General features: G+C 64.6%; 47 protein-coding genes and 2 pseudogenes (1 of these 49 cut by a window edge). 24 read left to right on the top strand and 25 right to left on the bottom strand.

Features of this window, described 5'->3' with window-relative positions; all coding sequences use genetic code 11:
• Positions 1-998 carry the final stretch of a [protein-PII] uridylyltransferase gene (locus OM960_RS13875; protein ID WP_290428663.1) on the top strand. The gene continues 1,816 nt to the left of window position 1, outside the view, so the window shows 998 of its 2,814 coding nt (coding positions 1,817-2,814); its start codon lies off the left edge, out of view; its stop codon occupies positions 996-998.
• Complete coding sequence (gene murJ, locus OM960_RS13870; protein WP_264772378.1) at positions 995-2,539, top strand: murein biosynthesis integral membrane protein MurJ; 1,545 nt, start codon at positions 995-997, stop codon at positions 2,537-2,539. The genes OM960_RS13875 and murJ overlap by 4 nt, the downstream gene beginning before the upstream one ends.
• Here the strand turns inward: murJ and OM960_RS13865 are convergent.
• Positions 2,530-3,216: a rhomboid family intramembrane serine protease gene (locus OM960_RS13865; RefSeq protein WP_263337623.1), complete on the bottom strand. Its 687-nt coding sequence runs from the start codon at positions 3,214-3,216 to the stop codon at positions 2,530-2,532. The genes murJ and OM960_RS13865 overlap by 10 nt on opposite strands.
• 81 nt (positions 3,217-3,297) lie before the next feature.
• On the opposite strand from OM960_RS13865, the gene trpS reads away from it, so the two are divergent.
• Together trpS and OM960_RS13855 are read left to right on the top strand one after the other, a co-directional pair.
• The gene (gene trpS, locus OM960_RS13860; protein WP_263337626.1) at positions 3,298-4,335 is read left to right on the top strand and encodes a tryptophan--tRNA ligase; all 1,038 of its coding nucleotides are present in this window, start codon (positions 3,298-3,300) and stop codon (positions 4,333-4,335) included.
• Positions 4,336-4,592: 257 nt separating this feature from the next.
• On the top strand, positions 4,593-5,078 hold the full coding sequence (locus tag OM960_RS13855; RefSeq protein ID WP_264772377.1) for a VOC family protein: 486 nt from the start codon (positions 4,593-4,595) through the stop codon (positions 5,076-5,078).
• A gap of 432 nt (positions 5,079-5,510) precedes the next feature.
• Here the strand turns inward: OM960_RS13855 and OM960_RS25440 are convergent, their stop codons facing one another.
• The gene (locus OM960_RS25440; RefSeq protein ID WP_290428662.1) at positions 5,511-7,856 is read right to left on the bottom strand and encodes a calcium-binding protein; all 2,346 of its coding nucleotides are present in this window, start codon (positions 7,854-7,856) and stop codon (positions 5,511-5,513) included.
• Positions 7,798-10,194 (bottom strand): calcium-binding protein, encoded by a 2,397-nt coding sequence (locus OM960_RS13830; protein ID WP_264772376.1) that lies wholly within the window; start codon positions 10,192-10,194, stop codon positions 7,798-7,800. The genes OM960_RS25440 and OM960_RS13830 overlap by 59 nt, the downstream gene beginning before the upstream one ends.
• Positions 10,195-10,473: 279 nt before the next feature.
• On the opposite strand from OM960_RS13830, the gene OM960_RS13825 reads away from it, so the two are divergent.
• From OM960_RS13825 to OM960_RS13815, 3 genes are all read left to right on the top strand, one after another.
• The gene (locus OM960_RS13825; protein ID WP_263337629.1) at positions 10,474-10,929 is read left to right on the top strand and encodes a universal stress protein; all 456 of its coding nucleotides are present in this window, start codon (positions 10,474-10,476) and stop codon (positions 10,927-10,929) included.
• 298 nt (positions 10,930-11,227) lie between these two features.
• Entirely contained in the window at positions 11,228-12,289 is a 1,062-nt protein-coding gene (locus OM960_RS13820; RefSeq protein ID WP_264772375.1) for a DUF1214 domain-containing protein, read from the top strand.
• Positions 12,290-12,306: 17 nt separating this feature from the next.
• Complete coding sequence (locus tag OM960_RS13815; protein ID WP_263337634.1) at positions 12,307-13,302, top strand: DUF1254 domain-containing protein; 996 nt, start codon at positions 12,307-12,309, stop codon at positions 13,300-13,302.
• 57 nt (positions 13,303-13,359) lie between these two features.
• Here OM960_RS13815 and OM960_RS13810 read toward each other — a convergent pair whose 3' ends face one another.
• Together OM960_RS13810 and OM960_RS13805 are read right to left on the bottom strand one after the other, a co-directional pair.
• Entirely contained in the window at positions 13,360-13,818 is a 459-nt protein-coding gene (locus tag OM960_RS13810; RefSeq protein WP_264772374.1) for a methylated-DNA--[protein]-cysteine S-methyltransferase, read from the bottom strand.
• Complete coding sequence (locus OM960_RS13805; RefSeq protein ID WP_264772373.1) at positions 13,815-14,723, bottom strand: LysR family transcriptional regulator; 909 nt, start codon at positions 14,721-14,723, stop codon at positions 13,815-13,817. Before OM960_RS13805 ends, OM960_RS13810 begins: the two co-directional genes overlap by 4 nt.
• Before the next feature lie 66 nt (positions 14,724-14,789).
• On the opposite strand from OM960_RS13805, the gene OM960_RS13800 reads away from it, so the two are divergent.
• A complete protein-coding gene (locus tag OM960_RS13800; RefSeq protein ID WP_263337640.1) occupies positions 14,790-14,996 on the top strand; it encodes a hypothetical protein in 207 nt (68 codons plus the stop codon).
• Between the two features lie 33 nt (positions 14,997-15,029).
• Here OM960_RS13800 and OM960_RS13795 read toward each other — a convergent pair whose 3' ends face one another.
• Positions 15,030-15,623 carry an NAD(P)H-dependent oxidoreductase gene (locus OM960_RS13795; protein WP_264772372.1) on the bottom strand — a complete coding sequence of 198 codons (594 nt, stop codon included), beginning with the start codon at positions 15,621-15,623 and terminating at the stop codon, positions 15,030-15,032.
• A gap of 99 nt (positions 15,624-15,722) precedes the next feature.
• Between OM960_RS13795 and OM960_RS13790 the strand changes: the two genes are divergently transcribed.
• Positions 15,723-16,310 (top strand): TetR/AcrR family transcriptional regulator, encoded by a 588-nt coding sequence (locus OM960_RS13790; protein ID WP_264772371.1) that lies wholly within the window; start codon positions 15,723-15,725, stop codon positions 16,308-16,310.
• 61 nt (positions 16,311-16,371) lie between these two features.
• On the opposite strand, the gene ileS is transcribed toward OM960_RS13790, so the two are convergent.
• Complete coding sequence (ileS, locus tag OM960_RS13785; protein ID WP_264772370.1) at positions 16,372-19,299, bottom strand: isoleucine--tRNA ligase; 2,928 nt, start codon at positions 19,297-19,299, stop codon at positions 16,372-16,374.
• Between the two features lie 174 nt (positions 19,300-19,473).
• Between ileS and OM960_RS13780 the strand changes: the two genes are divergently transcribed.
• Positions 19,474-20,112: an MSMEG_1061 family FMN-dependent PPOX-type flavoprotein gene (locus OM960_RS13780; RefSeq protein WP_263337652.1), complete on the top strand. Its 639-nt coding sequence runs from the start codon at positions 19,474-19,476 to the stop codon at positions 20,110-20,112.
• A 66-nt stretch (positions 20,113-20,178) separates the two neighbouring features.
• The gene (locus tag OM960_RS13775) at positions 20,179-20,586 is read left to right on the top strand and encodes a group III truncated hemoglobin (protein WP_263337653.1); all 408 of its coding nucleotides are present in this window, start codon (positions 20,179-20,181) and stop codon (positions 20,584-20,586) included.
• A gap of 6 nt (positions 20,587-20,592) precedes the next feature.
• Here OM960_RS13775 and OM960_RS13770 read toward each other — a convergent pair whose 3' ends face one another.
• On the bottom strand, positions 20,593-20,781 hold the full coding sequence (locus OM960_RS13770) for a hypothetical protein (RefSeq protein WP_263337655.1): 189 nt from the start codon (positions 20,779-20,781) through the stop codon (positions 20,593-20,595).
• Between the two features lie 63 nt (positions 20,782-20,844).
• Here OM960_RS13770 and OM960_RS13765 point away from each other — a divergent pair, with 63 nt between their 5' ends.
• Positions 20,845-21,399 (top strand): hypothetical protein, encoded by a 555-nt coding sequence (locus tag OM960_RS13765; RefSeq protein ID WP_264772369.1) that lies wholly within the window; start codon positions 20,845-20,847, stop codon positions 21,397-21,399.
• Here OM960_RS13765 and OM960_RS13760 read toward each other — a convergent pair.
• Positions 21,396-21,638 carry a hypothetical protein gene (locus tag OM960_RS13760; protein ID WP_263337658.1) on the bottom strand — a complete coding sequence of 81 codons (243 nt, stop codon included), beginning with the start codon at positions 21,636-21,638 and terminating at the stop codon, positions 21,396-21,398. The genes OM960_RS13765 and OM960_RS13760 overlap by 4 nt on opposite strands.
• Positions 21,639-21,796: 158 nt before the next feature.
• On the opposite strand from OM960_RS13760, the gene OM960_RS13755 reads away from it, so the two are divergent.
• Positions 21,797-22,261, top strand: a complete 465-nt coding sequence (locus tag OM960_RS13755) for a hypothetical protein (protein WP_264772368.1) — start codon at positions 21,797-21,799, stop codon at positions 22,259-22,261.
• A 15-nt stretch (positions 22,262-22,276) separates the two neighbouring features.
• Here the strand turns inward: OM960_RS13755 and OM960_RS13750 are convergent, their stop codons facing one another.
• The 8 genes from OM960_RS13750 to OM960_RS13715 form a co-directional block, all read right to left on the bottom strand.
• The gene (locus tag OM960_RS13750) at positions 22,277-23,056 is read right to left on the bottom strand and encodes a succinate dehydrogenase iron-sulfur subunit (protein WP_263337663.1); all 780 of its coding nucleotides are present in this window, start codon (positions 23,054-23,056) and stop codon (positions 22,277-22,279) included.
• Between the two features lie 35 nt (positions 23,057-23,091).
• Entirely contained in the window at positions 23,092-23,403 is a 312-nt protein-coding gene (locus OM960_RS13745; RefSeq protein WP_263337666.1) for a hypothetical protein, read from the bottom strand.
• Positions 23,403-24,098, bottom strand: a complete 696-nt coding sequence (locus OM960_RS13740) for a hypothetical protein (RefSeq protein ID WP_264772367.1) — start codon at positions 24,096-24,098, stop codon at positions 23,403-23,405. Before OM960_RS13740 ends, OM960_RS13745 begins: the two co-directional genes overlap by 1 nt.
• The gene (gene sdhA / locus OM960_RS13735; protein ID WP_264772366.1) at positions 24,098-25,900 is read right to left on the bottom strand and encodes a succinate dehydrogenase flavoprotein subunit; all 1,803 of its coding nucleotides are present in this window, start codon (positions 25,898-25,900) and stop codon (positions 24,098-24,100) included. The genes OM960_RS13740 and sdhA overlap by 1 nt, the downstream gene beginning before the upstream one ends.
• 12 nt (positions 25,901-25,912) lie before the next feature.
• Positions 25,913-26,284, bottom strand: a complete 372-nt coding sequence (locus tag OM960_RS13730) for a succinate dehydrogenase, hydrophobic membrane anchor protein (protein ID WP_264772365.1) — start codon at positions 26,282-26,284, stop codon at positions 25,913-25,915.
• Positions 26,285-26,296: 12 nt separating this feature from the next.
• Positions 26,297-26,680 (bottom strand): succinate dehydrogenase, cytochrome b556 subunit, encoded by a 384-nt coding sequence (gene sdhC / locus OM960_RS13725; protein WP_263337677.1) that lies wholly within the window; start codon positions 26,678-26,680, stop codon positions 26,297-26,299.
• A gap of 664 nt (positions 26,681-27,344) precedes the next feature.
• Positions 27,345-28,379 carry a glycosyltransferase family protein gene (locus OM960_RS13720; protein WP_263337679.1) on the bottom strand — a complete coding sequence of 345 codons (1,035 nt, stop codon included), beginning with the start codon at positions 28,377-28,379 and terminating at the stop codon, positions 27,345-27,347.
• Positions 28,376-31,042: an FkbM family methyltransferase gene (locus tag OM960_RS13715; protein WP_264772364.1), complete on the bottom strand. Its 2,667-nt coding sequence runs from the start codon at positions 31,040-31,042 to the stop codon at positions 28,376-28,378. Before OM960_RS13715 ends, OM960_RS13720 begins: the two co-directional genes overlap by 4 nt.
• Positions 31,043-31,649: 607 nt before the next feature.
• Here OM960_RS13715 and OM960_RS13710 point away from each other — a divergent pair.
• A complete protein-coding gene (locus OM960_RS13710) occupies positions 31,650-31,808 on the top strand; it encodes a hypothetical protein (protein ID WP_264772363.1) in 159 nt (52 codons plus the stop codon).
• A 183-nt stretch (positions 31,809-31,991) separates the two neighbouring features.
• On the opposite strand, the gene OM960_RS13705 is transcribed toward OM960_RS13710, so the two are convergent.
• Positions 31,992-32,876, bottom strand: coding sequence for a LysR family transcriptional regulator (locus OM960_RS13705; protein ID WP_263337686.1), 885 nt, complete (start codon positions 32,874-32,876; stop codon positions 31,992-31,994).
• Positions 32,877-33,069: 193 nt separating this feature from the next.
• Between OM960_RS13705 and dctP the strand changes: the two genes are divergently transcribed.
• From dctP to OM960_RS13685, 4 genes are all read left to right on the top strand, one after another.
• On the top strand, positions 33,070-34,053 hold the full coding sequence (gene dctP, locus OM960_RS13700; protein WP_264772362.1) for a TRAP transporter substrate-binding protein DctP: 984 nt from the start codon (positions 33,070-33,072) through the stop codon (positions 34,051-34,053).
• Positions 34,054-34,125: 72 nt separating this feature from the next.
• Positions 34,126-34,635 carry a TRAP transporter small permease gene (locus tag OM960_RS13695; RefSeq protein ID WP_263337689.1) on the top strand — a complete coding sequence of 170 codons (510 nt, stop codon included), beginning with the start codon at positions 34,126-34,128 and terminating at the stop codon, positions 34,633-34,635.
• Positions 34,635-35,936, top strand: coding sequence for a TRAP transporter large permease (locus OM960_RS13690; RefSeq protein ID WP_264772361.1), 1,302 nt, complete (start codon positions 34,635-34,637; stop codon positions 35,934-35,936). The genes OM960_RS13695 and OM960_RS13690 overlap by 1 nt, the downstream gene beginning before the upstream one ends.
• On the top strand, positions 35,936-36,721 hold the full coding sequence (locus OM960_RS13685) for an alpha/beta fold hydrolase (RefSeq protein WP_264772360.1): 786 nt from the start codon (positions 35,936-35,938) through the stop codon (positions 36,719-36,721). The genes OM960_RS13690 and OM960_RS13685 overlap by 1 nt, the downstream gene beginning before the upstream one ends.
• A 95-nt stretch (positions 36,722-36,816) precedes the next feature.
• On the opposite strand, the pseudogene OM960_RS13680 reads toward OM960_RS13685, so the two are convergent.
• From OM960_RS13680 to OM960_RS13665, 4 genes and pseudogenes are all read right to left on the bottom strand, one after another.
• Positions 36,817-36,945: pseudogene (locus tag OM960_RS13680) on the bottom strand (integrase core domain-containing protein); the annotation flags it as partial.
• A 373-nt stretch (positions 36,946-37,318) separates the two neighbouring features.
• Positions 37,319-43,498 carry a cadherin domain-containing protein gene (locus tag OM960_RS13675; protein ID WP_264772359.1) on the bottom strand — a complete coding sequence of 2,060 codons (6,180 nt, stop codon included), beginning with the start codon at positions 43,496-43,498 and terminating at the stop codon, positions 37,319-37,321.
• 300 nt (positions 43,499-43,798) lie between these two features.
• A complete protein-coding gene (locus OM960_RS13670) occupies positions 43,799-44,074 on the bottom strand; it encodes a transposase (protein WP_264772422.1) in 276 nt (91 codons plus the stop codon).
• Between the two features lie 376 nt (positions 44,075-44,450).
• Positions 44,451-44,894, bottom strand: a complete 444-nt coding sequence (locus tag OM960_RS13665; RefSeq protein ID WP_264772358.1) for a hypothetical protein — start codon at positions 44,892-44,894, stop codon at positions 44,451-44,453.
• Positions 44,895-45,123: 229 nt separating this feature from the next.
• Here OM960_RS13665 and OM960_RS13660 point away from each other — a divergent pair, with 229 nt between their 5' ends.
• From OM960_RS13660 to OM960_RS13635, 6 genes and pseudogenes are all read left to right on the top strand, one after another.
• Positions 45,124-45,837, top strand: coding sequence for a Crp/Fnr family transcriptional regulator (locus OM960_RS13660; protein WP_264772357.1), 714 nt, complete (start codon positions 45,124-45,126; stop codon positions 45,835-45,837).
• A gap of 46 nt (positions 45,838-45,883) precedes the next feature.
• Positions 45,884-48,061, top strand: coding sequence for a SulP family inorganic anion transporter (locus OM960_RS13655; RefSeq protein WP_264772356.1), 2,178 nt, complete (start codon positions 45,884-45,886; stop codon positions 48,059-48,061).
• A gap of 224 nt (positions 48,062-48,285) precedes the next feature.
• Positions 48,286-50,556, top strand: coding sequence for a pyridoxal phosphate-dependent decarboxylase family protein (locus OM960_RS13650; protein ID WP_264772355.1), 2,271 nt, complete (start codon positions 48,286-48,288; stop codon positions 50,554-50,556).
• 52 nt (positions 50,557-50,608) lie between these two features.
• Positions 50,609-51,592 carry a hypothetical protein gene (locus OM960_RS13645; RefSeq protein WP_264772354.1) on the top strand — a complete coding sequence of 328 codons (984 nt, stop codon included), beginning with the start codon at positions 50,609-50,611 and terminating at the stop codon, positions 51,590-51,592.
• 30 nt (positions 51,593-51,622) lie between these two features.
• Complete coding sequence (locus OM960_RS13640) at positions 51,623-52,462, top strand: adenylate/guanylate cyclase domain-containing protein (RefSeq protein WP_263337706.1); 840 nt, start codon at positions 51,623-51,625, stop codon at positions 52,460-52,462.
• A gap of 239 nt (positions 52,463-52,701) precedes the next feature.
• Positions 52,702-53,198, top strand: a pseudogene (locus OM960_RS13635) (TRAP transporter large permease subunit); the annotation flags it as partial.
• A gap of 442 nt (positions 53,199-53,640) precedes the next feature.
• On the opposite strand, the gene OM960_RS13630 reads toward OM960_RS13635, so the two are convergent.
• The 3 genes from OM960_RS13630 to OM960_RS13620 all read right to left on the bottom strand — a co-directional run bounded on the left by OM960_RS13630 (position 53,641) and on the right by OM960_RS13620 (position 56,684).
• The gene (locus OM960_RS13630; protein ID WP_263337707.1) at positions 53,641-54,093 is read right to left on the bottom strand and encodes a nuclear transport factor 2 family protein; all 453 of its coding nucleotides are present in this window, start codon (positions 54,091-54,093) and stop codon (positions 53,641-53,643) included.
• 18 nt (positions 54,094-54,111) lie between these two features.
• A complete protein-coding gene (locus OM960_RS13625; protein ID WP_264772353.1) occupies positions 54,112-54,921 on the bottom strand; it encodes a class I SAM-dependent methyltransferase in 810 nt (269 codons plus the stop codon).
• Between the two features lie 116 nt (positions 54,922-55,037).
• A complete protein-coding gene (locus tag OM960_RS13620; protein WP_264772352.1) occupies positions 55,038-56,684 on the bottom strand; it encodes a helix-turn-helix transcriptional regulator in 1,647 nt (548 codons plus the stop codon).
• Positions 56,685-57,226: the final 542 nt, after the last annotated feature.

Below are 57,226 nucleotides of genomic sequence, written 5' to 3'. Positions count from 1 at the left end.
AGAAGCGCGACCTCTCCGATCCGCGCACGGTGCGTGACTTCGCCAAGGTCGTGAAGACCAAGAAACGGCTCGATCTTCTGACCGTGCTCACGGTCTGCGACATCCGCGGCGTCGGGCCGAACACCTGGAACAACTGGAAGGCGATGCTGCTGCGCCGTCTCCATGCCGACACCTCTGACGCGCTCGAAGCCGGGCTCGAGACGCTGAACATGAGCAAGCGTCAGGACGAGTCGAAACGCGCGCTGCGCGAGCGTCTGGCGGACTGGGACACCAAGGACGTAAGGCGGGAGACCGCGCGGCATTACGATCCCTACTGGCAGGGGCTCTCCACCGATACCCAAGTCGTCTTCGCGAACCTCCTGAAGGACATTCCCGACGACGCGATCCGCATCGACATCAAGCCGGACCCGGACCACGACGCGACCCGCGCCTGCTTCGCGCTCGGCGACCATCCGGGCATCTTCTCGCGCCTCGCGGGCGCACTGGCGCTGGTCGGCGCCAACGTCGTCGACGCGCGGACCTACACCTCGAAGGACGGCTACGCGACGGCCGTCTTCTGGGTTCAGGACGCCGAGGGCCATCCCTACGAGACCGACCGCCTGCCGCGGCTGCGCGCGATGATCGAAAAGACGCTGAAGGGCGAGGTCGTGGCGCGCGAGGCGCTCAAGGACCGCGACAAGATCAAGAAACGCGAACGGCAGTTCCAGTTCCCGACCCACATCACCTTCGACAACGAGGGCTCGGAAATCTACACGATCATCGAGGTCGACACCCGCGACCGGCCGGGGCTGCTCTACGACCTGACGCGCACCCTCGCGGCGAACAACATCTACATCGCGAGTGCTGTGATCGCGACCTATGGCGCGCAGGTCGTCGACTCCTTCTACGTCAAGGACATGTTCGGGTTGAAACTGCATACGCGGTCGAAGCAGGAAGCGCTGGAACGCAAGCTGCGCACGGCGATCACCGAGGGCGCGGAGCGGGCGCGCGGCGAATGAAACCGATCCGTCTCGTTCGCGGCTTCCTCACGGTCGGCGCCTGGACCCTGTTGAGCCGCATCGCGGGCTTCGTCCGCGACGTGCTGATCGCCGCCTATCTCGGCACCGGGCCGGTGGCCGAGGCCTTCCTGGTGGCCTTCACGCTGCCGAACATGTTCCGCCGCTTCTTCGCGGAAGGCGCGTTCAACACCGCCTTCGTGCCGCTCTTCTCGAAAAAACTCGAGGCCGGTGAGGATCCCAAGGGCTTCGCCGAGGACGCCTTCGCCGGGCTCGCCTTCGTGGTCCTCATCGTCTCGCTCGTGGCGATGGTGGCGATGCCCTGGCTGGTCCTCGCCATGGCGGGCGGTTTCGCCGGGGACGAGCGGCTGCCGCTCGCGGTCGAATACGGCCGCATCTGCTTTCCCTACATCTTCTTCATCTCGCTGACGGCACTGCTTTCCGGCCTTCTGAACGCGGGCGGGCGGTTCATCGCGGCGGCGGGCGCGCCGGTGCTGCTCAACATCATCTTTATCGTCGCCATGGTGATGGCCGACCGGCTGGGCTGGGACATGGGCCTCACGATGGCCTGGGCGACACCGGTGACCGGGCTCGCCCAGCTCGCGCTGGTCTGGGTCGCGGCGGCGCGGATGGGCTTCGCCCTGAAGTTCAGGCGGCCCCGGATGACGCCGGACCTGAAGCGGCTTCTCACCATCGCCGGACCGGCGGTCATGGCCGGCGGCGTGGTGCAGATCAACCTCCTCGTCGGCCGCCAGGTCGGCAGCTTCTTCGAGGGCGGCATCGCCTGGCTCTCCTATGCCGACCGGCTCTACCAACTTCCCCTGGGCGTCGTCGGCATCGCCATCGGCATCGTGCTCCTGCCCGACCTGTCGCGCCGGCTGAAGGCCGAGGACACGTTCGGCAGCCGCTACGCGCTCTCGCGCGCCACCGAGTTCGCGCTGTTTCTGACCGTTCCGGCGGGCGTCGCGCTCATGGTGATCCCGCTGCCGCTGATCTCGGTCCTCTACGAACGCGGCGCCTTTGACGCGGCCGACAGCGCGCCGACGGCGCTGGCGCTCGCCGTCTACGGGCTGGGGCTGCCCGCCTTCGTGCTGCAAAAGGTGCTGCAACCCCTCTACTTCGCCCGTGAGGACACCGCGACGCCGTTCCGCTTCGCGCTCTGGTCGATGGTCGTGAACGCCGTGCTTGCCATCGGGCTCGCGCCCTTCCTCGGCTTCATCGCCGCTGCCTGGGGCACCACGCTCGCCGGCTGGGCGATGACCGTCCAGCTCTGGTGGGGAACCCGGAAGATGGGCGAGGCCGCCCGCGCCGACGAAAGGCTCCGCCGCCGCCTGCCGCGCACGGTGCTTGCCTCGGCGGTGATGGGGCTCTTCCTCTGGCTGGCCGAGACCGCGCTCGCCGACCAGCTTTCCGCACACGGCCACCGCTACTGGGCGCTGACGGTCCTGATCCTTGCCGGCATGGCGGTCTTCGGTCTTGCCGCCTACGCTTTCGGTGCCTTCCGGATCGCTGACTTCCGCTCCGGCCTCTCGCGTCAGCGCTGACGGATCACCTTTAAGAGATGGGCAAGCCCGCCCGGCGCCACGACGAACGACAGCAGGAAGCCCGCGCCGAAGCCCGCCAGATCGGCAATCCAGTCCGGCGCGCCGCCGAAGATCGCACCGAAAAGAAGCTGGATGCCAAGTAGGAACCCGATCAGCGTGAAGGCGCGGCCGCGGTTGGCCTGTTCCGCCCCGAGCCGCGCCCAGAGAATGAAGGTGAAGGCGCCGATCAGCCCGTAGGCCCCGGGATAGGCGCCATAGAGCGCCACCTGTAGCCCCGGCACCAGCGAATAGGCGAGCCCGCCGGCGATCACCCCGCCGAAGAAGACGGCCAGCACCGCCCAGGCCCGGTAGACCTCGGCCACGAACTTGCCGAGCGCGAGGATGAACACCCCGGCGAAGAGCGCATGCGTGAGATTGCCATGCACGAAGGGATAGGTAACGAAGCGCATCAGGTAGTCGCCATCGACGCGCCCCGTGGCGAGCATCTGGTCGAGCATCATCGGCGACAGCGCGAAGCGCTGCAGCGCGTCGCTGCGCCAGCCAATGGCGTCGGCGCTGCCGGTAAACCCGTAGGTGCCCGCGTTCAACACCACCTCCATCGCCACGATCGGCAGCACCAGAAGCCAGATGACCGGCGGCAGCGGATTGAGGGGCGCTTCATCGTAACCGTCGCGCATGGGGTCTCCTTGTTGACGGGGCTCTGCCCCTGCGATACGCGAGCGGGGCGAAAATTTCCAGACGAACCTATGGGGACAGTCATGACCGACGCGGCGAAGTCCAAATTCACCCCGCGCGTGTTTTCCGGCATCCAGCCGACGAACCACTTGCAGCTGGGGAACTACCTCGGTGCGGTGAAGCGCTTCGTGGAGATGCAGAACAGCGGCATCGAGACGATCTACTGCATCGTCGACCTGCACGCGATCACGGTCTGGCAAGACCCCGTCGACCTGCAGAACGCCACGCGCGAGCTTGCGGCCAGCTACATCGCCTCGGGGCTCGATCCGAAGCGATCGATCCTGTTCAACCAGTCCCAGGTGCCGGGCCATGCCGAGCTTGGCTGGATATTCAACTGCGTCGCCCGCATGGGCTGGATGAACCGCATGACGCAGTGGAAGGACAAGGCCGGCAAGGATGCCGAGAAGGCCTCGCTCGGGCTTTTCGCCTATCCCTCGCTGATGGCGGCCGACATCCTTCTCTACCACGCAACCCATGTGCCCGTGGGCGAGGACCAGAAGCAGCATGTCGAGCTGACCCGCGACATCGCGATCAAGTTCAACCACGACTTCAAGGTGGATTTCTTCCCCGTCACCCAGCCGGTGATCGAGGGCGCCGCCACGCGGGTCATGTCGCTGCGCGACGGCTCCAAGAAGATGTCGAAATCCGATCCCTCGGATGCGAGCCGGATCAACCTCACCGACGATGCCGACACGGTCGCGCAGAAGTTCCGCAAGGCGCGGACCGATTCCGAGCCCCTGCCCGAGACGCTCGAGGGGCTGAAGGACCGGCCCGAGGCGCGGAACCTCGTCAACATCTACGCGGCCCTTGCCGAGATGACGCCCGAGGCGGTGGTGGCGGAATATGCCGGCCAGGGCTTCGGCACCTTCAAGCCGGCGCTCGCCGATCTCGCCGTGTCGAAGCTCTCTCCCATTGCGGACGAGATGAAGCGGCTGATGGCGGATCCGGCGGAGATCGACCGCATCCTCGGTGACGGCGCCGCGCGCGCCAATGCGATCGCAGAGCCGATCCTCGCGCAGACCTACGACATCGTCGGCCTGATCCGCTCGCGTAGAACCTGACGGCGGACCGTCACGCGGCCGTTTCAATTCGCGGGCAGGATGCCGCTGTCTGGTACAGATGCTTTCCCCGGTCGCGGCCTCCCCGGCGCCCCCCGGATGACACCGGACAGCACCGCGGGGCCATTCCCCCGGCCTTCCGCGGGCCCCCGGCTCGCCGGGGGTTTTGCTTTTTTCGCACAACATCCCTGCGAAATCGCAAGTTCTGTGCGTCCAGTTAACAAGCTAGACTGGCTGCACAATGGAAGGGGATGACCTCAATGAGCTACACAGCACCGCCGGAAACCCGCATCGGGCATGTCCACCTTAAGGTTGCCGATCTCGACCGCGCCATCGCGTTCTACTCCGGGCTGCTCGGCTTTGCCGTGACCCAGAAATACGGTACCGGCGCCGCCTTCCTGTCGGCTGGAGGCTACCACCACCACATCGGCCTCAACACCTGGGAGAGCAAGGGCGGCACGGCGCCAGCGCCCGGCCATACCGGGCTTTACCACACCGCCTTTCTCTATCCGTCGCGGGCCGCGCTCGCGGCGGTGCTGAAGCGCCTTGTCGAAGCGGACTATCCGCTCGACGGGGCATCCGACCACGGCGTCAGCGAGGCGCTCTATCTCTCGGACCCGGACGGCAACGGCGTCGAGCTCTACCGAGATAGGCCGGAAGCCGAGTGGCCGCGCGACTCCGCGGGTGCCCTCGCGATGGTGACGCGGCCGCTCGACCTGCGCGCGCTCCTGGCCGAAGCGGGCTGATCCCCGTCCGGCATCCCAAGGGGGAACCGGCGCGCGGGTTACAGGCCGCTTTGTCGGACGCGAAGCCGGAAGGGTCGCGAGGAACCGGGCACAGCGGGTGATCCCGAAGGTCGAATTGCTCTCCGCCGCCGGATCCTTGCGTCAGAAACGTGAACCCCTGAGGGTTCCTCGGTTTCGCCTTCTCTCCGGCGATGGACTTCGCGCCTCCCGCCCGTGCCGCTTTTCCCAGGTATTTTGCCGCCATGACCGTCCCTTGACGGCGAAACAGGGGGTATTTCGCCGGAAAGCGCGGATCTTTGATGCCCGACGGTGAGCCCGCCGTGCATCGCACGACGATCGCGACGGCGGGAGCTTCCGCCGCGCACGGTGATCTCTCGCGAGGAGAGGCGAATGCCGACCCCGTCCTGCACTTTCACTCGCCGCACCGCGCGTTCAGCCAAACAGGATGTAGCCGAGCAGCTCCTGCGGATCCATGACGCCATGCACCAGAACCTGTTCGCCGCCGTCGAACTGGAACTGGACTCCTTGCGCGGTGACGCTGGCATGCGCGGCGATCAGCTCGGCTCCGGTCATCACCGGGACACCCAGCAACTCGGCACCGAACCGGAGACTGTCGCGACCGAGTTCGAAGTCCATCACCTGATCGGAACCGCCGCCCCCCGCAAAGACGAAAGTATCCGCCCCGGAACCGCCGAACAGGAAATCGTTCCCCGCTCCGCCATCCAGCACGTCGTTGCCGTCAGCGCCGAGGAGGTAGTCGGCGCCGCCGCGGCCCACGAGCAGGTCGTCGCCGCCCGCGCCGAACAATCCGTTGACGCCATCGTCACCGCGCAGCACGTCATTCCCGAACGAGCCTTCGAGTTTCTCGATCCCGACGAACGTATCGCCTTCCGCCATCCCGGTATTGGTCGACGGCGACAGCAGGTCGACCGTCAGCCCCGTCGCCGAGTCGCCGTAGCAAGCGCTGTCGGTCCCGTCCCCTCCGATGAGACGGTCCGCCCCCCAACCACCGTACAGGAAATCATTCCCCGCCCCGCCGTCCAGCACGTCGTTGCCGTCGCCGCCGAGGAGGTAATCGGCGCCGCCGCGTCCCACGAGCAGGTCGTCGCCCCCCGCGCCGAAGATCCCGTTGACGCCGTCGTCGCCGCACAGAACGTCATTGCCGGATGAGCCTTCGAGCTTTTCGACTCCGACGAACGTGTCGCCCGCCGCCATCCCGGTATTGGTCGATGGCGACAGCAGGTCGACCGTCAGCCCCGTCGCCGAGTCGCTGTAGCTGGCCGTGTCGGTCCCGTCCCCTCCGATGAAACGGTCCGCCCCCCAGCCGCCGTACAGGACATCGTTCCCGGCCCCGCCGTCCAGCACGTCGTTGCCGTCGCCGCCGAGGAGGTAATCCGTTCCCCCACGGCCCGCGAGCAGGTCGCCGCCGCCCCCGCCGAAGATCCCGTTGACACCGTCGTCGCCGCGCAGCACGTCATTGCCGGACGAGCCTTCGAGCTTTTCGACCCCGATGAACGTGTCGCCCGCCGCCATCCCGGTATTGACCCAATACCAAACCAGGTCGACCGTCAGCCCCGTCGCCGAGTCGCTGTAGCTGGCCGTGTCGGTCCCGTCACCGCCGATGAAACGGTCCGCCCCCCAGCCGCCGTACAGGACGTCGTTCCCCGCCCCGCCGTCCAGCACGTCGGCGCCGTCGCCGCCGAGGAGGTAATCGGCGCCGCCGCGGCCGACGAGGACGTCGTCGCCCGCCGCGCCGAAGATCCCGTTGACGCCGTCGTCGCCGCGCAGCACGTCATTGCCGGGCGAGCCTTCGAGTTTCTCGATCCCGACGAACGTATCGCCCGCCGCCATCCCGGTATTGACCCAATACCAAACCAGGTCGACCGTCAGCCCCGTCGCCGAGTCGCTGTAGCTGGCCGTGTCGGTCCCGTCCCCGCCGATGAAACGATCCGCCCCCCAGCCGCCGTACAGGATATCGTTCCCGGCCCCGCCGTCCAGCACGTCATCGCCGCCGCATCCCGCGAGCACGTCATCGCCGCCCCCGCCGATTATCCCGTTGACACCGTCGTCGCCGCGCAGCACGTCATTGCCGGACGAGCCTTCGAGCTTTTCGACCCCGATGAACGTGTCGCCCGCCGCCATCCCGGTATTGACCCAATACCAAACTAGGTCGACCGTCAGCCCCGTCGCCGAGTCGCTGTAGCTGGCCGTGTCGGTCCCGTCCCCGCCGATGAAACGGTCCGCCCCCCAGCCGCCGTACAGGACGTCGTCCCCCGCCCCGCCGTCCAGCACGTCGTTGCCGTCGCCGCCGAGGAGGTAATCCGTTCCCCCACGGCCCGCGAGCAGGTCGCCGCCGCCCCCGCCGAAGATCCCGTTGACACCGTCGTCGCCGCGCAGCACGTCATTGCCGGACGAGCCTTCGAGCTTTTCGACCCCGATGAACGTGTCGCCCGCCGCCATCCCGGTATTGACCCAATACCAAACCAGGTCGACCGTCAGCCCCGTCGCCGAGTCGCTGTAGCTGGCCGTGTCGGTCCCGTCACCGCCGATGAAACGGTCCGCCCCCCAGCCGCCGTACAGGACGTCGTTCCCCGCCCCGCCGTCCAGCACGTCGGCGCCGTCGCCGCCGAGGAGGTAATCGGCGCCGCCGCGGCCGACGAGGACGTCGTCGCCCGCCGCGCCGAAGATCCCGTTGACGCCGTCGTCGCCGCGCAGCACGTCATTGCCGGGCGAGCCTTCGAGTTTCTCGATCCCGACGAACGTATCGCCCGCCGCCATCCCGGTATTGACCGAAGGCAATATCAGGTCGGCCGTCAGCCGAGTCGCCGTAGCTGGCGGTGTCGGTCCCGTCCCCGCCGATGAGACGGTCCGCCTCCTCCCCGCCCGACAGGACATCGTTCCCGGCCCCGCCGTCCAGCACGTCATCGCCGCCGCCGCCGGCCAGCCGGTCGTCGCCGCTTCCGGCGAAGATCCAGTTCACGCCGTCGTCGCCGCTCAGCCAATCGGCAAACCACGACCCGACCACCGCCTCGATCCCCGAGAAGCGGTCTCCGGCGGCGATCGCGGTGTTGCGGCTCGAATCGGCTAGGTCGACGACGAGGCCGGTCGGCGAATCGGAGTAGTCGGCGAAGTCGAAGCCGTTCCCGCCGACCAGCGTATCGGCGCCTTCTCCGCCCTGAAGCGTATCGTCGCCGTTACCGCCATCGAGACGGTCGTCCCCGTGGCGGCCGAGAATACTATCCGCACCGTCCCGCCCGGCAATCCTGTTATCCCCGCCATCGCCGCGCAGGTCGTCGTCGTGGGACGAACCGATCAGCCCTTCGATACCGAAATAAACATCTCCGGCCGCGTCGCCGGAATTCAAGCCCGGCTCGATGAGATCGACGCGGACCGCAGCGCCCGCCCTCGCGTAGTCCGCGTAGTCGAGCCCGGTGCCGCCATCCAGCGTGTCGCCCCCCGCGCCGCCGGTGAGGACGTCGTTGCCGGCAGCGCCCCGAAGCAAGTCATTGCCCGCCTGACCATCGAGCCGATCATCGAAAACCGAACCGATCAGCCTGTCGTCGCCGGGCGTTCCAGCCTCGACCCGCCCCGCGACGATCTGCTGAAGCGGTGACCGGGGCAGGTTGATCGTGTTCGCATTGGTGAACTGGGCCGCCGCCAGCGGTGAATAGGTCGATGAGACGATCTCCACCACCTCATCGCCGTAGGTGATCGTCGCGCCGATCGCGGTGCTGGTGATCTTCAGTGCCGAGACGGAGTATAGAAGCGTGAAGTCCGACAGGTCGAGCCGGTCATAGTTGATGTCGAAATCGGTGATCCGGTCGGGCGCGCCATCGGTCAGCAGGACGAAAAGATCCCGTCCCGCGCCGCCGCTGAGCGTATCGCTCCCCGCGCCGTCAACGAGGATGTCGTCGCCGCCGCCGCCCTGAAGCAGATCGTTTCCGCTGCCGCCGAGAATCACGTCGTCGGCCGCAGCGCCGGTCAGGACGTCATCCGCCTCATCGCCATTGAGGTTCAGCCCCGGCGCGCCAAGCTCAAGCCGGAACTGGCTGAGCCCGTTTTCGTCCCCCGACGCGGTAAAGATCTGGATCTCGCCCGCGACGGCGACCGCCTCGATCGCGGCAACCGCCGACAGCGCCGTCGCCTTGGTATCGGTGATACTCGTCAAGAGGATCAGTCGGCCATCGGGCAGCAGCTGGAAAACCGAGATGCCGTCGTCAGCCCCGCCCGCGATCACATAGGTCCGTCCCGAGACGGTAACGGTGTCGAGTGCTGCCACCGACTGAAACCGGGTCGCCAGCGTATCCGTGACGTGATCGGTCGGCATCAGCCGGTCGGCCTCCACCCGCAGGACCGAAATCGAGGAACTGCCCATGCCGGCGACGATCAGGTACTGGACCGACCCGAACGCGGCCGTCTGCAGCGCGCTCGGCGCGTCGATGCCAAGCCCGTCGCGCGCCCCAATCGCTGCGTGTAACTGCAGCGATCCGTCTCCGGCGATGCGAAAGCTCGACACGCCGTCCTCACAGCCCGATGCCACGAAAAGCCAGCGTTCGCCATCGACCGTCGCGGTCGTCATCGCGGTAACGTCTACAGAGAGGCTGTCGGCAGTATCGACGAAGCCCGCCGACGGGGTCAACGCGGCCGACCCGTCCGGCAACGACCAGGCCTTGATCCGGTCTGAACCCGGCGTGACGCCGTAGATCCAGCTCGTCGTCCCGATCCGGATCGTCGCCAGATCGGACAGCGCGCCATCGCTTCCGCCGCCGCCGGAAAAGCCCGTGACGGAACCGAAAGCGCCGTCGCCACCGAGGATCCTGCCGTCGAGCGTCGCCCCGAACCGCGCCGAGGCCAACAGCACCGTCTGGCTTCCGGTCTGCAGGACATCGAGCCGTGTCAGGCCGGTGAGGTCCGAACCCGCCGGGTAAGGGGCCCAGCCGTAAGACGTGGCCGCCGCACCGGGCGCCAGCCGATAGGAGGATATCCCCAGCCCGGGCTGCGCCCCGGCATAGAGGTAAGTGCCCGACGCCGTCGTCAGCGTCGCACAGCCCGACACGCGAGCGCCGAAGGACAACGTGCCGTCAAGCAACGTCGCCACATGTTGGAGGCCAACCACGTTTGCCACCCGATTTGTCTTCACCCGCATCCAGTGAAGGCGGGTCGGCTTTAGAATCCCCTAAGGCGGCGCCTCTCGGCGGGCCGGAAAACCCGCAAAGTCTCTACAATCGAAGCGAATCACGGATGCCGATCCGGCGGCCCCACGGCCTGATCGATCTGTGATCATACGCGCCCCGGCGTCGGCCGCCGGGCCGGCGAAAGCCAGCGCGATCGCGCAAGGTCCGTTGCCAATCGCGGCCGCAACCGCCATGATCGCGGCGCCACACAGGGGAATATGATGCGCAAGTTCCTGGTCGTTCTCGACGACAGCCGCGAATGCCTGAACGCGATGCGGTTCGCGGCGCTGCGCGCCGCGCATACCGGCGCCGGCGTCACGATCCTCGCGGTGATCCCGCCCGAGGAGTTCCAACACTGGATCGGCGTCGGCGACATCATGCGGGCCGAGGCACGCGAGCGGATCGAGGCGCATTACGAGGTCTTCGCCAAATGGATGCGCGACCGCCAGGGAATCGAGCCCGAACTCGTCATCCGCGAGGGCGAGCCGATGAACGAGATTTTCGCCCAGATCACGGAAGACCCCGAGATCGGCGTTCTCGTCCTGGGCGCTGGCACCGACAAGGGCGGCCCCGGACCGCTCGTCACCCAGATGTCGAAGAACTCCGGCAGCCTGCCGATCCCGATCACGATCGTGCCGGGTGAGATGTCGAAGGAGCGGCTCGAAGCCATCACCTGACACGGTGGCACCGGCGCGGCCTTCGGCCGCCACCGGGCTGCGGTACACCGAGTATTCACCACGCGTCATGCGATGGGCCACAGGCCGGGCACCGGCCCATGCCTTTGCGCAGTGCGCGCGTGAATGCTCGCGGCACCATTTGCAGAAACCGCTGGGCATGGCATAACTGATTGGAGTTGGCTCGCTTTCCGCGCAACCGGCGCCTTGATCCCGGTCAAGTCCAAGGCGCCGGAGCGGCGCTATAAGAGAGGCGAGTACATGTAGCCTTCGCGCTGCGACAACCCTTGGAGGGATCGCAATGAAGAGATGGATCGTATCCACTGCCACAGCTCTTGCAACCAGCGCTGCCCTGATCGCGTCGCCAATCGGCGCGCAAAGTCCGGACAACACGCTGAACGCCCTCGTTGAAGCCCGGGAAATCCCCGTCACCATCGACAATTTCATCCGTGCGGCCACGGATTTCGAGCTCGGGAAATACGAGGCCCTTGCGGGCGGAGTGAACCGGTTCTTCCATTTCCGGGCACCAACGCCGGTCGAGAGCCAGCCGACGATCCGGATGAACCGCGATACGCTCTACAGCACCGCGGTCATCGACATCAGCGAAGGCGCCACGCTGACGCTGCCCGACGTGGGCGACCGCTACATGACGGCAATGGTGGTCAACCAGGACCACTACATCGACGAGGTTTTCTTCGGAGGCGGCAGCTACACGCTCGACATGGAAACGTTCGGCACGCCCTATGTCATCGTCTTCATGCGCGTGCTCGTGGACGCGGCCGATCCGGAGGATGTCGCCGCCGTGAACGCGATCCAGGACCAGATGACGGTCGCGGCGGGCTCGGCGAAGACCTTCATCGTGCCCGATTACAGCGAGGAAGATTTCGAGGGCCTCGTCCGGGCGATCCTCGGCCTCGGCCCCTATGTTCCGGACAGTGCCGGCATGTTCGGCGCGCGGGGCGAGGTCGGCCCGGTGCGCCACTTCATCGGCACGGCCGGCGGCTGGGGCGGCCTGCCCGAGTCCGAGGCGTTCTACGTCAACGTGGATCCGGGACTGCCGGTCGGGGACTACCGGATCGACGTGCCCGCCGACGTGCCGGTGGGCGCGTTCTGGTCCATCAGCCTCTACAATCGCGCCGGCTTCTTCGAGAAGAACGACCTCGGCGCGTACAACATCAACTCCGTGACCGGGGCCCGCAACGAAGACGGCTCGATGACGGTGCATCTCGGCGGATGCGACGATGGCCGGGTGAACTGCCTGCCGGTCATGGACGGCTGGAACTACACCGTGCGCCTCTACCGGCCCGGCCCGGAAATCCTTGATGGGAGCTGGGCATTTCCCGAAGCGAAGCCCCTGAATTGACAGAAAAGGACGTCAGGATGAGATATTTGCTGGCAATCGCACTGCTTGCGCCGATCGCCGCTTCGGCCCAGGAGGTCAATGTCGAAACCTTCGTGCGGGCCGAGACGGATCACATGATCCGCCTGAACATGGAAAGCCAGGGTCTCGAGGTTGGCAAGATCGCCCATCTGCGCGAACCGACGACGGTCGCGAACCAGACGGTGATCCGCAGCAACCAGGATACGCTCTATTCCTCCGTCGTCCTCGACCTGTCGGAACCCGTCACCTTCACGATGCCGGAAATCGGCGGACGCTACATGTCTATGCATGTGATCAATCAGGATCACTACATGTTCGTCGAGACCCGGCCGGGCGCCTACGACCTGACGGAGGAGACGGTCGGATCGCGGTTCGCCATCGTGCTCATCCGCACCTTCGTCGATGTCAACGATCCCGACGACGTCGCCAAGGCCCATGCGGCGCAGGACGCGATCGAGATCGCCGGCGGCGGGGCCGGACCGTTCGAGGCGCCGGACTGGAATCTCGACAAGCTCGCCGTGATCCGCAAGGCGCTCAACGATGTCGCCGCACTCGGCTTCGATTCCACCTATGCCTTCGGCTCCGTGGAGGAGACGCGGCCCGTGGACCATCTCGTCGGAGCTGCCGCCGGCTGGGGTGGCCTGCCGGTCAGTGCCGCCTATTACCTGATAGACAGCGTCAGCGCGAACGATGGCGCGACCCCGCATGCCGTCACCGTCAAGGACGTGCCCGTGGACGCGTTCTGGTCGATCACGGTCTACAATTCCGACGGCTATCTGGCGGCCAACGACCTTGGCCGCAACAGCTACAACAACGTCACCGCCGCGCCGGATGAGGACGGCGGCTACACGCTCCATTTCGGCGGCTGCGAGGATGGCCGGGCGAACTGCATCCCGATCACGCCGGACTGGAGCTATGCGATCCGCATGTACCAGCCGCGGCCCGAACTTCTGGACGGCAGCTGGACCTTCCCCGCGATCGAACCCGCGAGCTGACCGGCCGCGCGGGCGAGCGAACCGCCGTCAGGCCGACAGACACTTGATGGCGCCGCTTCAGATCAGGAGCGAGGCGGCGCCCTCGTGTTTGAGGAGCGCGACCTTGGTCTCGACCCCGCCGGGCGCGGAAAAGCCGCCGAGGCCGGACGCGCCGAGCACCCGGTGGCAGGGCACGATCACCGGCACCGGATTGGCGCCGCAGGCCTGTCCCACCGCCTGCGCCGGCACGCCGAGATCACGTGCGAGATCACCGTAGGTGCGGGTCTCGCCGAAGGGGATCGCGCACATCGCCCGCTGGACCCGCCCGGTCAGGCCCGGCGCGAAGGCGACGGGGAGGTCGAACGCGCGGCGGCTGCCGCCGAAATAGGCGGCAAGCTGGCAGCACGCCTCGGTGAGGAGGTCGGAGCCCGCGGCGGGAACCGCCTCCGCGCTCCATTCGAGCCGGATCAGGGCGCCGTCCGCCTCGGTCAGGACCAGCCGGCCAAGCGGGCTTTCCCAGGCGGCCTTGCGGATCATCCCTCCACCTCCGTGAATGCGCCCGGCCGGAAGGCGACGCGGATCGCCTCGGCCAGCGCATCGACCGCCGGCGAGGTGCCGCGCGAGGAGCGGTGCAGCATGACGGAGGAGGAATCCACCGCCGGGAACCCCTCCGCCAGCGTCAGTTCGCGGCAGCCATCCGGGATCGTGCTGCGCGACAGCGCGACGACGGCAAGGCCGGAACGTACGGCCGCGAAGAACCCGCCCACCGTGTCGCATTCGAAGGCCACCCGGTACGGGATGCCATGCCGGTCGAGCGAGGCGATCATGTTGGCCTGGCACCAGTCGGAGCTGAAATAGACCGCGATCGGCAGCGGGGTCTGCAGGTGCTGGGCGTGGCGGTCCGACGTTACCCAGACCGTCGGCTCGACGCAGAGTATCTCGCCCTTCGTGCCGGCGGGCTTCCATTCGAACACCACGGCGAGGTCGAGCTCGCCCGCCGCCATCGCCTTGAGCTGCGGCACCGAATAGTCAAGCCGCACGGTGACCTCGACCGCCGGATAGCGCCGGGAGAAGGCCGACAGGATGCCCGGCAGCACGGTTTCGCTGTAGTCCTGCGGGATGCCGATCCGCACCGGCCCGTCGAGCGGGCGCGAGCGCAGCGCGGTGGCCGCCTCCTCGATCAGCCCGGTGACGCGGCGAGCATAGGGCAGGAGCTGCGCGCCGCGCGCGGTCAGCGCCACGCCGCGCGGCAGCCGGTCGAAAAGCTGTTGGCCGAGGTTCTCCTCCAGCCGCGCGATCTGCATCGATACGGCCGATTGCGTGCGGCCGAGCCGCTCGGCCGCGGCTGTCACGCTGCCGGCCTCGGCGATGGCGAGGAAACTGCGCAGGAGATCGCTGTCGGGCGGATGGGCCATGTCATCAGCCTGACTGATTCCTTGCATAAATTCTATTCGTTTTTCTGATGCATTAAGGCGACCGAGACTGGGGCCAGAGAGAAGGAGTCCGCCATGCTGCACCGGATCGTCCGATACCGCCTTTCCACTGTCCTGCCGCCCCGGCCGATCGGCAGGGTCCTCGCCGACTGGCGCGACCGCCGGGCTGCCCGGGCGCGCATCCGCGCGCTCCTGCGGCGGGGCGACGATCATCTGATCGACGATATGGGCCTGACCCGCGACGACCTCCGCGCCCGGTTCGGCTGCTGGGACGCTCTCTGAGCGAAACCTTCGCCTCGCCAGCGGGTCGAAGCGTCAACATGCCCGCGCGCCCAGACCTTCCACGGTCCGTGCCCAGCGGTCCACGAGTCCCTCGGCGGGATGGCTCGCGCCGGAAAACCAGGTGAAGCGAGCCGGGCGAATGCCGACGAAACCGAGCACCTGGCCGCGAAGCTGATGGATCAGGGCGTTGCGGTATATCAGCCGCTGGAACCAGCCCGGCGTGTCCGATGTCACGATGACCCGCGCGCTGCGCCCGGTCAGAAGCGGCGAGGGCATGCCGAGCCGGGTCGTCGCACGGGTGTCGAACGTGGTCCCCGGCAGGAAGCTGCGGTCGATCAGCCCCTTGAGCTTGGCCGGCAGTCCGCCCCACCACATCGGCATCGCCAGCACAAAGTGATTGGACCAAGACAGATCCCGCATCACGTTCTCCAGCACGGGTTCCAGCGGCTTCGGATCCTGGAAACTGCCCTGACCGAAGTCGGCATCGAACTCCAGTTCGCTCAGATGCACCACCCGAACCTCGTGGCCGGCGGCCCGGGCGGCGCGGGCGTAGATCTCGGCAAGGCTGCGCGACAGCGACACCGCCCCGGGATGACCGTTGAGAATGAAGATGCGTTTCGCCGACATGATCGCCCCCTTAAATTGACCGAGGTCACTATTATAAAGGAAACTGACCGCGGTCAATTATAAATTTGACCGCGGTCAAAACATGCGCTAGAAGGCAGCATGACCCGAGCCGTCCAGAAGCGAACCCTCGAGACCCGCGCGCGGCTGATCGCGGCGGCCGAAGAGGTCATTGCCGAGGCGGGGTACGAGGCGATGCGGGTCGAGGAGGTGGTTCTGCGCGCCGGCGTCGCCAAGGGCACGTTCTTCGCCCATTTCCGCGACAAGGAGGCGTTGCTCGAACTCTTGATCGGCACACGGATCGACGCCGCGCTCGACCGGATCGAGGCGCTGCCCGCGCCCGCCGACGTGCCGGCGATCATCGAGGCGCTGATGCCGCTGGTCGCGGTGATGATTTCCGAACGCTATGTCTTCGACCTGATCCTGCGCCATTCAGGCGCGGCGGGGAAGGCCGAGATCGGCCCGATCGCGCAGACCTTCGCCCGCACGGATCAGGTGCTGGGCGAGTGGCTGGCGCTCGGCCTCTTCCGCAGGGATGTTACGCCCGCGCTACTCTCATCGGGCGTGCAGGCCTTCCTGATCCATGTCATCGCGCTGCATTTCTGCGCCCTGCACCAGAAACAAACCTTGCAGGAGATGCTGGCGGAGCTGCTGCAAGCCTGGCTCCTGCCCGGCGGGACCAGGGCATAACGGAAACGGGCGCGACTATCGCGCCCGCTCGCCGTGCCTCATCTTCGGATCGCGGCGTGCCTCAACCCAAAACGTCGTCACAGCGCGCGCAGGTACCGTCGTGGCCGTGGCTGCCGACGTCCGGCAGGATCTTCCAGCACCGCTGACACTTCTCGCCGTCGGCCGCCTCGAAGACGACACCGACGCCCGGCACTTCGGGCAGGCGGAACGCCTCCTGCGGCACCGGGTCAGCAGTGAGGCTCATGCCCGACGTTATGCAGATGTCCGCGAAGGGCACCGATTGCAGCGCCTTCAGCGTCTCGGCATCCTCGACATGGACGACCGGGGCAGCCTCGAGCGAGGCGCCGATGACCTTGGCGGTGCGCTGCACCTCCAGCGCCGCCGTCACCACCCGGCGGACCCGGCGGATCTTTTCCCATTTCTGCGCGAGCGGCTCGTCGAGCCAGTCGGCCGGCGTCTCGGGCATGTCGACGAGATGGACCGAGGTGTCCTCGCCGGCAAAGCGCGAGAGCCAGACATCCTCCATCGTGAAGACGAGGATCGGCGCGAGCCAGGTCGCGAGCCGGTGGAACAGCAGGTCGAGCACGGCCCGCGTCGCGCGGCGGTCGATACTGTCCGCGCCGTCGCAATACAGCACGTCCTTGCGGATGTCGAAATAGATCGCCGAGAGGTCGACGGTGCAGAAGGTGAAGAGGGTCTGGAACACGCCCTGGAAGTCGTATTTCGCGTAACCCTTGCGGACGGTGTGATCCAACTCGGCCAGCCGGTGCAGGACCCAGCGTTCGAGTTCCGGCATCTCGGCGGGATCGACGCGCTCGGCCTCGGAGAAGCCGGCGAGGTTGCCGAGGAGGAACCGCATGGTGTTGCGGAGCCGTCGGTAGCTGTCGGCGGTGCCCTTCAGGATCTCCTTGCCGATGCGAAGGTCCACCGTGTAGTCCGACTGCGCCACCCAGAGGCGCAGGATATCGGCGCCGTATTCGTCGATGACCTCCTGCGGGGCGACGGTATTGCCGAGCGACTTCGACATCTTCATGCCCTTCTCGTCGAGCGTGAAGCCATGGGTCAGGACGCCGTGATAGGGCGCCCGGCCCTTGGTGCCGCAGGCCTGCAGCATCGAGGAATGGAACCAGCCGCGATGCTGGTCGGTGCCTTCAAGATAGAGGTCGGCGATGCCGTCCTTGGTCCCGTCGGGCCGGTCGCGCAGCACGAAGGCATGGGTCGAGCCGGAATCGAACCAGACGTCGAGCACGTCGAAGACCTGCTCGTAGGCCGCCGCATCGTGGTCATTGCCGAGCACCTGCTCCTTGAAGCCCTCGCGATACCAGACATCGGCGCCCTCGGCCTCGAAGGCCGCGACGATGCGGGCGTTGACCGCCGGATCGCGCAGGAGGAAGTCCGGATCGGTCGGCATCGCGCCCTTGCGGACGAAGCAAGTCAGCGGCACGCCCCAGGCGCGCTGGCGCGAGAGCACCCAGTCGGGCCGCGCCTCGATCATCGAGTGGAGCCGATTGCGCCCGGTCTTCGGGGTCCAGGCGACCAACTCGTCGATGGATTTGAGCGCACGGGCGCGGATCGTGTCGCCGTACTCGCCCATGCCGTCGCCGAGCTTGGCGTCGATGGCGACGAACCATTGCGGCGTGTTCCGGTAGATGAGCGGCGCCTTCGAGCGCCAGCTGTGCGGATAGGAATGCTTGACCTTGCCCTTGGCGAAGAGCTTGCCCGCCCAAGCAAGCTGCTTGATCACCGAGACGTTGGCCGGGCCTTCCTTGCCCTCGGCGGTGATGATCGCCTCGCCGCCGAAGAGCGGCAGATCGGCGCGGTAGGAGCCGTCCTCCATGACGTTGTAGGTCATCTTGAGGCCGTACTTCAGCCCGAGTTGGTAGTCGTCGTCGCCGTGCGAGGGAGCGGTGTGGACGAAGCCGGTGCCGGTATCATCGGTGACATGGTCGCCGGGCAGCATCGGGACGTTGTAATCCCATTCGCCGTTGGCGCCCTCGACGCGGTCCAAAGGATGCGACAGCGTCAGCATCTCGAGTTGAGAAGCGGGAACATCGCGGAGCTTTTTGAACTCTTCGACGCGCGCAGCGGTGAAGACCTGCGCGGCAAGGTTATCCGCGAGAATGACCGTTTCGCCGGGCCTGGCGGAGGCGTTCTCGCCGACCGAAACGACCTCGTAGAGCCCGTAGGCGATCTCGGGATTGAAGGCGACGGCACGGTTCTGCGGGATCGTCCACGGGGTGGTGGTCCAGATCACGACCGACGCCGACAGCAGATCGGACGGCACCGTTGAACCACTGTCACCCACGATCCGCGGCGGAAACCGCACCCAGATCGTGTGGCTGGTATGGTCGTGATACTCGACCTCGGCCTCGGCGAGCGCGGTCTTCTCGACCGGTGACCACATCACGGGTTTGGAGCCCTGATAGAGCGAGCCGTTCATCAGGAACTTCAGGAACTCCTCGGCGATCACCGCCTCGGCGTGATAGTCCATCGTGAGATAGGGATCGGCCCAGTTGCCGGTCACGCCGAGCCGCTTGAACTCCTCGCGCTGGACGTCGATCCAGCCTTCCGCGAACTTGCGGCATTCCTGGCGGAAGGCGACGACATCGACGTCGTCCTTGTTCAGCCCCTTCTTGCGGTACTGCTCCTCGATCTTCCATTCGATCGGCAGGCCGTGGCAGTCCCATCCCGGCACATAGCGCGCGTCCTTGCCCATCATCTGCTGTGAGCGCACCACCATGTCCTTCAGGACCTTGTTCAGCGCGTGGCCGATATGGAGGTGGCCGTTGGCGTAGGGCGGGCCGTCATGCAGCGTGAAGGGCACCCGGCCCTGCTTCTCGCGCAGCCGGTCGTAGACGCCGATCCGCTCCCACCGGGCGAGCCAGTCCGGCTCGCGCTGCGGCAGGCCTGCGCGCATCGGGAAATCGGTCTCGGGCAGGAAGACGGTGCTGCGGTAATCGGGGTGCATATCGGTCTTATCGGCGCACATCGGGGTGTCCTTCTGGTCGGTCTGTCGCGGTCTATGGGGCGGTGCGAAGTCTCGGACACCTTTGCCCGGCGTCTCTTGTTCAGAGCGCCGGGTTCGTAATTCGTATGCCGTGCTGCAGACACATCATGGCCCGTGCTATAATTCCCATGTGCTCCGAGGTAAAGGAGGTGTCGCATGGCCCCTTACGAACCGACTGCCGTCGTGGCGAGCCTGAACGAGATCCGCTCGGTCATCCCCGACGAATTCGCCTCGCAGACCGGCAAGATCATCGACCGGATCGACCCCATCGTGCGGGTCTGGATCGAACGCTCGCCCTTCGTGACGATCGGCACCCACGACCGGGAGGGCCGCGTCGATGTCGCCCCGAAGGGCGATCCGGCGGGCTTCGTCAAGGTGGTGGACGACTGGACGCTGGCGATCCCCGACCGGCCGGGCAACCACCGCTTCGACACCTTCGCCAACATCCTCGAGACCGGACGCATCGGGCTGATGTTCATGGTGCCGAACCGCAACGAGGTGGTGCGCGTCAACGGTTCCGCCCGCGTTGTCCGCGACCGCGCGCTTCGCGAGACGATGGCGATCAATGGCCGGGTGCCGGAATTCGCGATCCTCGTGCGGGTGGAGGAGGCTTTCTACCATTGCGGCAAGTCGGTGATCCGCTCGCGTCTCTGGCAGCCGGATCAGGCGGCGCCGACCGACGGGCTGCCGACCTATGCGCAGGCGCTCATCGAACATGCGAAGCTCGAACGGACGCTCGAAGACGTGGAGCAGTCGATGAAGGACAACGAGGAGAAGCGGCTCTACGACGAGTGACGGCGGCAAAGCGGCGCATTGCGGGGAGCGTCGGAAGCGGGCAGGATCGCGCCGAAAGGAACCGCAATGCCCGCCATCCCCCCGCGCTTTTCCGTGACCCCCGAGGAGATCGACCGCGTAGTCGCGACCTTCTATGCCAGCGTCCGGGAGCATCCCGGCCTCGGCCCGGTCTTCGCGGCGCATGTCAAGGATTGGCCCGCGCACGAGGTGAAGATCGCCGCCTTCTGGCGCAACGCGATCCTCTACGAGCGCGGCTACGATGGCAACCCGATGGCGGTCCACCAGGAGGCCGGCAACGTCCGGCCCGGCATGTTCGACCCCTGGCTCGGGCTCTTCGACTCCGTGCTCCGGCACGAACTCGCGCCCGAGACCGCCGCGCAATGGTCCGCGCTCGCCCACCGCATCGGTCGGGGGCTGCGCTACGGGCTGGTGGAGGCCGCAACCCTGCCCGGCGGCATCCCGAAACTGGTCTGACCGCGGTCAGTCCCCGCGCAGGCAATGGCGCGGCGCGCCGGTCGTGACCGCGCCGCAGGCGGCGCAGCGATAGCGGTCCGCTCCGAGCGCGCGGTCGAGCCGCCAGCGGCAGGCGCGTGTCAGCGTCTTGCCCCGGCGCGCGAGCCAGAGATAGGTGAAGACGCCGAGGAGCAGGATCAGAAGCAGGATCGGCATGCCCTGCCCTAGCACGCGCCGCGCGGAGATGTAATATCCGCCGGTCCCATGCCGGAGAACCCCATGCCGAAACCGTCCGCGCCGGTCGTCACCATCGATGTCCGCATCGCGCGTATCGAGTCGCTGTTCGAGTCGCTCGACCCCTCGCCGTTCCATGACCGCGACCTCGACCCCAAGGCGCTTGACTACATCGTCGGCTGGGCGCGGGAATACCCGTCGGACGCGGCCTTCCGGCTGCGCCTGCACCTGCCGGGGCCGGAGGCGGCCCGCGCCGGCGCCGGCGATGTCGCGGCGGCGATCCGCGCCAACTTCACCTACTGGGCGGACTCGGAGGCGCGTGACCGCCGCGAACAGTTCCGCATGGGGCGCCGCTACCTCGCGATCGGCCTCTCGGTGCTCGCGCTCTGCCTGCTGATCCGCGAGTCGCTGCCGGCGCTGATCGGCGCCTCGCCGCTCACGCAGTTTCTCGGGGAGGGCCTCGCGATCCTCGGCTGGGTCTCGAACTGGCGGCCGCTCGAGACGCTGCTCTACGACTGGTGGCCGATCCACCGGCGGCTGACGCTCTACCGGCGGCTGGCGAAGTCGGAGGTCGAGATCGTTCCCGCCGAGGCTGGCTAGCGGCCGGTCCGGTTGCGCCGTCCCTTGCGGAAGGCGCGGATGTCGAGCCAGACGACGCCGATCCCGAGCGGGATCATCCAGAAGCCGAGCACCGGCAGGAAGCCGAGAAAGCCGCCCACGATCAGGAGCAGCCCGAGCACCGTCCGCAGCCCCGGTGGCACCTTGCGGTTGACGCGCGCGAGGAAGCGCCGGCTGCGTTTCGCAAGCGCCTTGATCTTCGCTCGGTCGATGAGGGCCATGGGCGCGGATTCCGGCGGCTGAAGGGGCGGAGCGACATCTGCCATATAGACCGGGAATGACTCCGCGTTAAGGGCGCCGATCCGCGCTGGTGCATTGACCCGTGGCGCGCCCACGTTCACACTTTCCCGAAGGTCAATCACCCCCGGGGGAGGCCTCCATGACTCTGCGTTCTGGCCTGCGACTCCTCGCCGCCGCGCTCTGCGCCGCAACGTTCGCGACTGCCGCGACAGCCCAGGATCTGTCCGGCTGGGGTGATGTCCGGGGCTTCCTGATCCAGACCCTCGCACCCGGACAAGAAATCGCGGCCTTCGCCTGGCTTCCCGACAATCCCGATCCTGCACTCGCGCGAGAGGCGATCGGCGTCGTCTATCCGGAGATCGTCGGATCGGCGGGCAATGTGGACATCAGGGTGGCGTACTACGCGCGCGGTGACGCCGGCTTCTCCATGAACCGCACGGTCAGCAACGTCTTTGGCATGGAGCCGCGAAACGCGCAGTTCCTGCCGGACCAGATCGAGGTCACGACGACCGTCCTCGGCCCCAATGACCCGCGCTGCTGTCCGTCGCTCGCGCGGGTCTGGTCGATCTCGCGCACCGACTGGAGCGCCCATCCGCTGAACTAGGCCGGGCGGCCCCGCTCAGACCACGCGTTCGACCATCAGCCGCTTGATCTCGGCGATGGCCTTGGCGGGGTTGAGACCCTTCGGGCAGGTCTTGGCGCAGTTCATGATCGTGTGGCAGCGGTAGAGCTTGAATGGATCCTCGAGCTGGTCGAGCCGCTCGCCGGTGGCCTCGTCGCGGCTGTCGATGATCCAGCGGTAGGCGTGCAGGAGCGCGGCCGGGCCGAGGTAGCGGTCGCCGTTCCACCAGTAGCTCGGGCACGAGGTCGAGCAGGAGGCGCACATCACGCATTCGTAGAGCCCGTCGAGCTTCTTGCGGTCCTCGATCGACTGGCGCCACTCCTTCGCAGGCCGGTTGGTCTTGGTCTCGAGCCAGGGCATGATCGAGGCGTGCTGGGCGTAGAAATGCGTCAGATCCGGGATCAGGTCCTTCACCACCGGCATGTGCGGCAGGGGATAGATCTTCACGTCGCCGGTGATCTCGTCGAGCCCGTAGATGCAGGCGAGCGTGTTGATCCCGTCGATGTTCATCGCGCAGGAGCCGCAGATGCCTTCCCGGCAGGAGCGACGGAAGGTCAGCGTCGGGTCGATCTCGTTCTTGATCTTAATCAGCGCGTCCAGAACCATCGGCCCGCACTTGTCCATGTCGAGGAAATAGGTGTCGACACGCGGGTTCTCACCGGTATCGGGATCCCAGCGGTAGATCTGGAACTTGCGGACATTGGTCGCGCCGGCGGGCTTCGGCCAGGTCTTGCCGACCCGCATCTTCGAGTTCTTCGGAAGGGTGAACTGGACCATGGGCTATCCCCTTTGCTCGCGGGTCTGGGCGCGTGTCATTCGGTGGCCGCCGCCGGCAGGGCGGCGATGCAGGCCGCCGCCTTCGGGCGGTCGGCATAGGACAGGATCAGCGCGCGGTTCTCGGCCGAGACCGCCTTGTAGTTGTCGGCGAGGCCGAGCTGCACGCTTTCGGGCAATGTCATCGCCTTCAGCACGCAACCGCCAGCTTCGGCGGGCAGGTCGGGCCGTTCGGCAGACAGCACCTTGTCGATCGCCAGCCGCGATTCCTTGCGCGTCGCGTCGGCGGTGATGACCGCGACACAGCCGGGCAGCAGGCCGACGGCGGCAAGGGCGACAGGGATCCGCATCAGTCGGTCCTCAGTGAAGCGCCGATCGTGGAACCGTCCTTGAGGAACAGGAGCGCGCGCTGCTGCTCGGCGAGCGTCAGCGAGTTCCACCGTTCGGCATCGCCGGGCAGGAGCGGGTATTCGACCGGCAGCGGCAGCTTGCCCTTGGCGGGCTTCGGCGCCGCGGCGCGCGTCGGCACCACGTCGGCAGCGTAGGTGGCCGTGCCGGTGCCGCCTTCGAGATAGGAGCCGCGATAGCCCGCGCCGCCGGTCATCGCGGCCGCGCCGCGCTGGCGCGGCGTATAGGCGAGATCGGTCGTCGGCGCCCCCGGCGCGGCCGCGGCGGGCGGCGTGCCGTAGGTATAGGTCCGCACCGTCATGCCACCGCCGCTCTGGACGGCGTTATACTCCCGGATCGGGGTCGAGGCCGACGCGGCAGACGCACCGTCCGGCGCCGAGGCGGACGTAGCGATTGGCGCCCCCAGCGCCGCCGCGCGGCGTTGAATGCAGGCGTTCACCGCCGCGGCCCCTTCCGCGGTGCCACCTTCGGCCGGCGTCACCGTCGGCGCCGCAACGCCACCGGGATAGGTATAGGCGCCGGGCGGGTTGACCTCGAACAAACACGAGGTCGCAATATCCGCCTTCGGCGAGCCGCATGCGGTCAGCGCCACGGTCGCCCCGAGGATTATGAACGCGACTCGACTGTCTCTGCGCATCAATAGACCCTCGCCTTCGGCGCGATCTTCTTGAGGTCGATCCCGCCCTCCTTCTCGGTCGTCAGCGGGTCGAGATGCACCGGCCGGGTCGAGAGCGTGACCCTGGCGCCGTCGACATGGGCCAGCGAATGCACCCGCCAGGTCGCGTCGTCGCGCTTGGGGTAGTCCTCGTGCGCATGCGCGCCGCGGCTTTCCTTGCGCGCCTCGGCGGCGACGATGGTCGCAAGCGCGTTCGGCATCAGGTTCGCCAGTTCCAGCGTCTCCATCAGGTCGGAGTTCCAGACCAGCGAGCGGTCGGTGACGGCAAGGTCGTCCATCTTGGCGGCGACCTTCTGCATCTTCCCGACCCCTTCGGCGAGCGTCTTGTCGGTGCGGAAGACCGCGGCATCGGCCTGCATCGTCTTCTGCATCTCAAGGCGCAACTCGGCCGTCGGCACGGCGCCCTTGGCATTGCGGAAGCCGTCGAAGCGCGAAAGCGCCTGGTCGACCTCCGCCCTGTTGACGGGCTGGTTGCGCTCCTTCGGGTCCACCACCTCGCCCGCGCGGATCGCGGCGGCGCGGCCGAACACGACGAGGTCGATGAGCGAGTTCGACCCGAGCCGGTTGGCGCCGTGGACGCTTGCGCAGCCGGCCTCGCCCACCGCCATCAGGCCCGGGAAGACCGCGTCGGGGCTGTCCTTCGTGGGGTTCAGCACCTCGCCCCAGTAGTTCGTCGGGATGCCGCCCATGTTGTAATGCACCGTCGGCAGGACCGGGATCGGCTCCTTGGTCACATCGACGCCGGCGAAGATCTTCGCCGATTCCGAGATGCCGGGCAGACGCTCGTGCAAGGTCTCGGGCGGCAGGTGGTTGAGGTGGAGGTGGATGTGATCGCCCTCCGCACCGACACCCCTGCCCTCGCGGATCTCGATCGTCATGCAGCGCGAGACGACGTCGCGGCTCGCGAGGTCCTTGTAGGTCGGCGCGTAGCGCTCCATGAACCGCTCGCCCTCGGAGTTGGTGAGGTACCCGCCCTCGCCGCGCGCGCCTTCGGTGATGAGGCAGCCCGAACCGTAGATGCCGGTCGGGTGGAACTGCACGAATTCCATGTCCTGAAGCGGCAGACCCGCCCGCGCCACCATGCCGCCGCCGTCGCCGGTGCAGGTATGGGCCGAGGTCGCGGAGAAATAGGCGCGGCCGTAGCCGCCTGTCGCGAGCACAACCATCTTCGCGTTGAAGACATGGATCGTGCCGTCATCGAGCTTCCACGCGACGATGCCGGTGCAGCGGCCATCGGTGACGATCAGATCGAGCGCGAAATACTCGATGAAGAACTCGGCGTTGTTCTTCAGGGACTGGCCGTAGAGCGTGTGAAGGATCGCGTGGCCGGTGCGGTCGGCGGCCGCACAGGTGCGCTGCACGGGGGGCCCCTCGCCGAACTCGGTCGTGTGGCCGCCGAAGGGGCGCTGGTAGATCTTGCCCTCCTCGGTGCGGGAGAACGGCACGCCGTAATGCTCAAGCTCGTAGACCGCCTTCGGCGCCTCGCGGGCGAGGTATTCCATCGCGTCGGTATCGCCGAGCCAGTCCGACCCCTTCACGGTGTCGTACATGTGCCACTGCCAGCTGTCCGGCCCCATGTTGCCCAGGCTGGCCGCGATGCCGCCCTGCGCCGCGACCGTGTGCGAGCGGGTCGGGAAAACCTTGGTCACGCAGGCCGTGCGCAGCCCTTGCTCGGCCATGCCGAGCGTCGCCCGGAGCCCCGCGCCGCCGGCGCCGACCACGACCACGTCGTATTCGTGAACTTCGTACGGATAAGCAGTCATCTTGTCAGTCCCTCAGAGCGCGAGCCGGATCAGCGCGTAAAGCCCGGTGGCCATCAGGCCGTAGGAAAAGCAGGTCACCGCGATGATCGAGAGCTTGCGGACGATCCCGTGGGTATAGTCCTCGATCGCGATCTGGGCGCCGTTCTTGAAGTGGTAAAGGCCGATCAGGATCGTCAGCCCCGCGACGATCGCCGGGAAGGGCCGGCTGTAATAGGCGACGACCTCCTCATGGGGCGCGCCGAGGATGTCGCCAAAGGTGAAGATGAAGAGCGGCACGAGGATCGCCAGCCCGACGGCCGAGACCATCATGTGCCAGTGATGCAGCGTGCCGGACTTGGCCGAGCCGAGGCCCTCTGCGCGCTTGCGGTCAGTGAGGTAACGCATGGTCCTGCTCCCTCAGAGGATGATGACGGTGAGAAGGGTCAGCACGACCGATCCGATGATGCAGCCCCAGCCGAGCTTCTCGGCGGTCGGAATGTCGAGGCCGCGGCCGCTGTCGTAGTAAAGATGCCGGAGCCCGGCGAGGAAGTGGTACCAGATCGCCCAGATGGAGCCGAGGAAGACCAGCTTGCCGAGCCATGATCTCAAGACCGCGTCGGCCACGGCGAAATAGCTTTCGCTCGTCGCCGCCGCCAGGAGCCACCAGACGATCAGGGCCGCCGCCACGACCAGCGCGTTGCCGCTGATCCGGGTCAGGATCGAGGTGAGCATCGGCACCTGCCAGCGATAGATCTGGAGATGCGGCGACAGCGGACGGTTGCCCCGGTTGACGTCGGCCATGGTCGGTCCCTCTCTTGCCTCAGCCTCGCGGCAGCGCAGAAACGCCGGCGGGCATCGAGTACTTCATGACCGCAAATCCCGCTCATGTCACGTCGCTTATGGCGCAAAAACGACGAATCCTCACGCGTTAGCGATAAAGATCGAATTTGTGATCACATAAAAAAATCTTGTGATCACCAATTTGCCGAAATCACGGTTCCCTGCAGCATTAACCCGATCGGCGACCGGCGGAATTCGCTTGGAGCGATCTTGGACGGTCTTTCCGCGAACACCGCCGTGAACGATGCGAAGCCGACGCGCCTGCGTCCCCGCCGGAGTTACACAGCGCGGCTTGAATCGCGTTGCCGCGTCGAGTGCGCATCGCGGTGACACCCCGTCGCCGCGCTGCCGCCGCCCGGTAACCCCATCATCGGGACCCGGCAAGCACGGCCGAGATCGCGACTGCCGGAACGCGCCCCGGCAGATAGCGCTCACCGCGATCAATCACGCACACCGGCTGCACAACATTGGAAACCAGGGCTCAATGGCGTGATCGTCCGGCCGGCAAAGGTCTCGCGCGGGCATGCTGATCACGGGGGCCACGCCAAGCACCGTGGTGACGGTTGAGACCGACCGCACGACTTCGCCGGACCGCATCGACGACCGCGTCGCCGTCACCTGGAACCTAGGCGTTCGCGATCAGTTTGGTGTTTTTTACCAACCACTCTCGAAAGTCCGTCTTGAATGGATTCGGGAATGCCTTCTGCAGGTCGGCACGATCGCGGAACAGCTCGCGCGCCGATTTGGGAATTGGTGATCCGTCACGGAATATGCCGTAGTACCACCACCCCTTTGGGATCAGTTGATCTGTGAAACGTTCGACTTCGCGCCGATACCAGGCCCAGACTTCGTGAACCTCGAAATTGTCCTTTGCGTAGCGCTCGGTCATCGTGTCGCCGACAGGACCGAGCTTGGTGAAGTGGTAGAACCGCAGCGGCACGCCGTTGACCAGGATCGATCCGTCCGCCGGGATCGTGACCCTCCGGTGGCTGAGGTTCCAGCTGGCAACATTGTAACCCGGATCGCGCAGCACCTTGACGCTATCGAAATAGCAGGGGATCAGGTTGCACCACTTCTGATCGACGAAGACCCCGATATCCAGCCGATCGACGCACCACGTGTGTAGCCGCGCAGTCCACCATTCGGCAAACGCGCGCGCTTCGGCATCGTTACGAACAGCCAGGAAACCGAGGTTGTAGGTGCCATAGTGCAGCGAGGTGATCTCGTTGTCGCGCACGGCCATTTCTTCGGTGTCGGGAGTGGTTTGGTGAGGGGTCAGCACGATCGACCAGTCATCCAGAAGATCCACGACCGGCTGCATCGGGCCGAATACCGCGATGTCAGGGTCGAAATAGACGATCTTCTCCGCGTCCGGTTGCTCCATGATATGCAGAAGCGCGCGCCCCTTGACCGCCGTGCATGCCTCGACGATGTCGTGACGAAACAGCCAGGGCTCGGTGATATCGCCGAACAGCTCGTCGGCGGTAACGACCCGGTCGAAATCTTCGTCGGCGGCGTTGAACCGGAAGCCCGGGGGTGGATGGTCCGTGATCACAGCCCAGATCACCCAATCGGGGTGCTGCCTGCGCAGCGAACTGGCAAGCACACGGGCACGATTCAGGTAGCTGAACGAAAAGCTTGTATAGGCGTGGACTTTCATGCCGCGGTCATTCTTTGAAGAGTTGGTATCGCCATATCGCTGTATCGGGCGTGCAAGGTCTCGGCTCGCCGCTGCTCGCGGACTCGCAGCGCCAGGTCGCGGCACTCGGAACTGTTGAGCCACTCCGACACGGCGTCTGCAGAGTCCATCACCACACCGCGGCCCGTGGCTTGCACCAACGCCGCGACATTACCCGAGCGCACGTCCGTCACAACGAAGGCATGGCTCGCCAGCGCCTCGGCGGCGGTCAACGAAAAGGTCTCAGGCCAACCTGCGAAATGAAGAACGAAATCGATGCCGGCTGCGGTCAGCGCGCGGGTCATCGCATCGGGCGCTTCGGACGACGCCGCGACGTAATGCCTGGCGATATCCAGCTTGACCTCATGACGCCCGAAATAGTGGAACTCGATTTCCGTGCTGGCGGAATGATCCGCGACCAGCCGTTCGAATTCGAGCCAGCCCTTGTGGGCGACCGGCGCCCCAACGAACGCAACCCTGATCGGCGCGGCATCCGCACGACCGAGGCTTGGCAACGGCTTTGGCCGAGCCACCGCGTCAAGAGTGATGTGCGGTTGCACGACCACGTCGTGCAGCCTGTAATCGCAGGCTCTGGTCCAGACATCCGCGGCGACCTGAGACGGCGCCAGCGCCGTCACAGCAATCCGGTCGAAGAACTCTCTGAGGCGCTGCATATGCGCGGCGCGGGAAGCGCCAAAGACGCAGATTCCACACGCCGGCGATCCGACGCCGGGCGCGCCGCAATAGCTGATGGTGTTGCGCATCAACGTGTAGCTCTGGCAGGCGGCGAAGAAGTCGTGGAGCCAGAAACAGCAGCGGCTGTCTCCGCCTGCCTCGATCAGCCGCGCGACCGCCTCGGGAGCGTGGCCAAGCAGGTGATGGACGACGAACCGGAAGCTTTTCCCCAGAACCGTCAGGCTTTCTACCGCCGCCATTATGTCGGCATACCGTGCCACCCCGATCACGGAACCGTCCAGCGTCAGGCGGAACACGGCCGTGTCGGTCTCGCTTTCCGGCAGCAGCGCTGTGCAAGTGCGCACCGGGTGAATGTTCAGATAAGCCATGCCGGCGGTCGCGGCGCGGGCGGCCTCGATCTGAATGCAGATCTGCGTACCGCCGGTAACTTTCAGGTAGTTGTCGTGCGACACGCTCACGACAACCTGTTTGCTTGCCTGCGCGAGTGCGAAGGTAATCGCTTCCGCCTCGAGCACCGCTTCGAGGATCTCGGGCAGCGGCGCCAGTACGGACTGTCCGATCCGGGACGAAATCGCGCGCAGGACCTCGACCTGCTTGCTGCTGGTCCGAGCTAGCGGTTTTGGCGCCGGTTTTGGCGGCGGAGCGTCGAAGATGGTCTTGAGCTGCGTGATCCGCGCCTGAACCAGATTCGGCATATCGGCGGACCGGAGCAGACTGCGCGTGGCGCGGCGGTGGCGGGCATTCAACCAGAAGTAAAGGGAAAACGGGAACTTCCGAGCCCGGTTGGCAAGCCGCAATGCCGCGGCATGCTGAACGCCCCACTGTTCATGCAGCTTGTGCAACTCGTCCAGCCTCGCCTGCGCGATGCCAAAACGCCGCGAACAGTCGGCTTCGGCGCGGCGGGCGACATCCCGGCTCTCGGCGGCCGCTGCCTCGGCGCGATTGACTGCAACCCGGCTCTCAGCAGCCACCGTTATTGCGCGGTCGGCAACCTCCCGACTCTCCGCAGCCTCAGCCCTGGCACGGTCGGCAGCTTCCCGGCTCTCGGCAACCTCGGCCCGAGCGCGATCGGCAGCTTCCCGGCTCTCCGCAGCCTCGGCCCGAGCGCGGTCGGCAGCCTCCCGACTCTCCGCAGCCTCAGCCCTGGCACGGCCGGCAGATTCCCGGCTCTCGGCAACCTCAGCCTCGGTGCGCTCCGAATCGCACGATGCCGGAGGCACCCGCAACCGGCGCGCCGCGATCTGCCGTCGAAGCGTTTCGCGGCTGTATTGGGGTTGCTGGAGCAACAGCAGCACCAGATCATCGGCCGTTTCGATGAGTGGTAGGGCAAGTGCGTCGATCCGTTCGGAGAACCTCGCCGCATTTTCGGAGGGCAGGAACAACAGGCCGCATTCCGTCCCGCCGGAGAAAATGTCGAGTGCCGAGTGATTGAAGTTGGCGGACGTGAACGCGGGAGTATTGAGTCCGCAGCAAAAATAGCCCTGCCCCTGCATGTGGCGCAGCAGATCGAGGCCGCGACCGACATCAAGCACTTCACTAAACACGACCGGCCTGTGATCGGCCAGAATTCGGGCCGCCCCCTTGAGGGCCGGGAGTTCGCCCCCCTCAAGGTCGAGCTTTATGAAGTGCACCGCGCCGTCAATTTCATCGTCGAGCCGCACGAGTTCGACCGGGCCGTCTTCCGCATCCGCCGCCAGCCGGATGCCGCCCGCATTCCCGCACTGCGGTTCAATCAAGCGCCCGCGCCCCGTCATTTCGGCGAGACCACGAGCCCGAACGTCGATGTTCCGCACAGCGGAAAGTGCAGCATTCCGTTCCAACACTGACCGGTTCTCGGCCGATGGCTCGAAACAGATCACCCGTCCGCGTACGCCAACTCTTTCCGAAAACGCCCGCGCGTGTGTTCCAAAACAAGCTCCGCCGTCGACGACGGTTTCGCCGTAAGCCATAAAATGGAAAAGTATTTCCAGTTCGGCTTGCGCCCATTCCCCGTACTCACGCAGGGAGTTTCCGATTATGTCTGAGCTGCCGGGGATGCAAAAAGGACCATACCGCGTCTCGATTTCGACGGACGGATGTCGTCCTTCAACAAGAGTAGAGTTCTGACTGTTAACATCCAAGATAGTCATACCTGTCCATCCAGCTTTCCTGACACAACAAACACGGCGATAATCCAACCACCGGAGGGATAATTGATTCCGCGCAAGGCAAAACACCCGCCCCAGATTGTGGCGGTTATCACGGGTGATTCTATCTATACCTGAACTGTCAGCGATCAGATCGCCTTCTAGTTAGCCGCGTGGGGGCGGTCAAGCACCCCGCGGCACAAATCGGTTCTTGACCGGGATTCTCCCTCCCCGGAAAAGATTTGCCGGTCTCGAGGCGGGTTGGGAAATGCGCGCCGGATCTTGCGCGGCAGGCCCCTGTTGGCGGCGTCCACATCGTCTGCCGCGGGGAGGCCGCGGCCAGGGTTGTTCGCAGGATCCTGACCCTGAGAACCGATCCGGGCGGGGTGCGAGTATCCCTGCACATTTCCAAAAGGAACGGAGTGTCCAGATGCCGAAGGAACGATTTACGGACGCGCAGATCACATTTGCGCTCAGGCAGGCGAAGGCACAAACGAGCGGCGGCAATATCTTCCTGAAGGTGGGCGCGGCGGTCGCAACTTTCAGGCGCCGCAAGAAAGTCCAGGTCGAAATGGGCGGCAAGCCATAGTCTGCCGCCGACGCAGTGGATGGGCGTTGATGGTGTAACCGCCCATTCGGCGGAATCCATTTGCCAAGGCGGGACCGCAACGATCCAATTTGGGAGGCCATCGAGTTGGAGATTACCCCGTCGGACCGGACTTGGCGAAGAATGTGGTCCGGGCGCACGGGGCAGGTATGGATGGGCGGTTGTTTAAAGGGTTTCCCAGACGTCCCGACCGGTCTTGTCGAGACGATCGAGCGAGCAGAAGAGCGACAGCGTCAGCGTGGCTTCCCAACTTTCTCCGCCGACCCGCGCGATCCGACCATCCGCCATCTCTTCAGCGACCACGCTTTCCGGAAGCCAGGAAAGGCCGCTGCCCGACAGCGTTCGGCGTTTGATGGCTTCGGTGAGTGCGTCCATGTAGCGAAGGGCGAGCGGCGCTTCTCGGCGTCCGATCGTCTGGTCGACCACGGCGCCAAGGAAGCTGCTGGGATCGTATCCGAGATAGGGTATCGGCGCGACGTTCGCGGCATCCAGATTCCAGCCGTGCCGGCTTGCGGCCTCGGCCTGGGCTACCGGGAACATCTTTTCGGTGCCGATGTCTTTTCGCGTGAACTGCGCCTCGTCGAAGATCGGCTGAACGTCCTGGTGGCTATAGCAGAGCAGGAAGTCGCAAGTGCCGTCTGACAGCATCTGACAGCAGGTCCGCAGATTGTCGGAATACACCCGGACACGCAGATTCGGAATGTCCTGCTCCATCTGGCCGATGCGCCGGGAGAGGTAGTTCACGGAGATCGTGTGCAGCACCGCGAAACGTTGAAACGCGGTGACGCCCCGCTCCTGCGCTCGGAGCGTCTGGCGCATATCGGTGAGTTCCGCGATGGCGTTCCGCGCGACGGGCAGGAATTGCTGTCCAGCCTCCGAAAGCTGGACGGGATAGGTCGATCGCTTGATCAGCGGGACGCCGATCCAGTTCTCCAGCGCCTTGATACGGCGGCTGAAGGCGGGCTGGGTGATGTTCCGCTCCTCTGCCGCACGCGTGAAGTTCAACGTCCGCGCCAGACAGGCAAAATCCTGCAACCAATTCAGGTCCATCGCCTCCTCCTCGACAGCGCCATGCTACACGGCTCCGAGCGTCATGCAATTTCGGCATGATTGGATGACATGTTTGAATTGGCGCGGTTCGCCTTCACTTGCTTAGACTTGCCTACCGGCTGCGCCCGGCGCAGCCCGCAAAGGCTGACGGCACAAAAGACCGTCGAAGAGCCTTCTCAACCGGGAGATGATCATGACATCGAAGCTCACCTGCACTACCGCCTTCGCCATTGTTACGATGGCCGCGTTTCCTGCCGTTGCAGAGACCACGGTGCGTCTCAGTACTTATGTGAACGAAGCCGACATCCGCTACGAAGGATTTGTGCATTTCGCTGATCTGGTCGCCGAAAAGACCGGGGGCAGCGTCAAGGTAGAGGTGTTCCCGTCCTCGACGCTCCATGGCTGGTCCGAGGGGGTAGACTCGCTTCAGGGCGGCGTCTCGGATATCTCGTGGATCAATGCAGACAATCGCCTGCCGTGCTACGCGGTAACGTCACTTTACCCGGCGCTCGTGGATCTGTCCGAGCAGCCGAAACTCGACGCCGACTACGCCAACCTCATCCGTGACGAGGCGGCACAGCAGGGGCTCGTGCCGCTTATCAACTCGAACTATTCCTACGATCAGGAGTGGTGGTTCGAGGAACCAATGGGCGACATCGGCAAGCTGGACGGCAAGCTTGTTCGCTCGATCGGCCCGCTCGTGTCGATGATGATCGAAACCTGGGGCGGCGAACCGGTGTTCGTGGCACCGAAGGAAGTGTTCCAGTCCGCCGAGCGCGGCGTCGTCGACGGGATCAACATGGGCGTCGCCACCTATTCGTCCTGGAAGCTTTGGGACGTCATGCCCCACATGGTCAATGCGAACCTGTTCTACGGCAACATTATCTACATGATGAACAAGGACAAGTTCGACGCGCTCACGGCCGAAGAGCAGGCCGCGGTCTCCGAGGCCGCCGCCGAGACCGAAGTCTGGCTTCAGCCGAAATATGAAGGTTGGGTGGACGAGCAGGTTGCAGCCGCGGTTGCAGCGGGCGGGACGGAAGAGAACCTGTCGGCCGAGGCCAGCAGTGCGTTGATCGCAAGCGTAAAGGACAAGTGGGATGTAACCGTTGATGAGGCCTGCGGCGCCGAACTGGCCGGCCAAGTTCGCGAGCTTCTGGCAAGCCACGCTCCCTGACGGTGCGACCACCCGGCGGCCCCGCGTCTCATCCGGGGCCGCCACGCGTGTTCCGGCAAAGCGAGGCAAGTTATGACTGAGGGATTGGACCATCTGATCCGAAGAATCGAGCGGATCGTCGTCTGGGCCGCCGCCGCCGGCGGGATCATCGTGCTGATCCAGATGCTCTGGATCTCCTACGGGGTCTTTACGCGTTACGGTTTGGGCAAACCCGACCGGCTGGTGACGGAGGCAACCGCGCTGCTGCTTTTCCCCGTCGCTTTCGCAGGTCTCGCTTTCTCGCTCCGCGAGGATGCAATGCCGAAGGTGACGATGCTCGTCGATCACTTTTCGATGCGGGTGCAGCACGTCTTCGCCATCATAAACCACGCGATCATGCTGGGTGTCGGCGTGTTCCTGGCCTATGCGGGCGTCAGCGCAACGATCCGATCCTTCAACTCGGGCGTCGCATCGGAAATCCTGCACTGGCCGCGCTGGTGGTTCTGGGCGCCGGGCGCGGTGGCGCTTCTGCTGTTCGCGTTTTATGTTGCGCTCAGGCTGTTCCGCCTGGTTCTGACGCTCGCCTCGGAAGGAGACGCCTGATGGAGTGGTATTCCGTCGGTCTCGGGCTGTTGATCCTGCTGATGATCTTCATCGTTATCGGCCTGCCCATCCCCTTCGCGCTCGCCGCCGCGTCTCTGCCGTTTCTCTGGGACATCCAGGGATGGTCGACTTCTGTCGTCTCGACCGAGCTGAAGCTCTGGGGGGTCTGGATCGACTACATCCTTCTCGCGGTGCCCTTGTTCGTCTTCCTCGGTGAACTCATAGGCAAATCGAACATCGGACCGAACCTCTACCAGTTCCTGCATCAGGGCGTGCGGCTCAAGGGGTCGGCCGCCTACGGCTCCATCGGTGCAAGCGCGGGTTTCGGCGCGGTCTGCGGGTCATCTATGGTCGGCGCACTGACCATCGGCGGCGTGGCACTGCCGGAGATGCTGCGTCTCGGTTATGGCAAGCGGCTTTCTTCCGGCGTTCTTGCCGCGGGCGGAACCCTGTCAGTTCTCATCCCGCCCAGCCTGATCCTGCTGTTTTACGGCATCGTCACGGATCAGAGCATTGGCGACCTGTTCATCGCAGGGGTCATTCCGGGCATCATCCTGGTCAGCGGCTTCGTCATCGTTGTGCTGATCTGGGGCAGGCTCCGGCCCGCCGATATTCCGTCAAGCGAAGACGCGGCGAAAATGCCGCTGACGATGATCCTCGGCACCGTTGGCCCCGTGGCCCTTATCGGTCTCGTTATCACCGTGGCCATCTATGCCGGCATCGCGACGCCGACCGAGGCCGCGGCGGTGGCGGCGCTATTGACGGTGATCATGGCCTTTGGCGTCGGCGGGCTGACGTGGCAAGGATTCAAGGACGCACTTTTCGCCACTATGCGGACGATGGGGTATCTCGGGCTCTTGCTATCGGCTGGCGTGCTCTTCGGCTTCGTCCTCACGTACTATCGGGTGCCGCAGCAGTTCACCGAGCTGTTCCTGTCCTTCGACCTGTCACCCTATACGGTGCTGGCGATCGTCATCGTCTTCTACATCGTGCTGGGCATGTTCCTCGAGCCGGTCTCGATGACCTTCATCACCCTGCCGACGATCTTTCCGCTGATGGCTGCGGCTGGCTTTGACCTGATCTGGTTCGGCGTGGTCTACACGATCACCATGGAAATTGCGGTTCTGACGCCGCCGGTGGGACTGAACCTCTACGTGATTCAGGCGATCAGTCGGGACAAGGTGAGCATCGGCGACGTCATCATGGGCTGCCTGCCCTTCATCGCGGCGATGGTGTTGCTGATCATGATCCTCATCGTGGCGCCGGACGTTGCGCTCTGGCTCCCGGGCCAGATGCGCTGATGGACGGGCTACCCTACCTCCGCGCCGGCAGCGGGCCTTCCTTCGTGCTGGTGCATGGCTATCTTGGCGGGGCGGAGCAATGGCGTCATGAGCTCGACCATTTCTCGAACCGGTATGACGTGATTGCGCCGAACCTACCCGGGTTCGGCGCAGCAGCCGATCGTCCCGCATGCGACACCATCGCGGGAATGGCCGAGGCGGTATTCGGCTTGCTCGACGAACTGGCGGTCGGCGACTTCATCTTGCTTGGCCATTCCATGGGCGGCATGGTCGTTCAGGAAATGGCGCGCATGCGGCCCCAAAGCGTGTTGCGGCTTATTCTCTATGGGACCGGCCCGCTTGGTTTGATGCCAGACCGGTTTGAGCCCATTGCAACCTCGCGCGAGCGCCTGCTGACCGATGGAGTCGAGGCGACGATCGGGCGGATCGGCGCGACCTGGTTCAAGAGAGGTGCCGAGGCGCGAGGTTACCGGCTCGTTACCCAGATCGGCGCTTGCGCCCGCCGCCCGGCCGCCGAGGCTGGGCTAGGCGCGATGGCGGCTTGGGATGGGCGTTCGGCGCTAACAAGCCTTACCATGCCAACACTTGTGGTATGGGGCGACGCCGATCGCTCATATCGCTGGCCGCAGGTCGAGACGCTCTGGACCAATCTTCCTGATGTGCGTCTTTCCGTAATTCCCGGCGCATCACATGCGGCACATCTCGAAAAACCTGCATTGTTTCATTCGCTCATCGAGGATTTTCTCTCCGAACCCGCGACGGCGGAGAACGCAGAAGACCGCTGAAACAGGCCCGCCTCCTGAAAAGTGGTCCCTCCTTGATTATGGCATTCGCGCCGTCGGGCTTCTCGCCGTCTATGGCCCGGGCTTCATGCGACCTTTCAGGCTGGTTTCGGTAGGGCTGCAAAGGCGTTCGGCGCCAAGTTTTCGAGCGCCGCGTGCGGCCGTTGCTCGTTGTCGCATCTACGCCAAGCCTCCAGCTTTTCGGCGGCATCCGCAAGGATCCTGAACAAGTATTGGGCAACGACATACGCAATGCCGAATTCGTCAGGGAGAACTCATTTGCACCCGTACTTACGCTCCGCGCCAAGTGAACTGCCCGCCTAAAACATAGCGGAACACTCCAGCTTCAAACGGTCTGGACTTCGGGGATCAAATCCGCTTGCATTCATTCGGGGCGCGGACGGCCACGATAGAGCGTTCATCAATCGACCACTCATCGTCCGGCATCAGGCCTCGTGCCAAGCTGGTCTCCTTCACAGATGCCAGATTGAAGGACGAGCAGTGCGTTCTTCGAGTCGCTTTTATCAACACGGTCCAAATCGCGTTTCAAGGCGGCTCGTTTTTCACTGTCGCGGGCGGCATCTTCCCGGTGACCACAGATCAGGCAATCAGTTCGTCGCTCGGGATCGGCGTCGACCACGGGGTCGTGATGAGGTCGCCCGGATCGATCTCGTAGAGATACCCGTCCATCACGTGGCTGTTGCCGAAGTCCGCGACGTAGATATGCGTCTCGCCGCTGCCATCGCTGGCCGGTGCAAGCTCGATGTCCTTGACATGAACACGCGTGTCAGTGATCGGATTTCGATAGTCTTTCAGGAGATCCATATCTGCGAGGATGTTCCCATCGCGGTCGACTTTCCAGACGTGATCGCTGAACCCGCCCCCGACGTAGAAGACGTCCTCATTGCTGTCATATGCGAGGGCTTCGACGTCCCAGGAACTCGACAGCACCAGCGTGGAGTATACCTGTGACCCGGTGTAGTCCGTTTCGACGATCTTGTGATCCGTTTCGCCGCTGAGAATGAACAAGCGATCGTTCGCGGCGTCGACCGCCGTATCTTCCGGATCGTTCGCGCCGAGCGCGATCGCGTCGAAGGAATACAGCAGCGTCGTCGGGTCGTCGGGGTCCACGACATAGATCTCGCGCGTGTCGTCGTCGGAGATGAACATCAGCTGGTCCACGGCGTCTATGGCCAGTCCGGTCGGCTCGTCGGTGAATGAACTCGGTGTGTAGCTCTCCTGCAGGAAGCCGGCGCGGGTCAGGCGGAAGATGTCGGTGAAATCGAAATGCGGCTCCTCGTCGATCTCGGAGTCCGAGAGAAGGAAGCTGTCCGTGAACGGGTCATAGGCGAGGCCCGACGGGTCGGGAATGCCATAGGCGGCCATGGAGTATTGCGCGACCACCGATGGCGCCGATCCGCCTCCGGGAACAGCCAGCGCGTCGATCGTGTAGCTGTCGATCAGGGTGCCGCCGCCCGCGACCGACCAGAACTCGAACGTGATGCTGGTCTCGCTGGCTTGGACGAGCATGGTGCCGTAGTCGCCGTTGTAGCGGACCTCGCTGCCGCCGATTGGCGTTGCGAAGCCGGTTATTCCGTGTCCTCCGAGCCCGGTGACGAAGTAGGGAAGCACCTCGCCGTCGCCATTATCGTCGCGTAGGATGCGTTCGTAGGTATGGTCGTGGCCGTTAAGGACCGCTGTCGCGCCCCAATCCTCGAATGGCCACTGCAAGGACGTCGTCGATCCGTGGCTGTCGCCGGAGGAATAGGCCGAATGATGGAAATACACGATCTTGAACGTCGACGTCGAAGCGGCCAGCGCGTTCTGCAACCATTGGCCCTGCACTGAACTGCTGCTTGAGCCGTCCAGTTCCTCGCCGTTGCTGTTCACCGCAAAGAAATGCACGGGGCCGATTTCGAAGTCGTAATAGCGCTCGTTGCCCGGCAGGGTGAAGTAGTCGATATACTCGGCGAACAGTCCTTCACTGTAATCGTGGTTTCCGAGCGCGGGGAAGAAGTGGTTGACGGAACTCCCCGACCCATATGCGCCGGAATAGTTGCCGATATAGTCGGAGTAGAACTGGCCAATCTGACTGTCGACCGTGTCAAGCGGGTTATAGATATTGTCTCCCGTCGTCACAATGAATTCGGCATTGAGGTTCCTGACCAGATTGGCGACAGCGGCCGTGCCGGCGCCGTCGGCCCAGTCCCCGAACGCGGCAAACCGGATCTCGGCGACGTCCGCGACATCGATCAGGATGGTTTCGGTCACCGACAGCCCGCCGGAATCCGTGGCCGTCACGTCGAGTGCGACGACCGGTTCCTTCTCGAAGTCGATCCGCACGCCGTCCTTGAGCTTGAGCAGGTTGCCGACGACCTCGAAGCGCGGGTCGCTGACCGAGAAGATGTGGGTGTCGCCCTGATCCGGGTCGCTCGCGCCCAGAGTACCCGCGATGGCGCCGGAAATATTCTCCGTGAACGGCCCCGCGGATGTGAGAACGACCGCCGTCGGCGGCGCGTTCACGCCGACCGCGATGGTGACGAGGCCGGTCGCGCTGTCGCCGTCGAAGTCGGTGATCGTGTAGGTGAAGGAATCCGAGCCGATGAAGCCGGCCGGGGGCGTATAGCTGAAGCTGTTGTTGGCACCGGCGATCACCGTTCCGCCTGCCGAGCTGACGCTGTCAAAGCCGGTGACGCTGGCCGGCCCGTCGCCGGGGTCGTCGTTTGCCAGCACATCGCTGATGACGGCCGGCGTGTCCGGCGTGGTCGATACAGCGTCACGCACCGGGTCCGGGGCGCGGTCGATCGCGATCGTGGCGAGTGCCGCATTGGACGGGGAGATCCCGTCCGAGACCGTGACCTCGACCGTCCGCTGGGTCGGGTCGGGCGTCTCGCTCGAGTTCTGGAACAGGATGCGCTGCAACGCCGTCTGGTAATCCGCGAGCGGTGCGAGGCCGGTCAGGACGATCCGGTCCGCCGTCGAACTGGAGTCGACCGAGATGCCGGACGGCAGCCCCGCGGTATCGACCGACAGGACATCGCCCTGCTGCGGGTTCGTCAGTACGATGGTCGCGCCCACCAGATGGGTGCTGTCGCCGTCCGTGATCAGCACATCCGCTCCGGCAATCGCGACCGCCGCGGCGTTTTCCAGATAGGTCGTACTATAGCCGGTGCCGCCGCCGGGCCCGTCCAGGTCGACCTGGGGCGCCTCGGTCTGTTGCGGCGGCAGGAATTCGATGTGCAGGAGCGGCGCGCCGGTTGCGTCGCCCTCAAAGGCTTCGGCCGTGCGGGTGCCGGTGCCGGTGATGATGAAGGCCATCGAGTTGAGGTCGGTCCAGCCTGACCGGTTCACGATCTCCTGCACGATCGCCGTCAAATTCGGGGTGCGCTGGGCGTCGCCGGCCTCGCCCCTGACGGTCCAGTCGGGTGGCACCCACAACGCGGATGCGTCCGTCGTCATGCGCGCGGACAGAATCCCCGGAGTGCTGGTGAACGGCGCGGCATTGTCGCTGTCGTCGCCACGGATCTCCAGCGAGGCGGCGCCGGTGCTCACCTCGTCGGTCTTGAACTGAATGTAGGCGTTGGTGATGATGGATCCCTGCGGGATACCGATCGCGTTGAAACGGATCCCGACCGTCTGCAGGTTGCCGCCGTCATTGATCAGTTCGAGATCGCTGCTGTTGGTGTAGATCGAGCCCGAGGGTCTTTGCTCGATGTCGTCGGCACCCGAACTCACCCTTTGCTCGAACGTCACCGGCGTCACGTTCTCGACGACATCGGTCACCGTCACGGCGATGTCCTGGGTGGCCGGGAGCCCGCCCGCGTCGGTCACCGTGACCTGGACCTCGTAGACATTGTCGGTGTCGGCGTCGCCCGGCGCCTCGAAGTCGGGCGGGCTATTGAAGCTGAGAACCCCGGTGTCGGGATCAATCGAGAAGTGCCCCCGGTCGGCCCCGCCGGTCAGCGCATAGGTCAGCCCCGCGCCCTCGGTGTCGAAATCGTCCTGGGCTTCGACGTCGATCACCGCGGTCTGGTTCTCGGCCGCGGAGATCGCGGACGCGCTGGTGATTTCCGGGGCGGCGTTAGCCTTGGTCACCGTGATCGCGAGATCCTGGCTTGCCGTCAGCGTGCCCGAGTCCGTCACCGTGACCTGAACCTCGTAGACATTGTCGCCGTCGGCATCGCCCGGCGCGTCGAAGGCGGGTGGGCTGTGGAAGCTGAGAACTCCGGTGTCGGGATCAAGCGCGAAGAGCGCGACATCGGCGCCTCCGGTCAGCGTATAGACAAGCCCCGCGCCCTCGGTGTCGATATCGTCCTGGGCCGCGACGTCGGCGGCTGTGGTTCCACCTTCGGTCACCGAGACTGCGGCAGCACTGGTGATCTCCGGCGCCTCGTTGACACCGGTCACGGTCACGACGATGTCCTGGCTCGTCGGGAGCCCGCCGCTGTCGGTCACCGTAACCTGAACCTCGTAGCGGTTGTCGCCGTCGGCATCATCCGGCGCCTCGAAGTCGGGCGGATTGAGGAAGCTGAGCGCGCCGGTGTCGGGGTGGATCGAGAAGCGCGCGGCGTCGGCGCCCCCGGTAATCGAGTAGGTCAGCCCCGCGCCCTCTGTGTCGAGATCGTCCTGGGCTTCGACGTCGATCACCGCGGTCTGGTTCTCGACCACCAAGGCCGCCGATGGAGTGGTGATCTCAGGGGCGGCGTTGATCCTGGTCACGGTCACGACGATGTCCTGGCTCGTCGGGAGCCCGCCGCTGTCGGTCACCGTAACCTGAACCTCGTAGCGGTTGTCGCCGTCGGCATCGCCGGGCGCGTTGAAGGCGGGCGGGCTGTGGAAGCTGAGAACTCCGGTGTCGGGATCAAGCGCGAAATGCCCCTGATCGGCGCCCCCCGTCAGCGCGTAGGTCAGTCCCGCGCCCTCGGCATCGATATCATCGAGCGCCGCGACGTCGGCGGCGATGGTCCCGCCCTCGGTCATAGAGACCGCGGCGGCGCTGGTGATTTCCGGCGCCTCGTTGACACCGGTCACCGTCACGGCGATGTCCTGGCTGGCCGTAAGCCCGCGTGAGTCCGTCACAGTGACCTGAACGCCGTAGACATTGTCGCTGTCGCTATCGGTCGGCGCCTCGAAGTCGGGCGGGGAGTTGAAGCTGAGCACCCCGGTGTCCGGGTCGATCGCGAAATGCGCGGCATCGGCCCCGCCGGTAAGCGCATAGGTCAGCCCCGCGCCCTCGGTGTCGAGATCGTCCTGGGCGTCGACGTCGAGCACCGCGGTCTGGTTCTCGGCCACCGAGGCGGTGGCAGGAGTGGTGATGACAGGCGGTTCGCCGCCCTCGGCCGGCAGCCACTCGATATGGAGCAGCGGCGCCGCGGCCGCGTTCCCGTCGAAGGACTCGGCCGTGCGCGTGCCGCTGCCGGTAATGACGAAGGCGATGCCGTTGTCCGCGACCCAGCCGGGCCGGCTGATGATCTCCTGAACGATCGCGGCGAGATCCGGCGTCTGCTGGCCGGCGTCTGCCGCGCCGATGATGGTCCAGTCGGGCGGGGTCCAGATCACCGCCGCATCGGTGATGGGGCGCGACGAAACGTCGAACTTGGTCCGCGAGTAAGTCGCCGCGTCGTCGCTGGCCTGCCCGCGAATCTCCAGCGACACCGCGCCGATGTCGGACTCGTCGGTCTGGAACTGAATCCAGGCGTTGGTAATCACCGCGTCCTTGGGAATGGCGATGCCGGTGAAGCGGATCCCGATCGTCTGCGCGCCCTTGGCGCCATCCACGGACAGTTCGAGATCGGTGCTGTTGGTATAGATCGAGCCGGTATTGCGCTCTTCGACATCGTCGGCGCTCGCGGTCACCCGCGTCTCGAAGACGTTCGGCGCAATGGCGGTCGCGGCGAGCGCGGTGGCGGAGCCGCCCGAGGTCGGCGCGGCGGTCACGGTCACTGCAAGATCCTGGCGGGTGGAGAGCCCGTCCGTGTCTGTCACCGTGACCCGGACCTCGTAGACATTGTCGCCATCGGTGTCGGCCGGCGCCGCCACATCGGGCGGGCTGAGGAAGCTGAGCGCGCCGGTATCGGGATCGATCGCGAACTGCGCGGCATCGGCGCCGCCGGTCAGCGCATAGGTCAGCCCCGAACCCTCGGCGTCGAGATCGTCCTGGGCCTCGACGTCGAGCGCCGCCGTCTGGCTCTCGGCCACCGAGACCGAGGCGGCGCTGGTGATCTCCGGCGCGGCGGAGAGGATCGTGAACTGGCTGGCCGTCACGGTGGAATTCGGCGCGAAGCTCGCGATGGTCACAGCGGCTGCGGGGCCGGCTCCGTCCGGATCCCACAGCAAGTACGGCTCGGCCCCGCCGGTGAACACGAACTGGCCATGACCGATGGCGGTTGCAGACGGGCCGACGACGAACCAGTCCGGATCCAGCCGGCCGCCTGTCAGCCCATTGCCTTCCGTCAGCCCGAACTCCGCCGCATCGATGCCGAGCCAGTCCTCGGACGTGAAGTCATGGATCGTGTCGGCGCTTGCCGGGTCGGACCGGATGACGAAGGTGTCCCGTCCGGATCCTCCGATCAGCTCATCATTGCCGGTGGCGCCGACCAGAGTGTCGTCTCCGTCGCCTCCGTCGAGAAGGTCATTCCCCGACCCGCCATCGAGAATGTCGTTGCCGCCGTTCCCTGCCAGGGTGTCATTCCCGTCGAGGCCGAACACCAGGTCATCGTCCGCGAAGCCAGAGAGTCCGTCTTCAAACTCGGTTCCAACGATGACATTGGGCGGACACATGCCGACTTCCCCTCGAGTGACTGGTTGAAAAAATGGCGAATGAATTGATTTCCAAGCGAAATTCTGGGTGTATCCCCAGCTGGACCACGCGGAATATCAATGGGGTATTATACCTCCTCGCCCTTTGGGTTAATATCACGACGAAGAAGTACCCCTTTGGAGGACGTTGTCGCGCCAACCCGACGCGGGAGGGAGTTTCCCCTCAAGGTTCCGATGTCAGGAAATGTTGGGTCTCGGCAGTGCAGAGTGCGTCGAACCGATTCACGCCGAACCGATCGGCAGTGTCGCGAAAGCGGCCATTCAAATCCTACACCCCTTGGCGATCAGACCGGGCTCGAAACTACCGTCGCGGTCCCGCGGCACCTCGTTCGCAAAGGAGCCGTCCTCGCCCTTCAGGGTCTTCCGACTGGTGCCGTTCCGGCGGTTCGCCTGCACCGAAGGAGTTTCCGCGTCGCGCTCGCAGCCGAGACGCTCCGTCAACCCGGCGCCCAGCAAACGCTGCGTCGACGCCTTCTTCAGATCCTTCATTAAACCGCCGTCGCCCAGCAGGCCCTCAGGCCGTTCACAGCCCTTCAACAGCTCGACCAAAAACTCGTCGTTGATCTTCTTTCCCCATCGTCCACGCTGTCCTTTTCTCTCAGCATGCCCGCCTTCATCGACAACGTCTGCAACGCCACACCGCGCACGGCAAGCTGAGCCCCGATCAGTACGAGGAGAGAAACGCCCCGGAATGGTCAAAACAGGCCACCTGACCTGCCCGGGAGCAATGGCGCGCTCCAGTCCCCGGATACTAACCTACACACCGTTCGACAGATGGTGTCCGACCCCGATCATCGCCGACATGACCGCCCTCCACTTCCGAGCATTGCAACCCCACCTTGGCACTTCGAAGCCGTTGGGGGGCGGTCACATAACCATCACTGTCCGCAAGCACCGAAATACAGCCTGAACGTCAGGCTTTCTGTGCTAATACGGGGTGTTCGTTGATCCGCGAAGAAAACTGCCCGATCTTTTCTTTGACGCCGGCCACCCTGAGGTTGACGGACGTGGCGACATGCTCTGTCAGGCTAGCCTGCGGCTCCTCGATCACTTCCTCGACTCCGATATCGTCCAGCAGATGCGGGCTCAGTTCCTTGAGCCGGCGGCAGTTCGCCACGAATTCCCGCTCGAGCGCCTTTTCGGCCCAGGCTTTCCTCACGCTCGCAGGGACGAGCGCCACCGCCGCTTCGCTCATGCGCTCCCGGGCGGACTTGCGTGTCATTGCGGCCATCCGTTTCGCTTCGGCGCGAAACAGCCTGTCCTCCAATTCCATTTCCGTCTCCGGACCAAGATCCGGTTGATGAAGGATCTGGCAAGCTGCAGTTGCATAACCCATGGCAAACATCGTGACCTCCATCCTTTCCCGTGCCGCCCGACCGGCGGGTGGCGTGAAAGAAAGGATGCCGGATTCGCGAGAGTCAGGCTGTTACCCAAGGAACAGACGCACGCTGATGGGCGGGAGAACGCAGACATGCGTATGCCCGGGGGCGTCCCCCAACGTTTTGCGAAATTCTCTTGCTCTTGGGGCCATCGGCCGGTCCTATATAGCGCGGAAGCCTGCGCAGTATATTGGTGGGGGTGCTCACATGCGCGACCGGGATCGTATAGCCGATCACGACTCGGAGATCCTGCGCTCCGTTCCCATCTTCTGCGATCTCGACGAACCGGTTCTTGCCGAAATCGCGCGGCACGTCCACAGGCGCAGTTGGGTCGCCGGTGAAGCGGTCTTTTCCAAGGGCGACGAAGGCTCGTACATGCTAATCGTTGCGGACGGGCGAATAAGACTTTCCATCGTTTCGGCAGCCGGACGCGAATTGCTGATCCGCATTGCCTCTCCCGGCGATCTGGTAGGCGAAATCGCCTGCTTAGATGGCGGCGTCCGTACGGCGGATGCCACCGCCGTCAGCGCCGTGCAGGCACTGGTGCTGAGCCGGCGAAACTATCGCGACATCGCTTCGCGGTTCCCGGAGCTGAACGTTGCCGTGATCCAGTATCTTTGCAACATCGTTCGCGACACCGATGACCGCCTGGAGGGATTGGCGCTTCACAACCTGAAGGCACGACTCGCGCGGTTCATTCTGTTCGCAGTAAGGGAGTTGAACGGCTCCGACGCAGACCCGACGGCGCATCTGTCCATCGACCTGACACAGGGAGAACTCAGCCAGTTCCTGGGCGCCAGCCGCCCCAAGATCAACCGGGTATTGCACGACTTTCATGAGGACCGCGTTCTCGTGCGGGAGGAGCGGACTTGGACCTGCGACCTAGGCGCGCTGCGCAGTCTTGCTGAGAGCGACGAGTGAAGTGCGTTGCACCGGGTCCCGGTCTGACCCGTCCAAGGGCAGACGCATGACGAGACTTGCGATTGCCCGTCCAGCGCTGCTCGGCTTTGCGCTCGGCGTTGATGCGCTCGGGCATTGTGTCGCCATCGGGGCCTTTGTCTTCGCCGGCCCGCTTGCTTCGGGCGTCGGGATCGGGACGACGCTGTTCCTGGTCTCGACATTGGTGGCGACGATGGCGATCGCGCGCTGGGGAGGGTTGCAGGGCGCGCTGGGGATCGCGCAGGATTCCTCGATCGCGATCCTCGCCGCCGTCACTGCCGCGGCTGCCGCGGCGATTGCCGGCGCTGGCAACAACCCATTGCCCACAGCACTTACCTTGATCGGACTTTCCACACTTCTCTCGGGCGCGGTCCTTTTCGGCATGGGCAAGTTCGGCGCCGGCCGAATTGTACGCATGTTGCCCTATCCCGTCGCCCTGGGGTTCCTTGCCAGTTCCGGTTGGCTCCTCACACGTGCCGCCCTGATGATCGTAGCGAATGCAGACGACCTCCTTGGCCTTCCGCATGCCATGTGGACGAACCTCGTGATCACTCTGCCAGCGGTCACATTTGCGGTTTCGATGATGCTTTCGCTGAGGCTCTGGACCGGTGCAGCGACGATGATGATCGTGTTGACAGTGTTCATCGCGGGTTTCTACCTGACACTTGCGTTTCTGGGCATGGATGTGGACGCCGCTCGGCAGATGGGTCTCCTGCCCTCGGTCACGTCCTCTGGCGACCGGGCTGGACCGGATCCGGCGTTTCTGGCGCAGATCGATTGGAGCCAGATCCTTAACGCCGGCCCGAGCCTTGCCGTCGTCGTCGCGATCAACGTGATCGCATTCCTGCTGAACACGTCCGGAACCGAACTTGCGACACGGAGCAATCTCGACATGAACCGGGAGTTGCGGGTTGGCGGGCTGACCAACGCCACACTTGGCCTTTTCGGCGGGGTAACCAGTTTCGTTTCGACGGGCTCAACGATTTTCGCCGACAAGCTAGGCGCCCGCGGCCGTGCCATGACCCTGGCCTATTGCGCGGTGGTGCTCGCAGGGGGTGTCTTTGCCGCACAGGTGGTCGCTGCGGTGCCCGTCTTCGTCACCGGGGGGCTGCTGCTTTTCATCGGGCTTTCGATGCTGGAGGACTGGATGATCGCGCCCCGCAGGCATCTTACGTTGCAGGACTGGCTGACCGTCGTCGCCATTGTCGCCGTCACGGCAACGACGGGTCTGTTCCTCGGGATTCTTGCAGGAATACTGTTCGCCCTGATCAGCTTTGTTCTGAGCTACGTGCGGATTCCGATCATTCGTCGCAATATCGCCACGCAGCCGCGCCGCAGCAACGTCGACCGTTCGCCAGACAGAGAGGCGTGTTTGCGAGACACATGGAACAGGGTGCGCCTTGCACGGCTTCAAGGTTACCTTTTCTTCGGCTCGGTTGATCGATTGCTGGAAGAGGTCTACGCCCGCCGTGTCGATGCCTCAGGGGCAGGCACCGAAAACCGGCCGGATTGGTTGATACTCGACTTTTCCGCCGTGACCGGAATGGATTCCTCTGCTTGCGCCGGACTTGGCAAGTTGGGATATCTCGCACCTTCGCGCCGGTTGCGTGTGCATCTCTGCGGGCTATCGACAGAGGTCAAAACGGCGCTCGAACTCTGGCGGAACGACTTTGATGAGGCATTCGGGTTCGGCCGCTCTGACACACTCGAATCCGCCCTGGAGCAGGTCGAAGAAGCGCTGCTTGCCGAGTGTCCGATTTCCGACGCCCAAGGCGGGGGCCTCGAGAAGCTCCTACGGGCGGCGGCGGGCGCGCATCCGCGCATGCCCGAGCTTGCAGGGCTTTTCGAAGTCCGGATGCTGAATAAGGGCGAGGTGCTTTTCCGGCAGGGTAGTGACGGGCGCGACATCTTTGTGGTCGAGGAGGGTCGTCTCGGCGTCTATCTGGATCGAGGCGAAGACGGGGCAATGCGTGTCAGGGTTTTGACAGAGGGGGCAATGGTTGGGGAAATCGCTCGTTATCTGCACACCGCGCGTGGCGCCAGTGTCGTGGCTGATGGCCCGGTAGTCGTGCAATGCCTGTCAGCTGCGACGCTCGATCGGCTGGAGCGCGACGACCGCGATCTGGCAGCGATCCTTCACGCAACCATTGCGCGAGAGTTGGCTGAAAAGGTCACCAGAACGAATCTGCTCTTGCTTGACGACTAGCTTCAGCGTTGACGGACAGCCGCCACGTCGCTCCGGATCGCAACCGAACCAAGGCAATTTCCAATTCGGAGCGGTCAAGCGCGCACTATTCTACCGCAAATTGAACACCAGCCGTTCGGGCTGGCGCTTTTGAGGGCAAAGTTCATCAAACTTCATTTTTCCTTGACATAATTAAGACTTAACCCGCCAATAGAATTGTTTCCAATCTTGTGAGTACCCTTGCGATGGCGAAGCACCACGGCAGGCACGGTCGACTTCATGCTTCCCTCGCGGATGCGCTGTCCCACGAGAACTCACGACTTTCCCTTGACCGGCGCGGTGACGGGACGCCCGAAACCTGGTTTCTGGGACCGAAAGGCGAGAACGTCGATTTTCTGAAATTGCTGGTTGCAAAAGCGATCGATGCGAACGTCGAGGCGCGGCGGGCCTACATGCCCTCCGATCCCGGCATTTTCGGAGCCGGCCCACCCGAGAGCCTGGCTGACTCCAAAGCGTTCATTTCCGACGCGGTCAACGACATGTTGCATTACCTGCAGGGGTCGATACCGCTGTCGAGCTTTCGCAACCTTTCGCACATGTACTGGGACCAGTCGCTTCCCGGATTGGTCGGCTATATTGCCGCCCTACTTTACAACCAGAACAACGTCGCCGCCGAGGCGTCGCCCGCCACGACTCTTTTCGAGATGGAGGTCGGCGACGACCTGTGCCGGATGCTCGGTTTCGAGTTGCCCGATGCCGACGCGACGGAAAACGGCGCGACAAGGCCCTGGGGGCATATCACCTGCGACGGCTCGGTGGCGAACTGCGAAAGCGTCTGGGCTTCGCGCAACACCAAGTATCTGGGTGTCGCCCTCGCCCGCGCAATAGACGTGGACCCGGAACTGGCGGGTGCCAGGCAGACGACCGTGAGGCTGCTCTCGGGAGAGCGCGCACGGCTTCTCGAGCTCTCGCCCTGGCAACTGCTGAACCTCCCGCTCGACGAGGTTCTCGGCCTGGCCACACGTATCGCGCGCACGTCGGGCCTTCCGGCCTCTGTCATCGAAGCCGCCCTGGCGCGAACCTCGGTCCAGTCTCTCGGGCTGATGGAGTTCCACCGCCGGTACCTGCCCGACGTGTTGCCGCCCGTGCTGATTGCGCCCGCGACGGCGCATTACTCTTGGGCCAAGGCCATGGCACTGGCGGGCCTTGGGTCGGCGTCCCTGGTTTCGATCCGGGTCGATCTCGATGGACGCATGGACACGGTGGAACTGCGCAAGGCGATTGACCATTGCCTGGCCGAGCGGCGACCCGTGATGCAACTGACCGCGGTCATGGGGTCTACCGAGGAAAGCGCCGTCGATCCGTTGGCGGACATCCTGTCCTTTCGCGCTGAAAGCCGGGAAATGGGCATGGAATTCTCGGTGCATGCGGACGCGGCTTGGGGCGGGTACTTCGCCTCTCTCCTGCGCAAGCCCAGACATCACGGAACCGAGCATGAGGAACTGCAGGCCGTCACAGAGACCGAGGAAAACCCGCATCATGCGCTCTTGTTGAAGGACGGCAAGAGGGCCCCGGGAATGATGTTCAACGCCTATGTGATGCGGCAATTCCTTGCCCTCAGACACGTTGACACGATCACCACCGACCCGCACAAATCCGGGTTCGTGCCCTACCCGGCCGGGTCGCTCTGCTACCGCAACGGCGCGATGCGCGACACGATCTCGTTCAAGGCGCCGGTGGTCTATCATGGCGGTGTCGACCCGGCGGTCGGATTCTACGGCATCGAAGGATCGAAACCCGGCGCGGCCGCCGCGGCCGTGTATCTGTCACACCGCGTCATTCGGACGGACAGAAGCGGCTATGGCAGACTGCTGGGCCGATGCATCTTCAACAGCAAGCGCCTCTACGCGGCACTTGTCGGTTTGAATGGGGCGAATTTCACCCTGGCGCCGTTCCAGCAGCTTCCGGCCGAGCGGGACGCCACGGCGACCACACACGACATAGCGGATCAGAAGGACCTGATCGCCCGGCGGATCGTGCCTTTGGCCGATGCGGACCTGGTGGATGCTCTCATCGGCGACCCGGCCTTGTTCAAGCTCTTCCGTGACATCGGCCCCGATCTGACGATCGTGACCTACGCATTCAACTTCGTCACCGCCGAGGGGGTAAATCGCGATGTCGCTCTGATGAACGAGATGAACGACAGCATCTTCAAGAAGCTCAGCATGCATTCGTTCAACGGTGGCCAGATCCCCACCGCGCCGATGTTCGTCACGTCTTCAAGCTTTGATCCGAAGGCCTACGGTCAGTCCTTCGTCAACACGTTCGCGCGCCGTGCCGGCGCGGATCCGCAGGAGGGCGTTCCGGTAAGCTTCCTGATCTCCACCACTCAGAACCCATGGCTCAGCGAGGGCGGAACGGGCGATTTCGTTGGCCGCATCGTCAAGGTGCTCGCCGCGACGGCATCCGAGGCGGCGGACAACGTGATGACGCGCCATGGCCTTACCCCCCCTTGAAGCCGGCTCGGCACGACCAGGACTTCGACCGATGCGAGGAGGGAACAAGCCGATGCCCGAAAAGACCGCAAGAAAAGCTGAAGACGCGACCGAACACACCGCCCATGGGCCCGGCTGCACCTGCCCGCATTGCCGTTCCCATGACGGACACGACATGGACCCGGTCCGGATGCGCAGCCCGCGCATCGACAACATGCCGCACCAGCATGCAATGACGCTCGTGGGTCACGAGACGGTCTTTGCCGTCCACATGACCCAGTTCCACATGGAGGAGCACAAGTACCAGCTTGTCTTCGAGGCCTCGCTTCCCGATTGGGTCGCAAAAAAGCTGGACACTGCGCGACGCCAGAACCCCAAGGACTGGTTCATCCTTTCGAACGCCGAAACCGACCAATTCACCATCCCCGATCTCGCGGCGGGCCGTAAGCGCAACTATCGGGCGAAGATATTCCAGGGGCTCCCGCCCTTCACGGAGGAGGACGAAAAGAACCCTCATTTCTACCCCTGGAGTCCCGATCGTGTGCTGCCGCTGATCGACGACTTCGAGGTCGAGGTGAACCGCATCGTCACTTTTCGGCCCTTCGCACATCATCTGCAATTGCCCGAGTTCGCGACCTATCTGCTGTTCGGCAAGGATAGCGAAGCGCATCTCACCAATTTGCAGACCGGCCGTCTCCAGAGCGATGCGTTCGAGACCTGCGCCTTTGGTCCAGACTACGACCATGTGATGAGCCTGGCCAAAAGGCCGGACGGTCTGGCGGACGCACAACTTGAAGCCGGTGTCGTGGTGACGCTTCCAGCCGTCCGGCTCACGGACAGACACACGGGTGAGCAGACGATTCCGGGCAAATGGCCATTCAAGCCGGGTGACGAATTGAGGCTGCTCTACCGGGGAATGCTTCCTGAGATCGCTGCCATCGCCGGCGAGACATTCCTCTTTGGAACCGGGGTGTGCTGCAGCCCGGAAACCTTGCGCAACGACCAGGCCTGTCTGGATGTCAGCCCAACTCCTTCGTCGATGCTCAGGAACAAATAGCACGACGCCGGCCAACAGGAGAAATTCGAAATGTCCGAACTGACGCACAGCGAAGGCAACTCCGAACTTTGGCACCAGATCTTTGCCGAGGGGCATCCGGTCCTGGCGAAGAAACAGGCGCGCTACGGAAGGCTGCCCGGCCAACCGCGGTGCAAACTCTGCGACGCACCGATGGGCGGGTTGGGCGGATGGCTGGTCAGGCTGACCGGCCTTCATCAGTCCGAACGCAACAAGAACTTCTGCAACGCCTGCGATTCGTTCATGAAGGCCTTTCCAGGAGGGGCGGAGGTCAACATGTCGATGATGATGGTCGACGTCCGGAACTCGGTCGAACTGTCGTCGCGCCTGTCGCCCTCCGAGTTCGCCAGGACCGTCCTTGCCATGCGGTCGGCGGTGTCCGATGCGCTTGCCCGCACCGACGGGTTCGTGCTGGAGTATCAGGGAGATTCAGTCTTTGCAGTCTGGCCGCCGGGGTTTGTCGGCAGCGACCACGCGCGCAAGGCCCTGGCGGCAGCCGATCTGGTGCTCGACCGGCTGCGGCAACTGCCGGATGCGGCAACGGTGGGGATCGGCGTCCACACCGGCAAGGCCTATATCGGCACGGCCTCGACAAATGACGGCGATATGCTCAGCATCAGCGCGTTCGGCCTTGATGTGAACCTTTTGGCGCGAGTCACGCACGCTGCCCAACGGGGCGAGGCACTCGCTACGCCCGAAGTTTTCCGGAATGCCGGGCGCGAACCAGGATCGCTTTCGACCAGGACGCTGGAACTCAAGGGTATCAGCGATCGAACGCCAGTCATCGCCATCGGCCCATTGACCGCAAAACCATCCCAAGAGGCCAAAGCGACTGAGGCAGACGCTGGCTAGCAACTGTGTCTATGCATCGAGAGTATGTCGCCACGGCGTTCCGGTTTTGAGGATCGCGTTTGCAATGGTGATGAGCCTGCAAGCGAAGCTTTAGGCCGCCGTGAAGTCGGCGAGATGGCTGCGAAGCTGATCGCGGCTGTCGTAGTGGAAGTGACCTTCTCTCCAAGATCCGGGCCATTGCGAACTGGAATCCTCCGCTTCTGAATGGACGAAGGAGGAAGTGCCATGAAGCACAGGCGGTTCTGGACGCCGGCAAGCTGACGGTCACGCTGTTGTTCGTCATCGCGAACGCGCTGATCCTCAAACACGTTTTGACCGAAGAGCAAATCCCCCAGCATGTGGCCGACGCAATGCTGTCGGCAGGTCTGGGGCCGGTGATGTTCCTAGTTGTGGTCAACATCATCCTGCTGATCGGCGGCCAGTTCATGGAGTCCTTGGGCTTGCTGGTGATCGTTGCTCCGCTGGTGTTCCCGATCGCCATTGAGCTCGGCATCGATCCAAGTCACCTCGGGATCATCATGGTCGTGAATATGGAGACCGGGATGATCTCCCCGCCTGTCGGCCTGAACCTTTTCGTGACCTCCGGTGTCGCGGGCATACCGATGATGCGGGTCGTCTGGCGGCCCTTCCTTTCCTGGCGGTGTTGTTCGTCTTCCTGATCATAGTCACCTATGTACACTTGATTTCGACGTTCCTCCCAAACACCTTCATGGGGCCAGAGATCATCACCAAATAGGGTTAGTTGGACTAGGTACTCTCAGCAGCGAGCGGCCTGGTGCAATTCTTGGCCGCTCGTTCAATGTCGAAGTTCCTCAACTTGGGAGACATCCGGTTTGGATGTATTGCCCGCCAATGTCCGGCTTGCGGAAGCTGCGGCAGACGTCACGATGAACGGTAATCAAGGTTCCTCATCGACACGGCCAATGTCTGCAATTGGAGCTTCGCCGCCATTCAGGCAATGTGCAGCATTCGTGAAGCAGGGCTCGAAGCCGACAATCTCCGCGCCGCAGGAGTTCGCGATCACAATACCCCCGTTCGACGAGTGCGGCCCAGAGCGGAGATCCAGAACCAACTCAGCAAACGACAGCTTCGCGGTCTCAGCTTATCCCAAGCTGGCGGACAGGAGCCACTTGATCGCGATGCACATCAAGCGGCCGGAACTGCGTTCGCCTGGTGGGTCAGAAATCGAAATCTCCCTTCGCCACCACTTCTTCCGGCAGCCACGTTTCATGAACCTGCAGGATCGTTAAGCCTCGATCCCCTGCGCCCTTCCCGAGAACCATGGTCGTGACACGTCCATTCTCCGGATCGTCAGAGTCCTTCGCACCGCGCTGCCATTCTTGGTAGGTCACGACCGCCATGTCGGCTCCGAGATGACGAACCTGCACGTCTTTGATCTTGATGCGGAAATCGGGATTCGAGCCGTATATTCCGGTCATATACCCCTCGAAATCCGCCTTTCCGAAGCTCCTCCCGGCCGGAAAGATTGCGACAAGGTCGTCAGAGATGTAATCGAGCGCGCGTCGGCGGAAAGTGTCGTCATCGCTGGGGCAGCGGCCGCCGACCCAGTCGGTGAAGAAATCATGGATATCGTGAATGATGCGTTCGACTTCCGTTGGATCAATTGTCATTGCTCTGCTCCCCTAACCTCAGGCGCTCGCGCGAACAGTCGTAATCCCGACCTTGAACTGCATCTTTCCCCCGTCCACGAATTCTGACCACTTCGGGCAGACCTCATCTTCCAGCGCCTGCCGGGCTGACGGAGCCATGTCCATCGCGTCGGAGGCCATCGGGCTGCTATGGACATACTGCCAGAGGAATTCCTCAGGCTTCGGAACCGTCAGAACCTTCGGCACCGCGGTCACGCTGACGTCTTTGAACCCCGCACTCTCGAACAGGTCCCTCAACTCCGCCGGATCATGCATGGCGAAGACGAGATCGAGGAACGCCGCCGCGTCCTGCGACAGTCGGCGGGCGATGCTGTCGTTCATTGCCGCGAAGAGTAACGGCTTCGGCCCGGGCACGTTCAGAAGGATCCGGCCAGACGGCTTCAGGACGCGGCGCATCTCGCGCAGCGCGGCGATCTTGTTGGTTATGAACTGCAGGCTCATCTGGCAAAGCACGACATCGAACAATGCATCGTCCAACGGGATCGCCGCCGCGTCCGCCTCGACCCAATCGATGCCGATTTCCGGGGCGGTGTTCACACGCGCGGTGGCCAGCATACCTTGGTTCAGGTCGAGTCCTGTGACCGTGCCGCCCGGCAAGACTTGCCCAGCCGCCATGCGGGTGACGACGCCGGTGCCGCAGCCAACATCGAGGACGTGCTCACCGGACTTCAGGTTGGCTTGGGCCACAAGATCCTCGGCGACAGGTCGGCCGATGCTGGGGACGAAGAATTTCTGGTAGTTGCAGGGGGCATCACCACCGTAGTTGGTCGTGGCGTAGCTCTGTTCCATGCCCGGTCCTCCCGATGAAAGCGACGAGAGAAGTCTAATGGGCGGCACGGCCAGTTTCTTCGCCCGTCCTTGCCATCGCCCGACGCTGGACATGGTCAATCCTGACCATTCCGCTGTCAGGAAAGCAGCCTGTTCTTATGCGCGAAGGCAACCGCTGCGGCACGCGATGAAACGCCAGTCTTGTCGAAGATATTGCTCATGTGACGCGCCACCGTATGCCTGCTTATGCCAAGTTCCGCCGCGATCTCGCGGTTTGTCCTGCCATCCGCCAGCAGTCGCAGCACGTCGATATGCCTGCAGGTGAGGCCACAGGAGGTTCCGCCCCGCAGCGTCCTGACGACGCCCGACAGATCGTGGCTTGCGCCGAGGTCGCTGAACGTCGCCTCGGCAATCCGGCGATGCGCCTCGGCGGAATCGTCGTCACCTAGATCGTGGTACAGTCCAGTGAGGCGAGCGCGAGTCCGTGCGGCTTCGTACGGTATGGCGAGGCGTTGCCAGAGAGCGAGAGCCCCAGAGAACTCCGCCAGCGCAGCGTCGCGATCACCGGTCGAGGCAAGCACCGCACCCGTCGCGTGCGCAGAGGTCGCCTGAACGAGCGGTGTTCCGAGGGCGCTCGCCCAACCGGAGAGTTCCTCCGCCGCGGCAACGGCGGTCCCGGTTTCGCCGGCCGCAAGACAGATCTCGACGGAGGGGCCGAGCAACTTCAGCCGCTCCGGATCGCCCGGAACAGCCGGTGCCCCATAACGCGACCCGCATGCTGTGCGGATCGTTGCCAACGCGGCCTCCGCCTGCCCTTTTGCAAGCCGCAAAAGTGCTCGGCCCGGTTGCGGGTTTACCCCTTGCCTCAGCGCGCGCTCGTAGCACGCTTCGGCTGCGTCGCAATCGCCGAGAAGTCGGTGCATCTCACCTTTCTGATAGTACGCGCGGCCCACCGTCGCCTCTGTCCGGTCCGCTAGCCAGTGGCAGGCGCGATCAGCGGCCGTCATGGCACCTGACCAGTCGCCTTTCATCTGGAGGATTTCGGAGCGATGTATCAGGCATTGCCCGCGAAACGGCACCAGATCGGGCTGACCCCCGCACCAGTCATCGAAGACGGCGGTCCATTCCCTCGACCGTTCGCTGTCGAATAGGCTCTGGCAGGTCAGGATGACCGCGCAATAGATGATGCCGCTGAGGATCGGAGAGACCTGCCCGCCAGTGACCGAGACCATCGCCTCATCGAGGCTAGCGGCACCCTCTGGCGCTCGGCCCGTGGCAACAAGTGCCTGCCCTCGGCACAGGAGTGCGAGTGCGAGAAGGTCCGGATCCCGTTCCTGCGTCCCTACCGCCACGGCGGCGTCGAACGATGGCAACGCTCCGTCCGGATCGCCGCCGAACATCTGTCTGATCGCCATCAGCAGCCGGGAAAGCCCCTGCTCTGCAGGGTAGCCGGTGGCAGTCTCCAGCAGCCGCTGGATGCGCGCGAGCCAGCCGTTGCCCTGCGACATCTCTCCCCTGAGCAGGGACGTAAGGCTTAGTAGGAAACCGACGCGCACAGCATGTCCTACATCCGCATCGTCAACATAAAAGTTGTGCGCCCGTGTCCAGACCCGGACGGCTTCCTCGTCCCTGCCGACAAGGTAGGCTGCATTGCCCAAGCGCTCGATATCGGCCGCCTTCAGCCGCTCAAGGCCGTCCGCGGTCGAAAGGCGGGCATGAGCCTCCGCCCACCTCATCGTCGAATAAGCCTGCCGGCCAGACCTGATATCCTCACCCTGCGACATGCCTGATCCTAACACGACGCGGCGCGGACCGGCAGGTGCGCAAGATGCTCCGCGGGTGGTTCCCGCCGCCCGCCGTTTCCCGGCAAAAGTTTTGTAAGCGGTGCATAGGCACGTGAAGACACGGGCTGGACGGGAAGTGTGAGGCGTTCGCGCTCAGGCCAGAAAGCCACATGTGGTCTTCGGCGCAGCACGATTCGCTCCTCGGCGGAGCGGAACGAAGACCGGAGAGATTCGAGGGCGAGCGTAGCTTCGATCCAACAACTCTGAACGGACCCTGCATCGAACGGTGCGGCGAATGTACCAACGGGCGCTCGATCAAGCGCGTCACAAACGGAGGTTCGCGGTTCGATAACCGCCGGCACGGCCAATGACCCGGCTGCGACGTCGCAGCCGGGCCGGGCCATACTCGTGGCAGACGATCGTTCAGTTAGGGTCAGGACCCATTGATCTGCTTGAAGCTGCCGCCGCCGGGTGATTCAAGGCTCCAGACTGACGGGGTTGATGATGAGCAATCTTTTCTGGCTGACGGACGAGCAGATGGA

This window comes from Defluviimonas salinarum, from assembly GCF_026013545.1.
Classification (GTDB): Bacteria; Pseudomonadota; Alphaproteobacteria; order Rhodobacterales; family Rhodobacteraceae; genus Albidovulum; species Albidovulum salinarum.
Note: the sequence above shows the minus strand (reverse complement) of the source record. Positions and strands in the feature narration are given on the sequence as shown.

Excerpts from the sequence above, each read along its gene's own strand:
- OM960_RS13810 (WP_264772374.1), bottom strand. The coding sequence starts at position 13,818 with ATGATCCGCAAGGCCGCCTGGGAAAGCCCGCTTGGCCGGCTGGTCCTG.
- OM960_RS13740 (WP_264772367.1), bottom strand. The coding sequence starts at position 24,098 with ATGCGCAGAGACAGTCGAGTCGCGTTCATAATCCTCGGGGCGACCGTG.
- OM960_RS13775 (WP_263337653.1), top strand. The coding sequence starts at position 20,179 with ATGCCCGCCATCCCCCCGCGCTTTTCCGTGACCCCCGAGGAGATCGAC.
- OM960_RS13750 (WP_263337663.1), bottom strand. The coding sequence starts at position 23,056 with ATGGTCCAGTTCACCCTTCCGAAGAACTCGAAGATGCGGGTCGGCAAG.
- OM960_RS13655 (WP_264772356.1), top strand. The coding sequence starts at position 45,884 with ATGACGAGACTTGCGATTGCCCGTCCAGCGCTGCTCGGCTTTGCGCTC.
- OM960_RS13690 (WP_264772361.1), top strand. The coding sequence starts at position 34,635 with ATGGAGTGGTATTCCGTCGGTCTCGGGCTGTTGATCCTGCTGATGATC.
- OM960_RS13720 (WP_263337679.1), bottom strand. The coding sequence starts at position 28,379 with ATGAAAGTCCACGCCTATACAAGCTTTTCGTTCAGCTACCTGAATCGT.
- OM960_RS13855 (WP_264772377.1), top strand. The coding sequence starts at position 4,593 with ATGAGCTACACAGCACCGCCGGAAACCCGCATCGGGCATGTCCACCTT.
- OM960_RS13660 (WP_264772357.1), top strand. The coding sequence starts at position 45,124 with ATGCGCGACCGGGATCGTATAGCCGATCACGACTCGGAGATCCTGCGC.
- OM960_RS13790 (WP_264772371.1), top strand. The coding sequence starts at position 15,723 with ATGACCCGAGCCGTCCAGAAGCGAACCCTCGAGACCCGCGCGCGGCTG.
- OM960_RS13620 (WP_264772352.1), bottom strand. The coding sequence starts at position 56,684 with ATGTCGCAGGGTGAGGATATCAGGTCTGGCCGGCAGGCTTATTCGACG.
- OM960_RS13805 (WP_264772373.1), bottom strand. The coding sequence starts at position 14,723 with ATGCAAGGAATCAGTCAGGCTGATGACATGGCCCATCCGCCCGACAGC.
- OM960_RS13760 (WP_263337658.1), bottom strand. The coding sequence starts at position 21,638 with ATGGCCCTCATCGACCGAGCGAAGATCAAGGCGCTTGCGAAACGCAGC.
- OM960_RS13645 (WP_264772354.1), top strand. The coding sequence starts at position 50,609 with ATGCCCGAAAAGACCGCAAGAAAAGCTGAAGACGCGACCGAACACACC.
- OM960_RS13665 (WP_264772358.1), bottom strand. The coding sequence starts at position 44,894 with ATGGAGGTCACGATGTTTGCCATGGGTTATGCAACTGCAGCTTGCCAG.
- OM960_RS13630 (WP_263337707.1), bottom strand. The coding sequence starts at position 54,093 with ATGACAATTGATCCAACGGAAGTCGAACGCATCATTCACGATATCCAT.
- ileS (WP_264772370.1), bottom strand. The coding sequence starts at position 19,299 with ATGTGCGCCGATAAGACCGATATGCACCCCGATTACCGCAGCACCGTC.
- OM960_RS13745 (WP_263337666.1), bottom strand. The coding sequence starts at position 23,403 with ATGCGGATCCCTGTCGCCCTTGCCGCCGTCGGCCTGCTGCCCGGCTGT.
- OM960_RS13625 (WP_264772353.1), bottom strand. The coding sequence starts at position 54,921 with ATGGAACAGAGCTACGCCACGACCAACTACGGTGGTGATGCCCCCTGC.
- OM960_RS13695 (WP_263337689.1), top strand. The coding sequence starts at position 34,126 with ATGACTGAGGGATTGGACCATCTGATCCGAAGAATCGAGCGGATCGTC.
- OM960_RS13640 (WP_263337706.1), top strand. The coding sequence starts at position 51,623 with ATGTCCGAACTGACGCACAGCGAAGGCAACTCCGAACTTTGGCACCAG.
- OM960_RS13730 (WP_264772365.1), bottom strand. The coding sequence starts at position 26,284 with ATGCGTTACCTCACTGACCGCAAGCGCGCAGAGGGCCTCGGCTCGGCC.
- OM960_RS13770 (WP_263337655.1), bottom strand. The coding sequence starts at position 20,781 with ATGCCGATCCTGCTTCTGATCCTGCTCCTCGGCGTCTTCACCTATCTC.
- sdhA (WP_264772366.1), bottom strand. The coding sequence starts at position 25,900 with ATGACTGCTTATCCGTACGAAGTTCACGAATACGACGTGGTCGTGGTC.
- murJ (WP_264772378.1), top strand. The coding sequence starts at position 995 with ATGAAACCGATCCGTCTCGTTCGCGGCTTCCTCACGGTCGGCGCCTGG.
- OM960_RS13650 (WP_264772355.1), top strand. The coding sequence starts at position 48,286 with ATGGCGAAGCACCACGGCAGGCACGGTCGACTTCATGCTTCCCTCGCG.
- OM960_RS13675 (WP_264772359.1), bottom strand. The coding sequence starts at position 43,498 with ATGTGTCCGCCCAATGTCATCGTTGGAACCGAGTTTGAAGACGGACTC.
- dctP (WP_264772362.1), top strand. The coding sequence starts at position 33,070 with ATGACATCGAAGCTCACCTGCACTACCGCCTTCGCCATTGTTACGATG.
- OM960_RS13815 (WP_263337634.1), top strand. The coding sequence starts at position 12,307 with ATGAGATATTTGCTGGCAATCGCACTGCTTGCGCCGATCGCCGCTTCG.
- OM960_RS13685 (WP_264772360.1), top strand. The coding sequence starts at position 35,936 with ATGGACGGGCTACCCTACCTCCGCGCCGGCAGCGGGCCTTCCTTCGTG.
- OM960_RS13795 (WP_264772372.1), bottom strand. The coding sequence starts at position 15,623 with ATGTCGGCGAAACGCATCTTCATTCTCAACGGTCATCCCGGGGCGGTG.
- OM960_RS13825 (WP_263337629.1), top strand. The coding sequence starts at position 10,474 with ATGCGCAAGTTCCTGGTCGTTCTCGACGACAGCCGCGAATGCCTGAAC.
- OM960_RS13710 (WP_264772363.1), top strand. The coding sequence starts at position 31,650 with ATGCCGAAGGAACGATTTACGGACGCGCAGATCACATTTGCGCTCAGG.
- trpS (WP_263337626.1), top strand. The coding sequence starts at position 3,298 with ATGACCGACGCGGCGAAGTCCAAATTCACCCCGCGCGTGTTTTCCGGC.
- OM960_RS13765 (WP_264772369.1), top strand. The coding sequence starts at position 20,845 with ATGCCGAAACCGTCCGCGCCGGTCGTCACCATCGATGTCCGCATCGCG.
- OM960_RS13755 (WP_264772368.1), top strand. The coding sequence starts at position 21,797 with ATGACTCTGCGTTCTGGCCTGCGACTCCTCGCCGCCGCGCTCTGCGCC.
- sdhC (WP_263337677.1), bottom strand. The coding sequence starts at position 26,680 with ATGGCCGACGTCAACCGGGGCAACCGTCCGCTGTCGCCGCATCTCCAG.
- OM960_RS13780 (WP_263337652.1), top strand. The coding sequence starts at position 19,474 with ATGGCCCCTTACGAACCGACTGCCGTCGTGGCGAGCCTGAACGAGATC.
- OM960_RS13705 (WP_263337686.1), bottom strand. The coding sequence starts at position 32,876 with ATGGACCTGAATTGGTTGCAGGATTTTGCCTGTCTGGCGCGGACGTTG.
- OM960_RS13715 (WP_264772364.1), bottom strand. The coding sequence starts at position 31,042 with ATGGCTTACGGCGAAACCGTCGTCGACGGCGGAGCTTGTTTTGGAACA.
- OM960_RS13820 (WP_264772375.1), top strand. The coding sequence starts at position 11,228 with ATGAAGAGATGGATCGTATCCACTGCCACAGCTCTTGCAACCAGCGCT.
- OM960_RS13800 (WP_263337640.1), top strand. The coding sequence starts at position 14,790 with ATGCTGCACCGGATCGTCCGATACCGCCTTTCCACTGTCCTGCCGCCC.
- OM960_RS13865 (WP_263337623.1), bottom strand. The coding sequence starts at position 3,216 with ATGCGCGACGGTTACGATGAAGCGCCCCTCAATCCGCTGCCGCCGGTC.
- OM960_RS25440 (WP_290428662.1), bottom strand. The coding sequence starts at position 7,856 with ATGGCGGCGGGCGATACGTTCGTCGGGATCGAGAAACTCGAAGGCTCG.